Source organism: Cupriavidus phytorum (assembly GCF_003254285.1).
GTDB classification, from domain to species: Bacteria; Pseudomonadota; Gammaproteobacteria; order Burkholderiales; family Burkholderiaceae; genus Cupriavidus; species Cupriavidus phytorum.
Genome location: NZ_QKZN01000004.1, coordinates 115,344 through 171,065, shown reverse-complemented (window position 1 = coordinate 171,065; position 55,722 = coordinate 115,344). Strand labels below are relative to the sequence as shown.

Here is a 55,722-nt window from a genome sequence, read left to right as displayed (position 1 = left end):
CCGCCGGCGACGCGGTCTTGGCGTCGTCCAGCGCGTTCAGCATCTTCATGGTGGCGGACACCACGGTGTTGTACTGGATGCGCTGGTAGTCGTAGTTGGCCTGCTTGAGCACGCCGTGGATTTCGCGGCGCAGCTCGGCATCGTCCGCCCCCGGCGCGCCGGCGGCACCGTCGCGGATCGCGGCGGCATTGGCATAGCCATAGTTCCACACGCGGCGCAGGAAGCGCGACGCACCCTCCACGCCCGAACCGCTCCACTCGAGCTGCTGCTCGGGCGGCGCGGCAAACATCACGAACAGGCGCGCGGTGTCGGCGCCGTACTGGTCGATCAGCGCCTGCGGGTCGATGCCGTTGTTCTTGGACTTCGACATCTTCTCGACCCCGCCGATCACCACCGGCTGGCCGTCGGCGATCAGGGTGGCGCCCACCGGGCGGCCGCGCTCGTCGGTCTGCAGGTCGACCTCGGCCGGGTTGTACCAGTGCTTCTTGCCCGACGCGTCTTCGCGGTAGTAGGTCTCGTTGAGCACCATGCCCTGGGTCAGCAGGTTGGTGAACGGCTCGTCGAACTTGACCAGGCCCAGGTCGCGCATGACCTTGGTCCAGAAGCGCGCGTACAGCAGGTGCAGGATCGCGTGCTCGATGCCGCCGATGTACTGGTCCATCGGCATCCAGTAGTCGTTGCGGGCATCGACCATGGTGGCCGCGTCCGGGCAGGTATAGCGCATGTAGTACCAGCACGAATCGATGAAGGTATCCATCGTGTCGGTCTCGCGGCGCGCGGGCTTGCCGCACGACGGGCAGGTGCACTGCAGGAAGCGCGGGTCCTTGGCCAGCGGGTTGCCGGTGCCGTCCGGCACCAGGTCTTCGGGCAGCACCACCGGCAGGTCCTGCTCGGGCACCGGCACCACGCCGCAGCTGTCGCAGTGGATCAGCGGGATCGGCGTGCCCCAGTAGCGCTGGCGCGAGATGCCCCAGTCGCGCAGGCGCCAGGTGGTCTTCTTCTCGCCCAGGCCCATCGCGCCCAGGTCGGCGGCAATGGCTTCCACCGCGGCCTGGTAGCCGAGGCCGTCGTACTTGCCGCTGTGGACGCAGGTGCCGTTTTCCTTGTCGGCGTACCACTCCTGCCAGGCTTCGGTCGAGTACGGCTGGCCCTTGACGTCGATCACCTGCCTGATCGGCAGCTTGTACTTGTTGGCGAAGGCGAAGTCGCGCTCGTCGTGCGCGGGCACGCCCATCACGGCGCCGTCGCCGTAGCTCATCAGCACGTAGTTGCCGACCCACACGTCGACCTTGTCGCCGGTGAGCGGATGCACCACCTGCAGGCCGGTCGGCATGCCCTTCTTCTCCATGGTCGCCATGTCGGCTTCCATGACCGAGCCGTGCTTGCATTCGTCGATGAACGCGGCCAGTTCCGAGTTGTTCAGCGCGGCGTGCGTGGCCAGCGGGTGCTCGGCGGCGACCGCGCAGAAGGTCACGCCCATGATGGTGTCGGCGCGCGTGGTGAAGACATAGAGCTTGCCGTCGTTGATCGGCTTGCCGTCTTCGCCCGGGATGTCATGGGTGAAGGCGAAGCGCACACCCACGCTCTTGCCGATCCAGTTCTGCTGCATCACCTTGACGCGCTCGGGCCAGCCCAGCTGGTCCAGGTCGCCCAGCAGCTCCTGCGCATAGTCGGTGATGCGCAGGTAGTACATCGGGATCTCGCGCTTTTCGACCACCGCGCCCGAGCGCCACCCGCGGCCGTCGATGACCTGCTCGTTGGCCAGCACGGTCTGGTCGACCGGGTCCCAGTTGACGGTGCCGGTCTTGCGGTAGGCGATGCCCTTCTCCAGCATCTTCAGGAACAGCCACTGGTTCCAGCGGTAGTAGTCCGGGCTGCAGGTGGCCACCTCGCGCGACCAGTCGATCGCCAGGCCCATCGACTGCATCTGCTTCTTCATGTAAGCGATGTTGTCGTAGGTCCAGGCGGCCGGCGCCACGCCGTTGTTCAGCGCGGCGTTTTCCGCCGGCATGCCGAACGCGTCCCAGCCCATCGGCATCAGCACGTTGTTGCCGTTCATGCGCAGGTAGCGCGCCATCACGTCGTTGATGGTGTAGTTGCGCACGTGGCCCATGTGCAGCTTGCCCGACGGGTACGGCAGCATCGAGCAGGCGTAGAACTTGGGCTTTTCCTTGCCGTCGGGCCCGGCCGCATGCTCCGACACGCGATAGGCGTCGATGGCTTGCCAGTGCTGCTGGGCGGCTTGTTCAACGGCGGAAGGAAGGTATTTGTCTTGCATGGTCGGGACAGCAGTCAGGACAGCGTCTGCGCGGCAACTGGCCTGCCGGCATCCGGGAAGATTCGTTCGAAGGAAAGCGGCGGGCGCCAGTGTGGGCGCCCGCCCGGCGTGCAATGCTAAAGCAATCGATTATAACCGTGGCGGCAGCGCTGGCCGCCCCCGGCGGCCTTACTTCAGGCCCAGCACGTCCTGCATGTCGAACAGCCCGGTCGGCTTGTCGGCCAGGAAACGGGCCGAGCGCACCGCGCCGTCGGCATACGACTGGCGGCTCGACGACTTGTGGCTGATCTCGATGCGCTCGCCGATGCCGGCGAACATCACGGTGTGGTCGCCGACGATATCGCCGCCGCGGATGGTGGCAAAGCCGATCGACCCGGGATCGCGCTCGCCGGTATGGCCTTCGCGAGCGAACACGCCGCAGGTCTTCAGGTCGCGGCCCAGCGCATCGGCGATCACTTCGCCCATTTTCAGCGCGGTGCCCGACGGGGCGTCGACCTTGAAGCGGTGGTGGGCCTCGATCACCTCGATGTCATAGCCGCTCGACAGCAGTTTGGCCGCCACTTCCAGCAGCTTGAAGGTGGCATTGACGCCGACGCTGAAATTGGCCGCAAAGACGATCCCGATCGATTTGGCGGCCTCGGCCAGCGCGGCCTTGCCGGCCTCGTCGAAGCCGGTGGTGCCGACCACCATCTTGACGCCCAGCTTCTTCGCCGCGGCCAGGTGCGCCAGCGTGCCTTCCGGACGGGTGAAGTCGATCAGGCAGTCCGCGCCCGCCAGGCCGGCTTCCAGGTCCGCCGTGATCGCCACGCCGGTGTCGCGGCCCAGGAACATGCCCGCATCCTGGCCCAGCGCCGGCGAGCCCGGCACGTCGAGCGCGCCCGACAGCTTCACGCCCTCGGTGTTCAGCACTTGTTCGATCAGCATGCGGCCCATGCGGCCCGATGCGCCTGCGATGGCGATGTTCATGGTGTCTGGCTCTGCGGAATATGCGCGGTGCGCGAAAGAGGAACGAGCCGGCCATGCCTGGCCGGCCCGGAAAACCGGCAGCGCGCCGAAGCCGGCGCGCGTGATTGATCGATCAGTTGGCGGCTGGTTTGGCCGCGTCCGCAGGCGCGGTGGCCTGGGCCGGAGCCGACGCTTCGGCGGCGGGCTGGGCCGGTTGTGCGGGAGCGCCGGACGCTTCCGGCTGCTGCGCCTGCCGCGGCACAAAATTCTCGACCGTGGTCTGCTGCTCGGCCGGGGCCGGGGCCGCGGCTGCGCTGGTGGAGATCTTGCCCGGCGTCTGTTCCTTGAGCGCCTTCTTCATGCCGTCGATCTCGGCGATCAGCTCGTACTCGGACGGCAGTTCGTCGCCGCCAAACTTGGCCAGGCGATCGCCGTCGAAGAACACCGTGTAGCGGCGCTGCTGCACCACCGAGGTATTGCCGCGGCGGAACGAAAACACATAATCCCAGCGGTTGGCGTGGAACACGTCGGTCAGCAGCGGCGTGCCGAGCAGGAACTTGACCTGGTCGCGGGTCATGCCCTCGCGCAGCTGCGAAGCGGCCTCGCGCGAGACGAAATTGCCCTGCACGATGTTGATCCGGTACGGCGTGATGGCGTTGGCTACCTTGCGCGAAGTGGAATCGTAGGCCGAGCAGGCGCCGGCCAGCAGGGCCGCGGCCAGCAGGGAGACAACCAGCGTCGGACGCATGGCGGACGAACGGATAGAACGCATGGATCTCGTTTCCGGAGGGAAAGAAAAGTAATGCGGCAGAGAACGGGCTGCGCGGGCATGAAAACGGCGCAAAATGCGCCGATTGCACCACACGAGCGGATGGCATCTGCCGCCGCAACCACATGGGTCGGCAAAGCTTGCCGGGCACGCGACGCCGACCTCAGGACATCGTCGGCACGAGCGACTTTTGCTGCCAAAACCCTTATGATTCAACTATCCAGACATTGTACTCTAGGGAGTCACCCACATGCCGAGTCCGGCGGACCTCAAGAATATCGGCCTGAAGGCGACCGTGCCCAGGCTGAAGATTCTTGAAATTTTTCAGACCAGCGAACAGCGTCACCTGAGCGCGGAAGACGTCTACCGCATCCTGCTCAACGAGCATATGGATATCGGCCTGGCCACCGTCTACCGCGTGCTGACCCAGTTCGAGCAGGCCGGCCTGCTGTCGCGCAACAACTTCGAGTCCGGCAAGGCCATCTTCGAGCTCAATGAAGGCAAGCACCACGATCACCTGGTGTGCCTGGATTGCGGCCGGGTCGAGGAATTCTTCGATTCCGAGATCGAGCAGCGCCAGCAAAGCATTGCGCGCGAGCGCGGCTTTACCCTGCAGGAACACGCGTTGTCGCTGTACGGCAACTGCACCAAAACAAACTGTCCCCACAGACCCAAACGATAAGCAACCGCTCGCTCCCTTGGCGGAGCGCAGACGGAGCAACAAAAAACCGGCGCCAGGCGCCGGTTTTTTGTTGGGGGCTTGCCGCCGCAGGTCAGCGTGCCTGCAGGTCCTGCAAGTCTTGATCGCTCACCACCCGGGCCGGGCGTGCTTGCGGCAGGCCGACGAACTCGCCCACCACCTGGCGGAACAGGCCACGCGCCCACACCAGCATCGGGTGGGTGTTGCGGCTGCGGTGCCAGAACATGTTCAGGCCGAGCGTGGTGTTCAGCTCCGCCGGCAGCGGGAAGGCCTTCAGGCCGTAGGTTTCGCAGGCCATGTCCTTGGTCAGCGCATTGACGGTGAAGATCATGTCCGTCTGCGAGGCCAGTTCGGCCTGCGCGCGCCACGAATGCACCGTCAGCGAGGCGTTGCGCTTCAGGCCGCGCTGCTGCAGTGCATAGTCGAGCGGGATCAGCGACGGTGCCGGTCGGCCCGAGCCGCCGGAGTGCGCCATGAAGATATGGCCGCAGTCCAGGTATTGCTCGAGCGTGCAGTGCCCTTTCAGCACCGGATGGTCCTTGCGCGCGCACACCCACAGGTTCAGCGACGTCACCATTTCCTCGACGATTTCCGGATGGCGGGTCGGGAACGGCGAGAATGCCAGGTCGAGTTCATTGGCGCGCATCGACGCCACGTCGGTTTCCCACGAATGGGACTCGACCAGCTTGATATGCAGGTCCGGCGCCAGCGCCTTGATACGCAGCACGAAACGGTTGAACACCGTGTCGCCCAGTTCCGCGGCAAAGCCGATGCTCAGCGTGCCGGTGGCAGTGGCCGGATCGAAGTTGTCCGCGTCGCCCTCGTTGATCGACGACCACAGGTCCAGCATGTCGCGGATCTTGGGGCCCAGCTCGAGCGCGCGCGGCGTCGGCGTCAGCCCGTGCGGGACGCGGATAAAGAGTGGATCGTCAAAGATTTCGCGCAGCCTGCCCAGCGAATGCGAGACCGCCGGCGCGGTCATGTGCATCTTCTCAGCCACGTAGGTGGCATTACGCTTGCTCAGCAGCTCGGTGAAGATCACTAGAAGCTTTGTGTCTACGTTCACCATGATCAGGCCCCCGGTCAGATTTTTCACAGCTAAGATGGCCCCACCACTTGCACTGGCTGCACATCAGATTTCAACAGCGTCTTAATAGTGTAAGAGGAAAAATCAGGCTCGGAAAGCAAATTCGGCATTTCTGAAACGGTCGCCCATGGCATAACTGCGAAAAATTGCGCGATTTTGCCGCAATTGATCGTAGATGCGTACATTGGCGGCGGCGCAACCGGCACTTCGCCTTGGCTATCCTCGACCTTAGGGTTCCACTTTTATCATTCTTTTCTGACGCAACTATTTCAGTGGCGGCAGCAGACCAGCATCCTGCCTGAAAAAAGAAAAACGCGCCCGCGGGCGCGTTTTCCTGGCGCGGAAGGCGCGGATTACTTGGCCACCACGCGGGCCATTTCCAGCACCTTGTTCGAGTAGCCCCACTCGTTGTCGTACCAGCTCACGACCTTGATGAAGGTGCCGTCCAGCGCGATGCCGGCTTCGGCGTCGAAGATCGAGGTGCGGGCATCGCCGCGGAAGTCCGTGGCGACGACCTTGTCTTCGGTATAGCCCAGCACGCCCTTCAGCGCACCCTGGCTCTGGGCCTTCATCTCGGCGCAGATTTCTTCGTACGACGCCGACTTTTCCAGCTCGACGGTCAGGTCGACCACCGACACGTCGGAGGTCGGCACGCGGAACGACATGCCGGTCAGCTTCTTGTTCAGCTGCGGGATCACCACGCCCACGGCCTTGGCGGCGCCGGTCGACGACGGGATGATGTTTTCCAGGATGCCGCGGCCACCGCGCCAGTCCTTGTTGGACGGGCCGTCGACGGTCTTCTGCGTGGCGGTGGCGGCGTGCACGGTGGTCATCAGGCCGCGCTTGATGCCCCACTTGTCGTTCAGCACCTTGGCCACCGGGGCCAGGCAGTTGGTGGTGCAGCTGGCGTTGGAGATGATGGCCTCGCCCTTGTAGGTGTCGTGGTTGACGCCGTACACGAACATCGGGGTGTCGTCCTTGGACGGGGCCGACATGATCACCTTCTTGGCGCCCGCGTCGATGTGCTTCTGCGCGCCTTCCTTGGTCAGGAAGATGCCGGTGGACTCGACCACCACGTCGGCGCCGATCTCGCCCCACTTCAGCTCGGCCGGATCCTTGACCGCGGTCAGGCGGATCTTCTTGCCGTTGACGACCAGGGTATTGCCGTCGACCGACACTTCGCCGTCAAAGCGGCCATGCACCGAGTCGTACTTCAGCATGTACGCCAGGTAGTCGGGCTCGAGCAGGTCGTTGATGCCAACGACTTCGATGTCCTTGAAGTTGGCGACGGCGGCGCGGAACACCATGCGCCCGATGCGGCCGAAGCCGTTGATGCCGATCTTGATGGTCATGACTGTCTCTCCTGAGGATCGATTGAAACCGGTGGGCGCCGCGTCTGCCGCGCGGCGCACCGCGCGGCTCCAGCGCCCGGATGCTTAGATAAGGGTGTCCTTCACCGTACGGACCACGTTCTCGACGGTAAAGCCGAAGTGCTTGAACAGCACGCCGGCCGGGGCCGATTCACCAAAGGTGTCGATGCCCACCACCGCCTGGACCTGGTATTTCCACCAGAAGTCCGTCACGCCCGCCTCGACCGCCACGCGCGGCACGCCGGCCGGCAGCACGCTGGCCTTGTAGGCGGTGTCCTGCTTGTCGAACACGGTGGTCGCGGGAATCGACACCACGCGCACATGCACGCCTTCGGCGGCCAGTGCGTCGGCGGCGCCGACGGCCAGGCCGACTTCCGAGCCGGTCGCCAGGATCACGGCGTCCGGACGGTTAGTCTTCGGATTCACGCTGTCGCGCAGCACGTAGCCGCCGCGCGCGATATTGGCGCGGGTGGCGTCGTCGCGCTGCTGGAACGGCAGGTTCTGGCGGCTGAAGATCAGGCAGCTCGGGCCGTTCTCGCGGCGGATCGCCTCGGCCCAGGCCACGGCGGTCTCGGTGGTGTCGGCGGTACGCCAGACGTCCAGGTTGGGGATCAGGCGCAGGCTGGCGACGTGCTCGATCGACTGGTGCGTCGGGCCGTCCTCGCCCAGGCCGATCGAGTCATGGGTGAACACGAACAGCGAGCGGATCTTCATCAGCGCCGCCATGCGCAGCGCATTGCGGCTGTAGTCCGAGAACGTCAGGAAGGTCGCGCCGTAGGGGATGTAGCCACCATGCAGCGCGATGCCGTTCATGATCGCGCTCATGCCGAACTCGCGCACGCCATAGTTGATGTGGTTGCCCCAGGCATCCACACGCACGGCCTTGCTGCCCGACCAGTTGGTCAGGTTCGAGCCGGTCAGGTCGGCCGAGCCGCCGAGGAACTCGGGCAGCACCGGGCCGAAGGCCTCGATGGTGTTCTGGCTGGCCTTGCGGGTGGCGATGGTCTCGGCCTTTTCCTCGCACTTGGCGATAAAGGCTTCGACCGCGGCGTCGAACGCGCCCGGCAGCTCGCCCTTCATGCGGCGGGTGAACTCGCCGGCCTCGTACGGGTGGCGCTCGGCATACGATTCGAACAGCGCGTTCCAGGCGCGCTCCAGCGCCTGGCCGTTGGCCTTGGCGTCCCAGGCGTCGTAGACCTCGGCCGGCACCTCGAACGGGGCGTGAGCCCAGCCCAGCGCCTCACGCGTGGCCAGCACCTCGGCGCCGCCCAGCGGGGCGCCGTGCACGTCGTGGCCGCCTTCCTTGTTGGGCGCGCCCTTGCCGATCTTGGTGCGGCAGCAGATCAGGGTCGGCTTGTCGCTGGCCTTGGCCTGCGCGATGGCATTGTCGACCGCGACCACGTCGTGGCCGTCGATGCCGCGGATCACGTTCCAGCCGTAGGCTTCGAAGCGCTTCGGGGTGTCGTCGTTGAACCAGTGCACCACGTCGCCGTCGATCGAGATGCCGTTGTCATCCCACAGCGCGATCAGCTTGTTCAGCTTGAGCGTGCCGGCCAGCGAGCAGGCCTCGTGCGAGATGCCTTCCATCAGGCAGCCGTCGCCCAGGAACACATAGGTGTAGTGGTCGACGATGTCGAAGCCAGGGCGGTTGAATTCCTCGCCCAGCAGGCGTTCGGCCAGCGCCATGCCGACGGCGTTGGTGATGCCCTGGCCGAGCGGGCCGGTGGTGGTTTCCACGCCCGGGGTGATGCCGTATTCCGGGTGGCCGGCGGTCTTGCTGTGCAGCTGGCGGAAGTTCTTCAGCTCTTCGACCGGCAGGTCGTAACCGGTCAGGTGCAGCAGCGCGTAGATCAGCATCGAGCCGTGGCCGTTGGACAGCACGAAGCGGTCGCGGTCGGCCCACTGCGGGTTGCTCGGGTTGTGCTTGAGATGCCGGCCCCACAGCGCCACGGCGATGTCTGCCATGCCCATCGGCGCACCGGGGTGGCCGGAGTTGGCCTGCTGGACGGCGTCCATGGCAAGCACGCGGATGGCGTCGGCCATCAGCTTGGCGGGCTGGGAAGCAAAGGGACTTGTGGCGGGATGGGCAAGGGCGGACATGCGGGCGGATTCGGCGTGAGCCTTGGCGGCAGGAAAACCGCAATTTTAGCAGAAGCTAGGGGGTTTTCCGGACTCCCGGACGACCCCTTGGCCGAGTCCGGGCGATCATCGCAGGCCGCCCGCACCGCCGCATGCCGGCAGCCGGAACTATCCGGGCCCCGGCATGCCTGATGCTTCACCCCGGCGCCCTGGCGAGGACGTGGCGCGGCACTTCGACAGCGTAGCGCGGCACGCGTAAGATGCACTCTCGCACCGCGCGGCACGCCGCCGCGCCGGGTTTCCCGCAACCAGGAGACGATCAAGGAGACGATCATGACCAGACCGGCCAACACCCCCTGGCTCACCCCCTACCTGACCGTCGCCAATGGCCGCGCCGCGCTGGACTTCTATGGCCGCGCCTTCGGCTTCACTCCCGGCAACGTGGTCGACGAGAACGGCGTCCCCACCCACGCCGAAATGCACTACCAGGGGCAGCTGGTGGTGATGTTCGCGCCCGAGGGCGCGTGGGGCAGCACCGCGCGCACGCCGCGCTCGCTGGGCGTGGAATGCCCGCAAACCTTCTATGTCTATTGCGACGATGTCGACGCCATGCACCAGCGCGCGGTCGATGCCGGCGCGATCAGCCTGATGGCCCCGGCCGACCAGTTCTGGGGCGACCGCTACTGCATGGTCGAGGATCCTGACGGCTACCGCTGGGGCTTCGGCAAGCCGCTGGCCCAAGGCAACCAGGCGGGCCGGGAAAACTGATGGCGCCAAGATTTTTTGTCGGCGGCGCGGATACCGTGCTGGCCGCCGAGTCCGATTTCCCGCTGCCCGAACCGGTGGTGCGCCACGCGCAGGTGCTGCGCCTGGCGCCGGGCGACGCCATCACGCTGTTCGACGGCCGCGGCGGCAGCCACGCCGCCACGCTGGTCGAACTGGGCAAGCGCCACGCGCTGGCGCGCATCGGCGCGCATGACGCGGCCGAGGCCGAGCCGCCCTTCCGCGTCACGCTGGCGCAGGGGCTGGCCGGCGGCGACAAAATGGACTGGCTGATCGAGAAAGCCGTCGAACTCGGCGTCGCGGCGATCCAGCCGCTGCAGGCCAGCCGCTCGGTGGTGCGCCTGTCCGGCGAGCGCGCGCAGAAGCGCCACGCGCACTGGCAGGCGCTGGTCCAGGCAGCCTGCGAGCAATGCGGCCGAAATCGTTTGCCGGCGGTGGCGGAGGTCACTAACTTGGATACGTGGCTGGCGCGCGAGGCGCAGTCCGGCAACGGCGGGACCCGGCTGCTGGTGTCGCCGCGTGCCGCGCAAGCGCTGCCGGCGCTGGTGGCAGAACGACGCGATGCGCTGCTGGCCGATGGCGTCACCTTGCTGATCGGCCCGGAAGGCGGCCTGGCCCCCGAAGAAGAACAGGCCGCGCTGCAGGCCGGTTTCACCGGCGTGTCGCTCGGCCCGCGCATCCTGCGCACGGAAACCGCCGGGCTGGCGTGCCTGGCAACCCTGAACGCCTTGCTGGGCGGATTCTGACGACGGGGCCACCCCGGCCCTGTGTCACCTTGCAACCCTGACTGAAAGGAGTCGACCATGGGACTACTCGATAGCGTGCTGGGCGGTGTGCTCGGACAGCTCGGCGGCGCGCGCGGAGAGAACGGCCAGGGCGGCCAGGCCGGCGGGCTCGACCCCAAGCTGATGATGGCGCTCGGCCTGCTGGCAACGCTGGCCATGCGCAGCCGCGCGCAAGGCGGCGATGCCGCCGCCGATGATGGCCTGGGCGGATTGGGCAGCCTCGGCGGACTGCTGGGCGGCATGCTCGGCGGCGGCGCCAGCGCTGGCACCGCGCCGGGCGGCGCTACCGGCGGCCTCGACCTGGGCTCGCTGCTCGGCGGCCTGTTGGGCGGCCAGGGCGGCGCGCCTGCCAACAGCCAGGCGCTGGGCGCTGCCGCCGGCGGCATCGGCGCGCTGCAGCAGATCCTGGCGCAGGCGGGGCTGGGCGAACAGGTCGACTCATGGATCGGCAGCGGCGCCAACCAGCCGGTCACGCCGTCGGCGCTGAGCGATGCGCTCAACGACACCGGCGCGCTGCAGTCGCTGGCGCAGAGCACCGGCATGTCGCAGGACGATGTGGCGGCGCAGTTGAGCGAAGGCCTGCCGGAACTGATCGACCGGCTCACGCCGCATGGCCACCTGCCGGCGCAGGAATAAGCGCGGCACCTGACCCTGACAAGCAAAAAGCCCGCATCAGCGGGCTTTTTACCTCGTATGCCGCGGAACGGCTGCCGGCGCGGTCAGGCGAACGAGTAGAACACGCGGAACTGCACCTTGCGCTCGCCCCAGAACTCGGCGGCGTCGCGGAACACGTCGAGCAGCACCTCGCGCGCTTCCTTGTCGAATTTCTGCGCGATCGGCAGGCCCTCCAGCACGATCACGAAACCCGGCTGCGGGCCGGCCTTGTAGATCATGTCGGTGAGGCAGTCGGCCAGTGCATCGAAATTCTTGCCGAAATGCTTGGGGAAGGTGAACGAGGTGGCGATGGTTTCCAGGATCTCCGCCTTGCTCGCGCAATGCGCGCAATTGGCATACAGGAAATGCTGGCCGAGATCGGCCGCGGCCTGGGCCAGTTCCGGCACGCGGAAGGCGCGGATCGACTGGACGATGTTCGGACGCACCGTCTTGAACAGGTTCATGGCCCCCTCGCTGGTGCCGTCGTTCCAACCGGGACCGGCGGGCATGGCCACGGGCGCGGTCGCGGGCGGGAGTTTTTGCATGAGCTCCTGGCTCGGCATCATCAGCACGTTGTCGTATAGGTTCTGGGCCTGCTGCTGAGCCCGCTGCCAGCCATCTCCGGCGCCGCGCTCTTCGCGGGCGGCAAGGGCGTCGCCCAGTCCGAAAATGTCAGTCATCATTTGAGTATCCGTTTGAAGCTGTTGTAGTGGTCTTCCGTGTAGTAACAATCGTTGGCAGCGCGCTGTTCCCCGCCGCAGACGATCCGCTTGGCTCCCCGGTTCCGGCTCCTGGCGCTCTTGACCGTGTATTCGCGGTAATAACCGCGTTCTCTTAGCGGCAGGATGCGTTCGTAGTTGCCGAATCGCGAGCCGTCCTTGTCATACGGGAACGGGCCGCCGGCTTCGATGCGCTCCAGGGTCTGCCGCGCTTCGTTGGGCAACTGCTGCACTGCAATGGTTCCCAGCCCTTCGGTCTGCGCCTGGCGCGCCAGCGTCGGCTGCGCCAGGGCCAGCACCAGCGCCGCGCCGGTCAGGGACCGGGCCAGCATGCGCGTTGCGTGCCGCATCGGAGAAACTTGGAAACCCACGTTGCTTGTCTTGGTTGAACCGGAAATCGAGCCTGCCGCTGGTTGGGTAGACGATCTGTCCGGGCCACCCTGGCCTGCCCCCTGCGCTGCGTGAAGCGTCGCGCAAGGAATGCCGGCCGCACCGGGGCGCTCATGGCGAGCGCCTGTATCAAAGGCGTAAGGTTACGCGCATGCACGCAATTAATCAATCCCGCCCCCGTTGCAGCGCAATTTCTTCAATTGTTTCAATATGTTAAGCGTATGTGTGCGCATACTAACCATCGTCACGGGGCGATAAAAAAAGCCGGGCGAACCCGGCTTATCGTCACTTTGGCCCGCTTCGGGCCAAGACAATCGGCTTAGCGCTTAGCGGCGGCGTCGACCACCACCAGCGACGTCATATTGACGATGCGGCGCACCGTTGCCGACGGCGTCAGGATGTGGACAGGAGCCTTCACGCCCAGCAGGATGGGCCCGATCGCGACGTTGTTACCCGCGGCAACCTTGAGCAGGTTGTACGAGATATTGGCCGCGTCGATATTCGGGCACACCAGCAGGTTGGCTTCGCCCTTGAGCGTGCCGTCCGGCACCAGCTGGTCGCGCAGCTTCTGGTCGAGCGCGCAGTCGCCGTGCATCTCGCCGTCGATCTCCAGCTCCGGCGCCTGCTCGCGCAGGATCGCCAGGGTTTCGCGCATCTTGCGCGCCGACGGCGCCTCGGACGAGCCGAAGTTCGAATGCGACAGCAGGCCGACCTTGGGTTCGATACCGAAGCGCTTCAGCTCTTCGGCGGCCATCAGCGTGATCGCGGCCAGTTCCTCGGCGCTCGGGTCGACGTTGACGTGGGTGTCGACCAGGAAGATCTGACGACCCGGCAGCACCAGGCCATTCATCGCCGCATAGACCTTGTTGGTACCGCCCAGCACCTGGTCGATATAGCGCAGGTGCGCCGCGGTATTGCTGACGGTGCCGCAGATCATGCCGTCGGCCTCGCCCTTGTGCACCAGCATCGCGCCGATCAGCGTGGTACGGCGGCGCATTTCCAGCTTGGCATACTGCGGCGTGATGCCCTGGCGCGCCATCATGCGGTAGTAGGCGTCGGAATAATCGCGGAAGCGCTCGTCGTGTTCCGGGTTGACCACGGTGAAGTCCACGCCGGCGCGCAGGCGCAGGCCGAAGCGCTCGATGCGGTGCTGCAGCACGGCGGGACGGCCGATCAGGATCGGGTTGGCCAGCTTTTCGTCGACGATCACCTGCACCGCGCGCAGCACGCGCTCTTCCTCGCCCTCGGCGAAGACGATGCGCTTCTTGTCCATCTCGACCTTGCGCGCGGCGGCGTAGATCGGCTTCATCACCGTGCCGGAGTGGTACACGAACTGCTGCAGCTGCAGGCGGTACGCGTCCATGTCCTCGATCGGGCGCGCGGCCACGCCGGACTTCATCGCGGCTTCGGCCACCGCCGGCGCCACCTTGACGATCAGGCGCGGATCGAACGGCTTCGGGATCAGGTATTCCGGGCCGAACGACAGGTCCTGGATGCCGTAGGCGGTGGCGACGATATCGCTCTGCTCCTGGCGCGCCAGTTCGGCCAGCGCATTGGCAGCGGCGATCTCCATCTCGCGCGTGATGGTGGTGGCGCCGCAGTCCAGCGCCCCGCGGAAGATGAACGGGAAGCACAGGACGTTGTTGACCTGGTTCGGGTAGTCGGTACGGCCGGTGGCCATCACCGCGTCCGGACGCACTTCCTTGACCAGTTCCGGCGAGATTTCCGGATTCGGGTTGGCCAGCGCCAGCACCAGCGGCTTGTCGGCCATGCGCTGGACCATGTCCTGCTTCAGCACGCCCGCCGCGGACAGGCCCAGGAAGATGTCGGCGCCGTCGATCACTTCGCCCAGCTTGCGCTTGTCGGTCTTTTGCGAGAAACGCGCCTTTTCCGGGTCCATCAGCTCGGTGCGGCCTTCATAGACTACGCCGGCCAGGTCGGTCACCCAGATGTTCTCGATCGGCAGGCCGATGTCGACCAGCAGGTCGAGGCAAGCCAGTGCGGCCGCGCCGGCGCCGGAGGCCACCAGCTTGACCTTGGCGATATCCTTGCCGACCACCTTCAGGCCGTTAATGATGGCCGCGGCCACCACGATGGCGGTGCCGTGCTGGTCGTCATGGAAGACGGGGATCTTCATCTTCTCGCGCAGCTTGCGCTCGACGTAGAAGCACTCCGGTGCCTTGATGTCTTCCAGGTTGATGCCGCCGAAGGTGGGCTCGAGCGCGGCGATGATCTGGACCAGCTTTTCCGGGTCCTTCTCGTCGATTTCGATATCGAACACGTCGATACCGGCAAACTTCTTGAACAGCCCGCCCTTGCCTTCCATCACCGGCTTGGAGGCCGCGGCGCCAATGTCGCCCAGGCCCAGCACAGCGGTGCCGTTGGTGATCACCGCGACCAGGTTGCCGCGCGCGGTGTAGCGGAACGAGTTGGCCGGATCGGAAACGATTTCTTCACAAGCGGCGGCGACGCCGGGCGAATATGCCAGGGCCAGGTCGCGCTGGTTCGACAGCGGCTTGGTCGGCGTGACCGAGATCTTGCCGGGGGTGGGAAACTCGTGATACTCGAGCGCCGCTTTGCGCAGCGCCTCGCGCTGCTGCTGTTTCAGATCGTCTTGGGACGGGGACTGTGGGCTGGTCATCGGCGCATCTTCCAATCGGTGGAGCCGTCATTGACAAGGCGGGGACGATCGGCGGACCGGCTCCACGCGTCCGCCCTTCTCTTCCTTTGGAACCCAGCATTTTATATAGTGAAAAACTATTTCACAATAAGCCTTTTGCTTGGGGCACCTTTGCGATTCGGTACAATATGCCCCATCCTCCGGGGCAACACCAGCAAGCGTAGCGTCCGCGCGCCTGAGCGGCGCAGCGCATGGCGGTCATGGCTGTGATGTGCGGCAGTATCTTGCTGAAACGCTGGATGCGCCCCATGCTGACGCCGCGTGCCCGCTGCGGGATCTGCCGGCAAACGCCAGCGATCCCCCTGGAAAACCGCTGTCACCCCATCCGCCCGCCCCGGCAGCTGCTCAACAATGCCCAACGCCCAGCCCGCCCAGCTTTCCGAATTCGACCTGATCCGCCGCTACTTCACGCGGCCGGTGCGCAAGGCCGCGCTCGGCGTGGGCGATGACTGCGCCCTGATCGAGGGCCGTCCCGGCCATCATCTCGCCATCAGCACCGACATGCTGGTCAGCGGCCGACATTTCTTCCCCGACGTGGCGCCGCGCGCGCTCGGCCACAAGGCGCTGGCGGTGAACCTGTCGGACCTTGCCGCCATGGGCGCCGAGCCCCGCGCCTTCACGCTGGCGCTGGCCCTCCCCGCGGCCGAGCCTGAGTGGCTGGCGGAACTTGCCGCAGGCATGCTGGCGCTGGCCGACGAACACGGCTGCGAACTGGTCGGAGGCGACACCACGCGCGGCCCGCTGACGCTGTCGCTGACGGTATTCGGCGACGTGCCGCTGCGCGCGGCGCTGCGCCGCGACGCCGCGCGGCCGGGCGACGACATCTGGATCTCGGGAACGCTGGGCGATGCGCGGCTGGCGCTGGGCGACTGCCGCGGCGAATGGCTGCTGCCCGAACCCGAATTCACCCAGGTCCGGCCGCGCATGGACGCACCCACGCCGCGGGTGGCGCTGGGCATGGCCTTGCGCGGCGTGGCGCATGCGGCACTGGATATCTCCGACGGGCTGGTCGGTGACCTCGGTCATATCCTGACGCGTTCGCAGGTGGGAGCGCTGGTCGATGTCGACGCCCTGCCCCGCTCGGCAGTGCTGGCTGGCCAGCCCGACGCCATCCAGCGTGAATGCGTGCTGGCCGGCGGCGACGACTATGAGCTGTGCTTCACCGCGCCGGCTGGCCAGCGTGACGCCATTGCCGCCATCGCCGAGCGGCTGGCACTGCCGCTGACGCGCGTCGGGGCGATCACGCCCGAGCCGGGCCTGCGGCTGGTCGACCGCGCCGGCAACCCGACCCGCTACGAGGGTGCCAGCTTCGACCATTTCGCTGCCCCCTGACACCGGGTCACAGGCATGTCATGATGCCGGCATCGGCGCCTGCGCGGGCACGGGAGTCCCGCACGCATTGCAGCGCAAGCCGGCCATAACCATAAGCCGTATTCGCTTCACACGAGCCAATTTTGATGTCCACCTTCCCTCCCGGGGCCGCGCCGCGCGACCCCGCCCTGACCCTGGAAGCCGGCCAGACCGTCAAGGTCACGCGTCCGAGCGCGCGTTTCATGCTGGCGCATCCGGCGCACCTGATCGCGTTCGGCTTCGGCTCGGGCCTGTCGCCGGTCGGCCCCGGCACCGTCGGCACGCTCTACGCCTGGCTTTCGTTCGTGGTGATTTCGCTGTGGATCGAGCCCGCCACCTGGCTGTGGATCATCAGCGGCGGCTTCGTCGTGGGCCTGTGGGCATGCGCGCGCACCGCGCGCGACATGGGCGTGCACGACCACGGCAGCATGGTCTGGGACGAGATCGTGGCGTTCTGGCTGGTGCTGGCCTTTGTCATGCCGACCGGTTTCTGGGGCCAGTTCGCCGCGTTCCTGTGGTTCCGGCTGTTCGATATCGCCAAGCCGGCGCCGATCGGCCACTATGACCGCAGCTTGAAGGGCCCGGGCCTGCGCGGCGGCTTCGGCGTGATGTTCGACGACATCTTCGCGGCGTTCTACACGCTGCTGGTGTTTGCCTTGTGGCGCTCGTTCTGAGCGCCGCACGCCAAACTGATTCTCCAAAACAACCCCTGCACCCATCATGTCCGTCAGCCGCCTGCTCGACCAGCTCGCCATCCAGGCCGGCGTCGCCCTAGCCGACAAATCCCTGATGCTGGCCACCGCCGAATCCTGCACCGGCGGCCTGGTCGCCGCCGCCATTACCGACGTGTCGGGCTCGTCGGGCTGGTTCGAGCGCGGCTTCGTCACGTATTCCAACGAAGCCAAGTCCACCATGCTGGGGGTGCCGGCCAAGCTGATCCGCGATCACGGCGCGGTCAGCGAAGAGGTCGCACGCGCGATGGCGGAAGGGGCGCTGCTGAACAGCCGCGCGCAGGTGTCGCTGTCGATCACCGGCGTCGCCGGCCCCAACGGCGGCACCCCGGAAAAGCCCGTGGGCATGGTGTGCTTTGGCTGGAGCAACCGCATCACCACCATCGTCGAGACCCAGCGCTTTCCCGGCGACCGCGCACAGATCCGTCGCCAGGCGGCCGAGCACGCGATGCGGGGCCTGGTGGAGTTGCTGCGCAACGAGGCCTGAAGACACTGCGGCCGCAAGCCGCTCAAACGAAAAACCGCGCCAGCAGGCGCGGTTTTTTTCCGTGCCGCGTGCGGCGCTCAGCCGTGGCGGTAGCGGTTGATGGTCTCGCGCGTCTGCAGCGCGACGTTGCGTGCCGCCGCGGCGAAGTCTTTCTCGCGGCTGGCGTACAGGATGGCGCGCGACGAATTGATCATCATGCCGGTGCCGTCGGCAGTGCGCCCGGCCTTTACCGTGGCCTCGATGTCGCCGCCCTGGGCGCCGATGCCGGGAATCAGCAGCGGCATGTCGCCGACGATCTGGCGCACCCGCGCGATCTCGTTGGGGAAGGTCGCGCCGACCACCAGGCCCATCTGGCCGGTGGTATTCCAGCGCTCGCGCGCGGCCTCGGCCACCAGCTGGTACAGCGGCTTGCCGTCGACCTGCAGGAACTGCACGTCGGAACCGCCCGGGTTGGAGGTGCGGCACAGCACGATCACGCCGCGGCCCGGGTAGGCGAGATAGGGCTGCATCGAGTCGAAGCCCATGTACGGGCTGACCGTGACCGCATCGGCCTTGTAGCGCTCGAAGGCTTCCAGCGCGTAGTGCTCGGCGGTCGAGCCGATATCGCCGCGCTTGGCGTCGAGGATCACCGGGATGCCGGGGTGGGCATCGTGGATATAGTGGATCAGCTGTTCGAGCTGGTCTTCGGCGCGCTGCGAATGGAAGTAGGCGATCTGCGGCTTGAAGGCGCAGACCAGGTCGGCGGTGGCGTCGACGATCTCGCGGCAGAACGAGAAGATGGCGCCGCCGGCCCCGGTCAGGGACAGGGGAAGCTTGTGCGGATCAGGATCGAGCCCGACGCACAGGAGGGAATCGTTGCGCTGCCAGGCGGCAGCAAGCTGCTCGGTGAAAGTCATGGGTACTCGGAATGTCCTGGTGGCGCCGGCGTCTCATCGTGAGGCCGATCCTGGTCGATCCTGGCCGATGGACTCGGCCGGCGCGGTTGGCCGCAGCGGCGTGAAAACCTTTCATCCCTGCAGCATATGTCGCTTTCGGCAATTTTACCCGCTGCGTGCTATCGTTTTGCGCTTCGTCTCAAAACAATGCGCGGCATCCCGCACAGCCGCGTCCCGTCATGTCTCTCGATCGCCGTGGTCTCTTCCTGCTTGTGGTGCTGACGCTCGCCTGGGGCATCAACTGGCCCATCATGAAGGTGGGCGTGGCGCATTTCCCGGCGATGGGCTTCCGCCTGCTGTGCATGGCCGGCGGGCTGGTGGCGCTGGGGCTGGCGCTGCGGCTGCGCGGCGATTCGCTGGCGGTGCCGCGGCGCGAATGGGGCACGGTATTGCGGCTGGCGCTGCCCAACATGGTGATCTGGCACTTGTTGGCGATCTGCGCGGTCAAGATGCTGTCGTCGGGCCGCGCCGCGATCCTCGGCTACACCATGCCGATCTGGGCGGTGGTCTGGGGCCTGGTGTTCTTCCGCGAGCGCATCGGCGCGTGGGCCTGGCTGGGCATCGGCTGCGCGCTGGCGGGCACGGTGCTGCTGCTGTCCGGCGAGCTCGCCGCGCTGACCGGCAGCCCGGCCGGCACGCTGCTGATGCTGGTGGCCGCGGCCGGCTGGGGCTTCGGCACCCAGCTGATGAAGCGCACCCAGACCGACGTGCCGATCGGCGCCATGACCTTCTGGATGCTGGCGGTGACGCTGCCCTTCCTGGCGCTGGGCTCGCTGCTGCTGGAAGACGGCTGGCGCATGCCCACCGCCATCGAATGGGCCGCGATTGCCTACAACGCAGTGGTGGTCTTCGCCTTCTGCCACCTGGTCTGGTTCGGGCTGGCGCGCAGCTTGCCGCCGGTGGTGTCGAGCCTGTCGATCATGTTTATCCCGGTGGTCGGCGTGTTCTCCGGAATGTGGATGCTGGGCGAGCAGCCGCACTGGCAGGACTACGCCGCGATCGTACTGATGTTCCTGGCGCTGTCCTCGGTGATGCTGGCGCCGCTGCTGTGGCGCCGGCTGCGCGGCGTGGCCGGCTGACGCCCGCGGTACGTGCGGGTCGCGAGGCGGCAACGGCGCGCGCCCGTCGCGGAGATTTCACTTAACAAGCCACCCTCCGTTGGGCTACACTCGCGGCCATCACAATCCCGGAGAAATTACGTGGGCAGTAGCATCGGGTGTTCGAGTTGGCGCAGCAACGCTGCGACCTCTGCGAATGCCATGTCACTGCGGGCTGCGTAACGACGACCCGCCCGGAGCACCCGGCTCCGCGCTTCGTCGGCCTTGCCCGCAGTCAGAACTGCGGGCGAGTGTCTTTCCGTGCCACCGGCGGCGCCTCCATGCGCGCCCACCGTGGCGGATCTTCCCTCTCCCGGCTAGCCAGCCAACCCAGGCAAACGCCATCGCCTTGTCCGCCTGCCCCGCGCAGCCGCAGGACAGCGCGATCACGCTTGCCCGTGGCCCGGCCATTTTCGGCTCCTTTTGCGGCATGCCGCGGGGCCATGACGGGGCATGACGCAATACCTGGGAATGCGGCGAGCCGCCTGCGCTTGTCTTCGCGCTTGTCTTTGTTTTTCGTCGCAATCAGCAATAAGGAATCCCGGGGATGATCAACCTGTTCGTCCTGCAGAAAGGCCGGCTTGCCCAGGAGCAGGTCGACGAGCGCAATGAGCTGCTGCAGCACAAGCCGATCTGGATCGATGTCGTCAATCCCGACGACGAGGAACTGAACTGGATCAAGGAAGCCTATGGCGTCGCCCTTCCTGAACTGGAAGACCTGGGCGACCTGGAAGCGTCCGCGCGTTATTTCGAGGGCGAGGACGAGAATATCCATATCCGCACCGACTTCCTGCTCGACGAGGAAGAGGTGTCGCGCAACGTGCGCGTCGCCTTCGTGCTGACCAAGGACGTGCTGTTCTCCATCCACGACGAAGACCTGCCGGTGTTCCGCCTGGTGCGGCTGCGCGCGCGCATGCGCCCGGGCTCGGTGCGCAACGCCAAGGACGTGCTGATGGACCTGTACGCGACCGACGCGGAATACTCGGCCGACTCGATCGAGGAAATCTACGAACGCCTGGAAGAAGCCAGCCGCCGCGTGCTGGCCGAGAACGTGACCGATGCCGCCGCGGCCGACGTGCTGGAAACCATCGCGCGCGAGGAAGACCTGAACGGGCGCATCCGCCGCAACGTGATGGACACGCGCCGCGCGGTGTCGTTCCTGATGCGCAGCCAGCTGCTGTCGGCCGAGCAGCAGGACGAGGCGCGCCAGATCCTGCGCGACATCGACTCGATCGAGAACCACACCGCGTTCCTGTTCGACAAGATCAACTTCCTGATGGACGCCACGGTCGGTTTCATCAACATCAACCAGAACAAGATCATCAAGCTGTTCTCGGTGGTGTCGGTGGCACTGATGCCGCCCACGCTGATCGCCAGCATCTACGGCATGAACTTCAAGTTCATGCCGGAACTGGACTGGGGTGCCGGCTATCCGTGGGCGATTGCGCTGATGGCGGTGTCGGCGGCGATCCCGCTGGTGTATTTCCGCAGGAAGGGTTGGCTGAGCTGAGGCCGGCGGCTTCAGTCGGGCAGCGTCGCTGCCCCCATCCGCCGCGCGATGATGCCCGCCTTGGCGCGGAAGTTCACGCGCACGTTGGCGCAATACTCTTTCTTGTCGAAGCACTTGGGCGCCGGCAGTGCCGCCGCCAGGCGCGCTGACTGGCCCACGCTGAGCTTGTCGGCGCTGGTGCGGAAGTAGTGCTGCGCCGCGGCCTGCGCGCCGAACACGCCCTCGCCCCACTCGACCGAATTCAGATAGATCTCGTAGATGCGCTGCTTGTCGAGCCAGAACTCGAGCATCCACGTGATGGCGAGCTCCTGGCCCTTGCGCAGGTAATGCTGCTCCGATGACAGGAACAGGTTCTTGGCCAGTTGCTGCGTGATGGTCGATGCGCCGCGCACGATGCGGCCGCGCTTCTTGTTGCGCTCCCAGGCATCGAGCATGGCATCGAGTTCGTAGCCGGGATGGTTGACGAAGCCAGCATCCTCGCTGGCAATCACCGCGCGCTTGAGGTTGCGCGAGATGCGCTCATACGGCACCCAGTCGCGTTCCAGCCCGCAGCTCCAAAAGTTGAAGCCGCACAGCCGCCAGCGCTCGGCGCGCATGAAGGTCGTGCTCGACGGATCGACATACTGCCAGCTGGCAATCTGCACGAAGAAGTACAACTGCATCGCCAGCACGCCTGCAACCAGGCAGCCCAGCAGGTAGCCGAGCCAGCGCACCGGATTCAGTACCGATCCGGCGGAAGCAGCGCTGCGGGCAGCGCTGGCCGTGCGATTGCGGATGGCCACGGCTGGCGACGCCCGGTCAGCCCTTGCGTTCGGCCTGCAGCGCGGCGCGCAGCTCGGCCAGCACGGGCGCGGTGCGGGGCCGCACGCCACGCCAGATATAGAAGGCCTCGGCGGCCTGCTCGACCAGCATGCCGAGGCCGTCGCTGACGCGTGCGCCGCAGCGCGCGGCGAACTGCAGGAACACGGTGGGCTCGGCGCCGTACATCATGTCGTAGGCCAGCACGCCCTGGCCCAGCAGGAACTCGGGCACCGGCGGCACCTCGCCCTGCAGGCTGCTGGACGAGGCATTGATCACGATGTCGACGCCCTCGTCCTCGGACAGGCCCTCGAGCGCATCGAGGCCGCCGCCCCACAGCTCGACGCCGTACTGGTCGGCCGCCTCGACAAACTCTTCGAGCATGTCGCTGGCGCGCGACGCGGTGCGGTTGGCCACCACGATGCGCGACGGCCGGCATTCGATCAGCGGCAGCATCGCGCCCATCGCCGCGCCGCCGGCGCCCAGCAGCAGCACGCGCTTGCCCTCGATCAGCGTGTCGAGGTTGTCCTGGATATCGCGCACCAGGCCGATGCCGTCGGTATTGTCACCATGGATCAAGCCCTCTTCGATCCACAGCGTATTGACCGCGCCGGCGGCCTCGGCGCGCTCGGTCAGGCGGTCGGCCAGGTCATAGGCCTCCAGCTTGAACGGCACGGTCACGTTGCAGCCGTAGCCACCGTCGGCAAAGAACTGGCGCACGGTGTCGGCAAACCCGTCCAGCGGCGCCTCCAGGCGGTCATATTGCACGGCCTCGCCGGTCTGGCGCGCGAAGGCGGCGTGGATCGCCGGCGAGCGGCTGTGCGCGACCGGGTTGCCGATCACCACATAGCGGTCGGCGCTGGCTTGGGAAGAGTCAGTGGATGTCATCAGCGTGCCTGCAGGCGGGTTTCCAGCCCGCTGCGCGAAAACTTGAAAGTGGATATGACTTCGAGGATGTCCTGGCGCGCCGACATCTCCGCGGTAAAGGCGCCAAACGGCGCGGCCGCGCGCACGATCGCCACCGCCTGGCGGTCCAGCGCGGGATCGCCCGAGCTCTTGACCACGTCGATGGCATCGATGTTGTAGCCATCGCGGTTATAGCCCAGCTTGCCCTGCCGGTTGACGTTGATCACCAGGATCAACTGGCCATAGAGCGGCTTGCCGTTGCGTTGCGGGAAATCCGTGGTGCCGCGCGCCTCGATCTTGCGGCGCAGCCGGTCGTAGTACTGCGCGTAGTCGACCGCCTGCGCGCTGGTGGCGGTCAGCTGGAAGCGCTTGGGCCGCTTGGCGTAGTGCTCCAGGTTGCGGCCGATCTCGGCTTCCAGCCTGGCCATCTCGTCGGCCGAGGTGCGCTCGTCCTGGCCGCGCTGCGGCGTGTCCTGGCGCTTCTCGCCCGGCTTGAGCGGCTGGTTGCGCACCGCCGGCGCGGCCTCGCGCGCCTGGGTCAGCAGGCGCTGCTGCTCCTGTTCCAGCTGCTCGACCCGGCGCTGCACCTGGCGCACCAGGTCGCCCTCCTGCGTCAGGGTCTGCGCCGGCAGCGGCGTGGTGGCGCGCTGCAGGTCATGGTCGCCGCCGCCGTCGAGATTGGCCTGCGCCAAAGCGGTCGGGTTGCGCGGCTTCTGCGCCGACTTGGCATTGACCAGCACCACGTCCAGCGCGGCGTCGCTGCGCTTGATCTCGAAAACTTCCGGCGCGGCCACCCGCACCATCAGCAGCAGCGCGTGCACGGCGACGGAAATGGCCAGCGCCCGGGCCAGCATACTGCTGTTTTGCCACCTGGCATGCCACCAGGGGCGGGAAGCGGCAAGAGTGGCGTTCACGATGGATGGATGAGGGCTCGGGAGACAACCGCGGCGGCACCGGCCGGTGCCGGCTGGCAGTGCGGGCCCGGACTAGACCCGACCCGCATTGTATGGGAGCCCTGCGGATTTCCGAAGGCTTCAGCCGGCCGCCGGGGTGCCGGTGTCGCGCTCGCCCGACGCCTCGCCGCCGGCGTCGCCATCGGCTTCGGCCGGCTCCTGATCCGGCACGCCCGCGGCATGCTCGGCGGCTTCCTCGGCCGCTGCATCGGCCGCTGCATCGGCTGCGGCTTCGGCGGACATTTCAGCGGCTTCCTCGTCGCTTTCGAGCTCTTCTTCGGGGACTTCGCCTTCACCGGCGAAGATCTCGAGCACCCGGCACGAGACCTCCAGCGTGATCTCGTCGGTCTCGCCGATCTCCAGCAGCACCTGGGTGCCGCGCTGCGCCTGCACCAGCTCGGGCACGCGCGTGACCAGCGGGATCTCGGTGAAGCGCACCGCCCCTTCCTTCAGCACCGAGGCCACCATGCGCTCGCGGTTTTCCTGCTTGAGCCAGCGCAGGCACCAGTAGCGCTCCATGGTCGACTGGTGGTCGGCATAGGCGGCGTAGGTGCCTTCGAAGTCGGCCACCGCGGCCAGCAGGTCGGCGTCCTTGGGCTTGAATGGTGCCACCAGCTTGGCGGTCACGCCGTGCTGGGCCACCGCCAGGATCTGCCACTGGTTGACCAGGTCGACATAGCGGCGCAGCGGCGAGGTGCTCCACGCGTACTGCGCCACGCCCAGCCCTTCATGGGGTGCCGGGTAGGTCTGCATGCGCGTGCGGTGCATGCCCCAGGCCTTCTGCGTGCGGTAGATGCCGGGCACGCCATGGTCCGCCAGCAGCTTGCCCCAGGTGCTGTTGGCCAGGATCATCATCTCGGCCACGATCTTGTCGAGCGGCGAGCCGCGCTTGCGCTGCTCGATGCGCACGCGCTGGCTGCCGTCGGCCTGGTCGTCCAGGTAGAAGTTGAAGTCGGCGCGGTTGTGCGTCTCCGGGCGCAGGCCGCTGGCCAGGCGCGCCCGCTGGCGCTCGTCGTACAGGTAGCCGGCAAAGTGCCACAGCCGGGTCAGCTCCTCGCGGAACGCGTAGTCGCCGGTGCCCTGGGCGAGCGAGGCTTCGGTGATGACATCGTCGAGCAGGTTGTGGCGCAGGTTGGCGGCGATCGGCACCATCTCGGCGCGGGTCTCGCTGCCGGTGATCAGCCACACCGACGGGTCCACCGTCACGTACAGCGACAGCGCCGGGCACACCCTGCCCTCCTGCAGCGTGTAGCGCTCGACCACCGGGTCCGGCAGCATGGTGATCTTGTCGCCGGGGAAATAGACCGTCGACAGCCGCTGGCGCGCGATCGCGTCGAGCGGCTCGCCACGGCGGATGCCCAGTGCCGGCGCGGCGATATGGATGCCGACGCGCAGCTTGCCGTCGGGCAGCTGCGTCACCGACAGCGCGTCGTCGATCTCGGTGGTGGTGACGTCGTCGATCGAGAACGCCTCGACCTCGGCCAGCGGCAGGTCGGCCGGCGGCTCGGGCACGTCGGTATCGGGAAAGCCGGTGCCCTTGGGGAAGCACTCGGCGAGGAATTTGGCCTCGTGCAGCGCGCGCGCGCTGGCGACGCCGCCGGCGGCCACCATCAGCCGCATCGGCGACATGCCGAGCGCGCTGCAGGCGGCGTCCATGGCCTTGTATTCCAGGCTGTTCTTGTCCGGCTTGAACAGCAGCTGCAGCACCTTGTTGCGGAACGATTCCGGCAGCGTCAGCGCCTTCAGCTGGTCTTCATATTCGGCCTGCACCAGCGCCTGCTGGCGCTTGCGCTCGAGCGCCGCCAGCGCGGCCTTGAGCTGGTCCTCGGGCGCGCGCTGGTAGCGGCCGCGACCCTTGCGGCGGAAGTACACCGGGTTGCCGTGCAGCGCCATCGCCAGCGCCGCCTGCTGCACCGCGCCGGGCTCGGCGCCGTAGTATTCGGCGGCCAGCTCGGCGAAGCCGAACTCGGCCTCGGGTGCACACTCCCACAGGAAGTCCAGGTCGATCTCGGCCACCATGTCGCCGGTCTGGCGCACCAGCTCGGGCGCCGACGGCTGCGCGAACTGCAGCAGCACGTCGCGCGACTTGACCTTGGTGCGCTTGCCGGCCGGCAGCTCCACCTGGTAGGCCTCGCCCTGCTGGTTCAGCACGGTGCCGGCGCGGATCTCGCCGCCTTCTTCGAACAGCAACTGCATCGATCGGTACTTTCAACTATGCGCGGAACCGCGCCGTGCGGCCTTGTGGCCAGCGCTGGAGCGGATCCTGTGGGAGAAATAATGCCACCGCGGGTGCCCACCGCGCGCACCCGGACATCAACGCGTGCGAACGGGAACGGGTGCGGGGCAAGGGCCTGTCTGCGGCCGGTCTGCGGCCTGTCGGCGGCCTGCCGGTGACTGGCAAGGACCCGGCCTGAGACCTGGCATGATACCGCACCCCGGTCCGGCCGCCCGCCCGGGGACTCAGAGCGACATGCCGCCGCTGGCCTCGATCGCCACGCCGTTGACGGAGCTGGCGTCGTCGCTGGCCAGGAAGGCGTAGATGCTGGCGATCTCGGCCGGCTCGGCCAGCCGGCGCAGCCAGCACGACGACTTCATGCCGTCCAGCACCTTGTCCGGCACGGTCTGCAGGATCTCGGTGTTGACGAAGCCCGGGCACACCGCGTTCACGCGCACGCCCTTGGGGCCCAGCTCGCGCGCCCAGGTCTTGGTGAAGCCGATCACGCCGAACTTGCTGGCGGCGTAGTTGGTCTGGCCGAAATTGCCGTACAGGCCGACCACGCTCGAGGCGTTCAGGATCACGCCCTTGCCCTGCTCGGTCATCAGCCCGGCCACCGCCTGCGCACAGTTGAATACGCCCTTCAGGTTGACGTCGATGACGGCATCGAACTGGGCCTCGGTCATCTTCGCCAGGCGCGCGTCCTTGGTGATGCCGGCGTTGTTGACCAGGATATCGACGCGCTCGTGCGCGGCCAGCACGGCGGCGACCATGGCGTCGACCTCGTCGCGGCGCGTCACGTCGACGCGGTAGGCCGATACGGTGGCGCCGGTGGCCGCCAGCCTGGCGGCGGCCTCGCGCACGCGCGCTTCCTGTACGTCGCACAGCACGACGATGGCGCCGTCTTCGGCAAAGCGCTGCGCCGTGGCAAAGCCGATGCCGGCGGCGGCACCGGTGATGATGGCAACCCGACCCTGCAGTTTCATCTCGTGGTCTCTTTCTTGGTTTCGGTAGTGTGTGTCGAAACAGGGCTTCGGTCTGTCGTCCGCATATATTTGGGATGCGGTACCGCCTCGGTCCCCGGGGATGGCCGCGACAGCAGGTCTGGCAGGAACACTTCTGTCACGAGCATGACGCCGCCGCCGCGCCGGAACACCGAGCGCCGCGCGGTCAGCATGGGCACGGCCGCCATGTCCGGCAGCACGCGGTGCAGGGCCTGGCGCAGCGGGTGGTGCGGCAGCAGCCGCGCAAACTGGAACGGCTCGCGCCGCACTGCCGGATCGACGAACAGGCGCCCGCCCAGCGGGCGTTCGCCCAGCCCGCGCAGGAACGGCCAGTCGCGGCGCGCATGGCGCAGCCGCACCACGGTATGGGCGAACACGGCGGGGATCTCGTCGCAGATCAGCAGCACCTCGCGCGTCAGCGCGGGAGTGCGGTCAGCCTGGCCCAGTGCCTGCCATTCGTCGGCGAGCGGGCGCTGCGGCGCCTGCAGCAGCCGCGTCACGCGAAAGCGCGTGGAGGCGGCCACCAGCCGCGCCGTCAGCGAGCCGTCATCGCCGGTAACCCAGCGCCGCAGGTTGGGCGAGATGGCCGCATCGAAGGCCAGGTGCGGGCTCCAGCCGCCGCGGCGCACCGACTGCGCGCTCATGCCGCGCCGGCGCCGGCGGGCACCTTGCCGCCCGGGCCATAGCCGCAGAAGGCGAGCACATCGTCGACGTAGTCGGCAAATTCGCTGATGCCGTGGTCGCTGCCCTCGATCACGCGGATGGTCGCGCCGGGGCAGGCCTGCACCATTTCGCGGTAATCCAGCACCTCGTCACCGGTGGCGGCGATCAGGTAGTAGCGCTCGGGCCGGGTGATGGTGTCGACACGCAGGTCCAGCAGTTCCTGCAGGTGGCGGCGCTCGACCGTAACCGAACCGCCGCCGTGCCACAGCGGCTGTTCGCCCAGGTAGCTTTCGAGGTCGGTCCAGGGGTGGATGGCGGGATTGAGCAAGACGGTCTTGCAGCCGTGCTGCTCGCCCAGCCAGCGCGCATAGAAGCCACCCAGCGACGAGCCGACGATGGCGATTTCCTGGTCGCCGCCCGCCCGCGCAGCGCGGATCGCCGCCTCGGCCTGGGCCACGGCCAGCGCCGGCGAGACATTGAGCATGGGACAGGCGTAGTAACGCCCAACGCCCCACTCGCGCATGCGCGCCTGCACCAGCTGGGCCTTGAACGACTGGGGCGAAGAGCGGAATCCGTGCAGATACAGCAGCATGGCAAGTCCGGTCAGCCGGCCGTGCCCTGGGCCAGCGCGTCCAGCAGCTTCTGGTGCACGCCGCCGAAGCCGCCGTTGCTCATCACCAGCACATGGTCGCCCGGCCGCGCCGCGGCGCGCACCGCCTGCACCAGCGTGCCCAGGTCCTGGAACGCGGTCGCCGTGGCGCCCAGCGGCGCCAGTGCTTCGGCCAGGTCCCAGCCCAGCGCGTCCTTGCCGGCGGGAGCGCCGTAGCCGAACACCAGGTCGGCCTGCTCCAGGCTGGCCGGCAGCTGCGCCTTCATCACGCCCAGCTTCATGGTGTTGGAACGCGGCTCCAGCACCGCCAGGATGCGGGCATTGCCGACGCGGCGGCGCAGCCCGTCCAGCGTGGTCTGGATCGCGGTGGGATGGTGGGCGAAATCGTCGTAGACCGTGACGCCGCCGGCCACGCCGCGCACTTCCATGCGGCGCTTGACGTTGGCGAAGCGCGACAGCGACGCGATCGCCTGCGCGGCCGGCACCCCGACATGGCGCGCGGCGGCGATCGCGGCGAGCGCGTTCATGCGGTTGTGGGTGCCCTGCAGGTCCCACACCACGGTGCCGACAACGGCGTCGCCGAACCAGACATCGAACGCCTCCTTGTCCGGCGCCGCCTCGGCGCCGGCAGCGTCGCTCTCGCGCCAGTCGCCGACGCCGAATTGCTCCACTTCGCTCCAGCAGCCGCGCTCCAGCACCCGGGCCAGGCTCTCTTCCACGCCATTGACGACGATCCGGCCCTGGCCGGGTACGGTGCGCACCAGGTGATGGAACTGGGTCTCGATCGCGGCCAGATCCGGGAAGATGTCGGCGTGATCGTATTCCAGGTTGTTCAGGATGGCGGTGCGCGGGCGATAGTGGACGAACTTGCTGCGCTTGTCGAAAAACGCCGTGTCGTACTCGTCGGCCTCGATCACGAAGAAGTCCGATTCGGTCACGCGCGCCGAGATGCCGAAGTTCTGCGGCACCCCACCCACCAGGAAGCCCGGGTTGTAGCCGGCGTCTTCCAGGATCCAGGCCAGCATCGAGGTGGTGGTGGTCTTGCCGTGCGTGCCGGCTACCGCCAGTACCCACTTGCGCGCCAGCACGTGCTCGCCCAGCCATTGCGGACCCGACACATAAGGCAGGTTGCGGTCGAGGATGGCCTCCATCAGCGGATTGCCGCGCGAGACCACGTTGCCGATCACGAACAGGTCCGGCTCCAGCGACAGCTGGGCGGGGTCGAAGCCCTCGATCAGTTCGATCCCCTGGGCTTCGAGCTGGGTGCTCATCGGCGGGTAGACGTTGGCATCGCAGCCGGTGACGCGGTGGCCGGCTTGCTTGGCCAGCACCGCCAGGCCGCCCATGAAGGTGCCGCAGATGCCAAGGATATGAATATGCATGGGTTCCCGGAAAGACTTGAAGCCCGCAGGCGTGGGGATTCGGGCCCGGCGGCGCGGCGGCTGGTATGAGCCTTGTGGTGCGGCGGCGGCCGGGCAGGAAGCCTCCGATTGTACCCGAGCGCCAGCGCCCTTCGCTGCACTGCGGCAGCGTGCGCACCGCGTGCGCGGACGCCTCCGGTATCATGGGGCATGAACCGACGTACCGCCCCAGACCCCACCCGCCTGCGCGAGGAAATCGCCCAGGCCGCCGCCCGCATGATTGCCGAGGACGGTGCCGACTACGCCACCGCCAAGCGCAAGGCCGCGCGCCAGGTGCTGGGCGAACAACGCGTGCCGGGCGAATGGCTGCCCGACAACGAGCAGGTCGAGGCCGAGGTGCGCGCCTACCAGGCGCTGTTCCACGCCGACAGCCAGCCGCGCGTGCTGGCGCTGCTGCGCCGGCTGGCGGTGATGGCGATGCAGGACCTGGCGCCGTTCCGGCCCTATCTGGTCGGAGCGGTGCTCAATGGCACCGCCACGGAGCACTCCGATATCTATCTGCAGTGCTTCTGCGACAGCGCCAAGGATGCCGCGCTGCACCTGATCAATGCCGGGGTCGACTTCGAAACCAGCGAAAGCCGCCACTTCGGCGGCCGTGGCGAGGTCGAGACGCTCAGCTTCCTGTGGAAGGGGCAATGGCCCGACCGCCGCGAGGCGCGCCTGCTGGCCGGCGAGGTCCGCGCGGAACTGGGTGCGCCAGTCGGCATCCATATAGCCCTGTATGATGCGGTCGATGAACGCGGCGCCATGCGGGCAGACGCCTCCGGGCGCGCGGTACGCGCCGATGTGCAGGCCGTGCAAGCCCTGCTCGATGCCGCTGACGCTCCCGGCGACGCCTGAAGTCCCCTCTTATCTTTACTGGTCCCCAGCCATTCCATGACTGAAACCATCGCCCCGCCCGCCCGCCGCTCCCGCCTCTGGTTGTGGATCGCTGTCGCCGTGATCGCCTGTGCCGCCGGCGCGCTGGCCGGGCATTTCGTGTTTTCGCCCAAGCCAGCCAATGACCAGGCCGTGGAAACCTTGTTCCAGTCGCGGCTGCCCGACCCGGCTGGGGCGGAACTCGATCTTGGCAGGCTGCGTGGCAAGACCGTGGTGGTCAACTTCTGGGCGCCGTGGTGCGGCCCGTGCGTCGAGGAAATGCCCGAACTGACGGCCCTGCATGAGGAGTTCAAGCATCGCCAAGTGGAATTTGTCGGCATCGGTATCGATTCGGCGGCCAACATCCAGCAGTTCACGCAGAAGGTGCCGGTTGCCTATCCGCTGGCCGTGGCTGGTTTCGCCGGCACCGAGCTATCCCGCAATTTCGGCAACAGCGCCGGCGGCCTGCCCTATACCGTCGTCATCAATCCCGACGGGTCGGTGAAGTATCGCAAGATGGGCCGTGTCACCGCAGACGAATTGCGTGCCGTGCTGCCGCGCACCTGAATCGCTTCTTCCGCCAACATCGCGGAATTTCGGCTTTCTTGATGGATTTATTTCGTTTCAGGACCGGTTTGGTGCGAAAGTGCCCAAAAGGACGCCGACAGCGCGCCGAGCGGCGTCGAGGCCTGTATCCTGTGCTAGACAAATCCCTCTAAGCTACGGTAATCTCCGCGCAATTTCGTTGATCTGGTCGAGCCGCCGTGACTGCATCCCGCTCTATCCGTCGCTCACCCCGCTACCGCAAGGTGCTGGTCCTGCACGGGCCAAACCTTAACCTGCTGGGGACGCGCGAGCCGGAGACCTACGGGCACACCACGCTAGCCGATATCGACGCGGCCCTGGCCGAACGCGCGGCGAAAGCCGGCGCGTCGCTGGAGACGTTCCAGTCCAACCACGAGGGAGCGCTGGTCGACCGCATCCACGCAGCCCGCGCGGAAGGGGTCGAGTTCATCATCATCAACCCGGCCGCCTATACGCATACCAGCGTGGCATTGCGCGACGCGCTGGCCGGCGTGGCGATCCCGTTCGTCGAGGTGCACTTGTCGAACGTGCACCGGCGCGAAAGCTTCCGGCACCACTCGTACTTCTCGGACGTGGCGGTCGGGGTGGTGTGCGGGCTTGGCTGGCAGGGTTACCTGCTGGCGCTGGACTATGTACTGGGCCAGGAGCAGCCCCCGCCCGACGGTTCGGGGAGCTGAACCCCCACAAGGATTTTTTCGACAACCTGCGCGCGCCGCCCGGCGGCCTGCGCCCGTTGGCGTGCCTCTGGCACGGCGGGCGCGGATTTCCGGTGGCCGGCACAACGATTGTTCCGCCACGGCCCGTCCCGGGCAGCGGCGGAAAACCCGATTCAGGAGGATAAAAAGATGGACCTGCGCAAGCTGAAGACGCTTATCGACCTGGTGGCCGAATCCGGCATCTCCGAGCTGGAAGTCACCGAAGGCGACGGCAAGGTACGCATCGTCAAGCAACCGCCGCAAGTCGTCGCCGCGCCGATGGCCATGCCGCAGATGCAGGCCCTGCCCGCCGCCGCGCCGGCCGCGGCCGCCCCGGCCGGCGCGGCCGCCCCGGCTGCCGAGCCGGTTGCCCAGTTGCCCGCCGGCCATGTGGTGACCTCGCCGATGGTGGGCACCTTCTACCGCGCCCCGTCGCCGGGCGCCGCGCCCTTCGTCAACGTCGGCGATTCGGTCAAGGAAGGCCAGACCGTCTGCATCATCGAAGCCATGAAGCTGCTCAACGAGATCGAGTGCGACAAGGCCGGCGTCATCAAGGAAATCCTGGTCGAGAACGGCCAGGCCGTGGAATACGGCCAGCCGCTGTTCGTCATCGGCTGATCCTGACCGGCATGCCGGGCCCGATGCTGCAGCCGCCCGCGCCAGCGGTCCACTGCGGCCTCTGCCCGCACGGCATGCCCGGGCGCTTCCGCGCCACGGACGCTGTGGGCTTCGCGTCCCGTTCCGTGCAGTTCCATGCAGTTCCCGCAGTCTCGCCGCCCGGATGGCCACCTGCCATCGCGGAGCGCGCCTGGCGCGCCATGGCGCCACGCAGCGGGACCGCTACTGTTCTCGCAGAGAGAGACCATGTTTGAAAAAATTCTGATCGCGAACCGCGGCGAAATCGCTCTTCGCATCCAGCGCGCCTGCCGCGAGCTGGGCATCAAGACGGTCGTGGTGTACTCCGAGGCCGACAAGGAGGCCAAGTACGTGCGCCTGGCAGACGAAGCCGTCTGCATCGGCCCGGCCCCGTCGCCGCTGTCGTACCTGAACATGCCCGCCATCATCTCGGCCGCCGAGGTGACCGATGCGCAGGCCATCCACCCTGGCTACGGCTTCCTGTCCGAGAACGCGGACTTTGCCGAGCGCGTGGAAAAGTCCGGCTTCGTCTTTATCGGCCCGACCGCCGACAGCATCCGCCTGATGGGCGACAAGGTCTCGGCCAAGCAGGCCATGATCAAGGCCGGCGTGCCGTGCGTGCCCGGCTCGGACGGCGCCCTGCCCGACGATCCCAAGGAAATCCTGGCGACCGCGCGCCGCGTCGGCTACCCGGTGATCATCAAGGCCGCCGGCGGCGGCGGTGGCCGCGGCATGCGCGTGGTGCATACCGAAGCCGCGCTGATCAACGCCGTCAACATGACGCGCGAAGAAGCCGGCCGTGCCTTCGGCAATCCCGAGGTCTACATGGAGAAGTTCCTCGAGAACCCGCGCCATGTGGAAATCCAGATCCTGGCCGACCAGCACAAGCAGGCCATCTGGCTGGGCGAGCGCGACTGCTCGATGCAGCGCCGCCACCAGAAGGTGATCGAGGAAGCCCCCGCGCCGCATATCCCGCGGCGCCTGATCGAGCGCATCGGCGACCGCTGCGCCGATGCGTGCAAGAAAATGGGCTACCGCGGCGCCGGCACTTTCGAGTTCCTGTACGAGAACAACGAGTTCTACTTCATCGAGATGAACACGCGCGTGCAGGTCGAGCACCCGGTCACCGAGATGATCACCGGTATCGACATCGTGCAGGAGCAGATCCGCATCGCCTTCGGCGAAAAGCTGCGCTTCCGCCAGAAGGACGTGCAGTTCCGCGGCCACGCGATCGAATGCCGCATCAACGCCGAGGACCCCTTCAAGTTCATTCCGTCGCCGGGCCGCATCACCGCCTGGCACATGCCCGGCGGCCCGGGTGTGCGGGTCGACTCGCACGCGTATGATGGTTACTTCGTCCCGCCCAACTACGATTCGATGATCGGCAAGATCATCTCCTACGGCGCCACGCGCGAGCAGGCCATCGCACGCATGCGCATCGCGCTGTCGGAAATGGTGGTGGACGGCATCCAGACCAACGTGCCGCTGCACCGCGAGCTGATGATGGACGCCAACTTCGTCGAAGGCGGCACCAGCATCCATTATCTCGAGCATCGCCTGGCCGAACGCGCGAAGGCCTGAGCACCGGTCTGAGCAACCCGCAGCAACAGAAGGAAGCCCGTGGCATTTCAGGAATGTGTGATCGAAGTGGCGCAGGACCAGGCCGAAGCCTGGTCTGACGCCCTGTTCGACCTCGGCGCGCTGTCGGTCTCGGTGGAAGACGCCGACGCGGACACGCCCGACGAGCAGCCGCTCTTTGGCGAGCCCGGGCTGGAACCGAAGCAACTCGCGTGGAACCGCTCGCGCGTGGTCGCGCTGTTCGGCGACGACGCCGATCCGGCCGTGGTGGTGGCAGCGGCCGCCAACCAGCTCGGCATCGACCCGGTGCCGGCGTACCAGCTGCGCGCGGTCGAGGACCAGGACTGGGTGCGGCTGACGCAATCGCAGTTCGAGCCGATCCGCGTGGGCGAGCGCATCTGGGTGGTGCCGTCGTGGCACGACGCGCCCGAGCCCGACGCCGTGGTGCTGGAGCTCGATCCGGGCCTGGCCTTCGGCACCGGCAGCCATCCCACCACGCGGCTGTGCATGCAGTGGCTGGAGAAGAACCTGACCCCGGGCGAAACCGTGCTCGACTACGGCTGCGGCTCCGGCATCCTGGCAATCGTCGCGCGCAAGCTGGGCGCGGGCGACACGGTCGGCATCGACATCGACCCTAACGCGGTGGAGGCGTCGCGCTACAACGCCGAGCGCAACCGCGTCGAGGCCTCGTTCGCGCTGCCGGAATCGGTGTCCGACGCCAGCTACGACCTGGTGGTCGCCAATATCCTGTCCAACCCGCTCAAGCTGATGGCCGCCATGCTGAGCGCGCGCGTGCGCGCCGGCGGGCGGCTGGTGCTGTCTGGCGTGCTCGAGCGCCAGGCCGACGAAGTCGCCGCGGCCTACGCGCCCTGGCTGCCGCTGACGGTATGGCGCAGCGAGGAAGGCTGGGTCTGCCTGCACGGCACCCGTCCCTGATTGCGCCCGATGGCCGCCGTCAAGCTAGTCACGCGCTGCCCGGCCTGCCGCACCGCCTTCCGGCTGGTCGCCGACCAGTTGCGGCTGCGCCAGGGGCTGGTGCGTTGCGGCCAGTGCGAGACGGTGTTCGACGCACGCGAGCACCTGATCGAGATTCCGCTGCCGGCGGGCACCACCGCGGGCAGCGCCCCGACACAGAAACCGGCAGCGTCGGCCGCACCTGCCCCCGCTGCGGCTGAAACCACCGCGCCGCCCGCCTCATCACCCGCGGCACCCGCGCCGACCCCGGCTCCCGCTTTCACACCGACCATCGATCCCGGCTACGACGTGCCGGCGCTGGATGCGCCGACCATGCTGATGTCGTCGCCCGAGGACATGGCCGTGCCGCCGCAGGCCGGCATGGACGATGCCGAGATCGAACGCGCGCTGCGCGAAGCCAATGCAGCCGTCGCCGATCGCGATGCGCGCGACGCGCAGCGCCAGGCGCCAGGCCCGGTCGCCGAAGCGGCGCCGGCCCCGGCACCAGCACCGGCGGCACAGCCGCCCGCGCCGGCAGCCGCCTGGCCGGCGCTCGATCACGGCGCACTCGATAGCCCGGCCGGAAAAGCCGCGGCGCCGGCCCCCGGCGCCATCCCCAGCGCGAGCGAATTCCTGCGCGCGGCATCGGCCGATCAGGCATCCGAGTCGGCGCCGTGGCCGGATCAGACACAGCGCCCGGCCGACCAGACTGCGGCCGCCACGCCGCCGAACGCATTGCCGGCCCTCGGCGAGCAGGACGAAGCGCGCGCCGCCGGCCCCGACACCCTGGCCAGCGTCACCGGCGGCGCGGTCGCGCGCGAGCAGGCGACGCGCCGCTGGGTCCGCGCCGAAGCACCGGCCGGCCCGGTGTTCGCCCCCGATTTCCTGCGGCACGCGCGCGAGCGCGAACGTGAACGCCAGCCGCGCCGGCCCATTGCGGTGCCCCGCGCCGCGTGGCGCGCGGCAGCCGTGGTACTCGCCATCGCCGCGCTGTTGCAGCTTGCCTACCTGGGACGCAGCCAGCTCGCCGGGCACTTCCCGATGCTGCGCCCGGCACTCGAGGCGGCATGCGCGCCGCTGGGCTGCACCGTGCCGCCGTGGCGCGACATCGATGCACTGCGCATCGAGACCTCGCAGCTGCAGCGCCAGGATGAAGGCGGCGACACCTACCTGCTGGCCGTCACGCTGCGCAACCTGGGCCGCGCCAGCACCGCGCTGCCGGCGATCGAGCTGGTGATGACCGACCTGCAGGACCAGTTGCTGCTGCGCCGGGTGCTGCAGCCCGCGGAATACCTCGAGCCGTCGCAGCAGGCCTTTGCCGCGCAAGGGTTGCGCGCGGGCATGGAGCTGCCGGTTCGGGTACGATTCCGGACGCAGCAGGCGCCAGCCAACTATCGCGTGCTGATTTTTTATCCCTGAATTCCTGGCCCGCCGCCGGACCGAATCCGAGTCTGGCGGCGGGCCTTGCCCCCGCTCCGGACCACAACCGGAAATCCATCAGATATCAAGGAGTAGACATGAGCAACGTCACCCTCGGCGGCAACGCCATCGAAGTCGCAGGCAAGTTCCCGCAAGCCGGCGACAAGGCCCCCGCCTTCTCGCTGGTCGGCAAGGACCTGAAGGACGTCACGCTGGCCGACTTCGCCGGCAAGCGCAAGGTGCTGAACATCGTCCCGAGCCTGGATACGCCGGTGTGCCAGGCGTCCGCGCGCAAGTTCAACGAAGCCGCCAGCGGCCTGGCCAACACCGTGGTGCTGACCATCTCCGCCGACCTGCCGTTCGCCATGGGCCGCTTCTGCAGCGCCGAAGGCCTGGCCAACGTGGTGCCGCTGTCGACCATGCGCGGTGCCGAGTTCAAGGGCAACTACGGCGTCGACATCAAGACCGGCCCGCTCGCCGGCGTGACCGCGCGCGCCGTGGTGGTGCTGGACGAGAACGACACCGTCAAGTACAGCCAGCTGGTGCCCGAGATCAAGACCGAGCCCGACTACGACGCCGCCCTGGCCGCGCTGAAGTAACAGGCGGCGCGCCTGCGATGTCAGCGGCCGCCCGCGACCACGGGGCGGCCGCTTCTGTTTTGTGCGTTACTGCTTCTGCCCGCTAAGGGCGCCGATCCACCCGAACCCAAACCCGACACCTGGAGAGAGCATGGCCAGCCTGATCTGCGGCTCCGTCGCCTACGACACCATCATGACGTTCGACGGACGCTTCCGCGAACACATCCTGCCGGACCAGATCCACATGCTGAACGTCTCGTTCCTGGTGCCCGGCATGCGCCGCGAGTTCGGAGGCTGCGCCGGCAACATCGCCTACACGCTGAAGATGCTGGGCGGCGATCCGGTGGTGATGGCCACTGTCGGCATCGATGCCGAACCCTACCTGGAATACCTGCGCAAGCTGGAGATCCCCACCGGCCACATCCGCGTGCTGCCGGAGACCTTCACCGCGCAGGCCATGATCACCACCGACCTGGACAACAACCAGATCACCGCCTTCCACCCTGGCGCAATGAGCCAGTCGCAACTGAACCACGTCAAGGACGCGCTGGGCGGCGACAAGGCGCCGGGCCTGGGCATCGTCGCGCCCGACAGCCGCGAAGGAATGCTGCACCACGCGCGCCAGTTCGCCGAGGCCGGCGTGCCGTTCATCTTCGACCTGGGCCAGGCCATGCCGCTGTTCAACGGCGACGACCTGCGCGAGTTCGTTGAACTCGCCAGTTACGTGACAGTCAATGACTACGAGGCGCAGGTCCTGCTGTCGCGCACCGCGTGGACCAGCGCCGAGGTTGCCGCCAAGGTTCGTGCCTTCATCGTCACGCACGGCGAACGCGGCGCCAGCATCTTTGCCGATGGCCGCCAGTACGCGATCCCGGCCGTTGCGGCCGAGCGCATCGTCGACCCGACTGGTTGTGGCGACGCCTTCCGCGGCGGCCTGCTCTTCGGCATCGAAAACGGATTAGACTGGGAAACGACCGGCCGCCTGGCATCGCTGATGGGGTCGGTCAAGATCGCGCAGCAGGGTCCGCAGAACCACTGGTTGTCGCGCGAGGAAATCGGCAACCGGTTCCAGTCTGCATTCGGGTACCGCTACGCCTGAGCTGCGGCCGGCGCGTGGCGAATTTTTCGGGAACTGACATGAACCACAAGCTACGCGGCGGCGCGCTTGCCGTCCTGGGGGCCACCCTGGTTGCCACGCTGGCGTCCGGCTGCGCCACGCAATCCAATTCCAACAGCGTCTACGGCACCGGCCAGGCGCAGCGCGAGCAGACCGTGCGCTATGGCGTGGTCGAAGGCATCCGCGAGGTCACCATCCAGGGCAGCCAGAGCGGCGCCGGCACGCTGGCCGGCGGCGCCATCGGCGGCATCGCGGCCGGCAGCACCATCGGCGGCGGCAACGGCGCGGTGGCGGCCGGCATTCTCGGCGCGGTGCTGGGCGGCATCGCCGGCAGCGCGGCCGAGAACAAGATCAACCAGCGCCGCGCGCTCGAGATCACCGTGCGCCTGGACAACGGCGAGATGCGCGCGATCACGCAGGAGGCCGACGAAGCCTTCCGCCCCGGCGAACGGGTGCGGCTGCTGTCCTCCGGCGGCGTGACCCGCGTCACGCACTGACGGCCACGCAGGCCCTCACCCAAGGCGCTCCTCGGGCGCCGCGCCCGCCAGGGTGCGGCGCTTTTTCTTTGGCCGCTCCGGCGGCCTTGCCAGGCCCTGGCGCGGCCTGCGCGCGCCCATGAAAAAACCCGCCGGGCGGTTGCCATCGGCGGGTCGGCAAGACCAGGTGTCTTGCGGACCGGATACGCAGTATCCGGTCATGCAGGCACGACGCGCGTGCCGTTGTGGTTCCTTGCGGAACGGGTAGGATCCACGCCTTGGCGGCGCAGCTTACGGACGGTTGCCCGTCGGGAACGGCCAGGCAGCAGCCGGGTTCAGCGCGGTCTTGGCAGCCGAAGCGGGAGCAACGGCAGGGGCCGCGGCAGGCTTGGCGGCAGACTTCTTGGCAGCCGGCTTCTTGGCAGCAGCCTTCTTGGCGGCCGGCTTCTTCGCAGCAGCCTTCTTGGCCGGTGCAGCCTTCTTGGCAGCGGCCTTCTTGGCAGGCGCCTTCTTGGCAGCAGCCTTCTTGGCCGGTGCTGCCTTCTTGGCGGCAACCTTCTTCACTGCGGCCTTCTTGGCCGGTGCCTTCTTGGCGGCTGCCTTCTTGGCCGGTGCTGCCTTCTTGGCGGCGACCTTCTTCACTGCGGCCTTCTTGGCCGGTGCTGCCTTCTTGGCGGCTGCCTTCTTGGCCGGTGCGGCCTTCTTGGCGGCGACCTTCTTCACCGCGGCCTTCTTGGCCGGTGCCTTCTTGGCGGCTGCCTTCTTGGCGGCCGGTGCAGCCTTCTTGGCGGCGACCTTCTTCACAGCAGCCTTCTTGGCGGCCGGCTTGGCGGCCTTCTTAGCCGCCGGCTTTTTCTTTGCAGCAGTTGCCATGGATAACTCCTTCACTAGAGAGTGAATATCGAATGACCTAAGTTGGCGACCCGACCGACCCGAGGCGCGCCACAGCAGCGCGGCCCCAGTCGAGCGAGCGATTCATCGGCGTGCGGCCCGACCACTGCTGCACGCTAATGAATTCGGTTGCAGGGGCACCGCCCATGGCGGTGACTTGGCGGCCGGCGCGAGCCCGCAAGCGGGTCTCGGGCACATGCCGCGCCCTGGAATATTCGATCAGCCCGCACCGCCCGTTGAGCCGGCGCGCGGCCAGAAATGAGGAGATATCGGACAGCAGGCCTGCGGTGCGGGCTTGGCCTCGCGCACGGCAGGCGGCATTCATTCGGTGGTAGCGGGTCCAACCCGTCAATGGACCAAGGGAGACTGCACGCGTTTTAAGAAGCCGGTCGGGCCTGGTCTGCGTCAAAGTTCTCGTGCTCCTCAGCTACTACCTTCGTCATTGCATCGAAGCGCGCATCGCGCTTTTCGGTTCCATCTTGCTTCCTGCTTCGCTGCAATGAAGTGAGACTCTTGTCAAGGCGAATCATAATTCGTTTGCACGATGATGTTAAGAAAAAAGTGCAAAAAAACTTGCCTGCATGCATCGCTCCAACTAGTTCTCACGCGCGTCGTCACGAAGACGTTGCCGACGACATCGAAACGCGTCGCGCGCATGCCCCTGTCGAGACCCACCACGCGCACTCGCGCACGCTGCGCGATGCCCCTTCGCCGACCGCGCGCGCCGCAGCTTTTACACACCGTCGCGCGTAGCGATGACAAGCCGCGCAGCGTGCGCGCGACGACTGCGAACAGCGCTACCGAGTATCCTCGCACTTTCCGAAAAACCGCATGGACAAAGGCTTTGCGGGCGATGCACCGATACGCGAGCGGCGCGCGTCGAGCTGTGCGGCGGCACGCTTCGACACGCGCGCGACGCGATCACCGGCGCGCGCCCTGCATGCTTTACACACTCGGCCCGGTACACACGCGCGACGCCGTGCTCGATGTTCGACGACACCGGCGTCGACCACTGCGCGACACCATCGCCGAGCGCGCGCGAGAGTGATGCGTGCACGCAACGGTTTGCATCGACGCAACATCGGAAGGGCATCGCGAAGGCATCGCAAGGACATCGCGGCGGCATCGAAGCGTTGCGCTCGGGCCAAGGCGCGACGACAGCGAAGCATCGCGGCAACACTCCGTCAATCGCTGCGATGAGGTCGCGTCGTGCCGCGCGATGCGGAGCACGCGCGCCGCGCATTGCGGATGCGTTCGCGCCGTCGCGAAGGACGCGGCGAGGTGGCGCGCGGTGGGTCGTACGTCCGCTTAGAGGATTGCTTCAGCAGCCGTGCGCAGGCACGTTTTGCTGCGCCACAATAACCCGCAAACGCCCGCTGCATGCGGCCTGGCGGGAACCAGGCAAGCGCCGCGGAGCGGCGCGCGCGGGTCCGCGCCGGATTGCGGCGCGGCGGCTGCCCCAGTAGATTGGCGTCGCTACGGACCTCAAAGGAGACATCATGCGCAGCCCTTCCCTTATCGCCTGCACCGTGCGCGCCGCGGTGCTTGCCGCCACCCTGCTCGGCAGCGCCGCGGCGCTGGCGCAGGCCACGCCCACCGGCACGTGGAAGACCATCGACGACAACACCGGCAAGCCGCGCGGGCTGGTGGAGATCACCGAGAAGAACGGCGTCTACAGCGGACGCCTGCTCAAGAGCTTCGTCGACGGCGACGGCAAGCCGCGCGTCTGCGACAAGTGCGCCGACGCACGCAAGGACCAGCCGCTGATCGGCATGACCATCCTGTCCGGCCTGCGCAAGACCGGCGACAACGAGTGGAGCGGCGGCGAGATCCTCGATCCGGAAAACGGCAAGGTCTACAAGAGCAAGATGTCGCTCACCGAGGATGGCAACAAGCTCAACGTGCGCGGCTTCATCGGCATCAGCCTGATCGGACGCACCCAGACCTGGGAGCGGGAGCACTGAGCGCTGCCGGCACTCAGGGTTTCTCCGGGGCATGCGGTTGCGTGACCGGCAGAAGAAGAAACAGCAGGCGAAAAAAAAACCGGGCGGTGATGAACCGCCCGGTTTTTTTGTCCCCGATGCTGCGCTTTACATGCGGTAGCGCAGGGTAGCCATGACGCTGCGCGGAGCGCCCGGCATGTTCAGGTTGGCGTTGGAGCCGTGCGCCGAGACGATGTAGCCCTTGTCGAACAGGTTGTACACGTTCAGCTGGGCCTCGAAGGCACCGCGGCGGTACCAGGCCATCGCGTCGGCGGTGACATAGCCGGGCAGCGTCACGGTGTTCTGCGGGTCGGCATAGCGCGCGCCCACCAGGTTGGCGCCGAGGCCGACACCGAAGCCATGGCCCAGGTCCTTGGTCACCCACAGGTTGCCGGAGTGGCGCGGCGTGATGGTGGCGCGCTTGCCCTGCAGGGCTGCGCTGGACTTGGTGATGGTGGCATCCAGGTAGGCGTAGCCGGCCAGCATGCGCCAGCCGCTGCCGAGCTCGGCAGCGCCGGACAGCTCCACGCCGTCGGTGCGCTGCTCGCCGATCGGCAGCAGCGCCGTGTTGGTGGCGTTGGCGACCTTGATATTGCTGCGCTCCAGGCGGAACAGCGAGATCGTGGTGCTGGCCTTGCCGTTCAGCCAGTCGTACTTGGCGCCCACTTCCGTATTCCGGGTGCTCTCCGGGCCGAGATCGGCATTGTTGGCCGCCAGCGCAAAGGCCTCGCCCGACGGCTGGAACGACTTGCTCCACGACACGTAGTACGACTGGGTCTGGCTCGGCTGCCACACCAGGCCCGCACGCGGGCTCCAGGCGGAGTCGCTGCGCGACAGGTCGCGCTGGCCGGCGATGCGGTTTTTGGTCTCCTGCTGGAAGTTGTCGTAGCGCACCCCGACCAGCGCCTTCCACTGCTCGCTGAAGGTGATCATGTCCTGGGTGTAGAACGCCAGCGTGTCGAAGATGCCCAGGTTCGAGGTGGTCGGGTTGCCCGGCGCCAGGCGCGGCAGTACCGGCAGCACCGGGTTGAACAGGTTGAAGGTGCCCGGCACCGGCTTGGTGTTGTTGATCTGGTCCTTGTTCTGCTGGCCGATCTCCATGCCGTACAGGATCTCGTGCTTGGTGCCGAGGATGGTCGCCTTCTGGATCAGGTCGGTCTGGTTGAACCAGCCATGTTCCTCGCGGCGGACATTGCCGTGGTTCATGGTCAGGGTCTGCGCCGCTTCGTTGACCGCGGCGGTCAGCGTGTTGTTGCGGTCGAGCGAGTAGTGGTAGTAGCGCGTGGCGTTGCGGATCGACCAGTTCTCATTGAAGCGATGGTTGATGGTGGCAGTGCCGGAGAACACACGCGACTGCGAGTAGTCGGCGTCGCGCGCGTTGGCCGCGCCGTAGTAGCGCGACGCGGGCACGTCCACCGGCCGCCCGCGATACGCCGGGATGCCGAAGTCGGTCACGCGGCGATCTTCCAGGTAGTCGGCCTGGAACAGCACGGTGGTCTCGGGCGCGACGCGCAGCTCCAGCGACGGCGCGATCGCCGCGCGGTCCAGGAACTGCTGCGAGCGGTAGCTGTTGGCCTTCTCCACCGCGCCCGTGATACGGAACGCCGCGGCGCCGTCGGCGAACACGCGGCCGACGTCGGCTTCGGCGCGGCGGTCGGCCCACATGCCGTAGCTGAGCGCGAAGTCGGTGACGTCGATGCCCGGCTTCTTGGTCACGCGGTTGATCAGGCCACCCGACGAGCCGCGCCCGTACAGCACCGCGGCCGGTCCCTTGATGACCTCGACGCGGTCGACGTTGGACATGTCGCGGAAGTACAGCGCATCGTCGCGGATGCCGTCGACGAACTGGTCGGCGATGGCGGTGAAGCCGCGGATCGAGACCTGGTCGCGCTGGCCGTCGCCGTGCGAGAACGACACGCCCGGCACGTTCTTCAGCGCGTCCTGCATCGAGGTGGCGTGCTGGTCGCGCATGACCTCGGCGGTGACCACGTTGACGGTTTGCGGCACGTCGCGCAGCGGGGCCTCGGTCTTGGTCGCGCTGACCGCATTGGGCGGGTTGTAGCCCGCGCCCAGCTCACGGCTGACGTCCGCCTTGACGGTGACTTCCGGCAACTGCGCCGGCGTCGCAGCCGGTGCGGACTGTGCCCACACCAGCATCGGTTGAAATACGAAGCTCCCCGCCACCGCGGCACAAATCGGGTGAAGTTTTATTCTCATTGGCCTGTAATCGACTGTAATAATTTGGAAAAGCGGGCGAATTATCGATTACGGGATTGTCATGGTCAACGAGATTGCGAATTATTCCTATTCCCAATCAAGATATGTTGCTTTCAACACAACCACGGCCGCTTATGGCGGCCGATTTGTGATCCTTTTCTGACTTGGAGCAGCCTCGCTAGGCCAGTTGTGCCGCGAGCGCATCGCGCGCTTCCGCAATGAAGGCAGACTCGCCGCGACGCGCGGGCAGCAGGAAGAACTCCGCCTCCGGCAGCCGCGGCAACCCAAGCCGCGCGACGGTGGCGGCATCCAGCGGCGCCACGCCGGGCCCGATTGCCGATGCGTTGAGGCACGACACCCCCAGCCCCGCCGCCAGCGCCAGGTGCAGCCCCGCCACGCCGGACGCGGAGTGCGCGATCTCGAAGGGCACCCGCTTGCGCAGCAGCCGCTGCACCACGTACTGGTGCAGCGAGCAGGTATCGGGCAGCAGCACCAGGGGAAGGGTCGCGGGCAGGCTGTCGGCCTCGGCCGGCGCGGCCACCCAGGCGAGCGGCTCGCGCCGCAGCACCGTGCCGCGCGCGGCCGTCGCGCGCGTGCCCGGCAGCCGCATGCTGAGGCCGATGTCGAAGGTGTCGCGCTCGGCCGCGGCATCAATGGCCGCGCTCTTCATCACCGTCACGTGCAGGCGCAGATACGGATAGCGCTCGCGCAGGCGCCGCAGCATGCCGGCGATCTCGCCGGGGCGGAAATAGTCGGTCACCGCCAGGCGCAGCTCGCCTTCCAGCGCGTGGCCGCGCAGCTCCTGCAAAGCCAGTTCGTTCAGGTCCAGGATGCGCCGCGCGTGCGCCAGCAGCCGCTGTCCGGCCGGCGTCGGCTGCGCGCCATGGCGGCCGCGCGTCAGCAGCGGCACGCCGGCGCGCTCTTCCAGCTTGCGCAGCTGCTCGCTGACCGACGACTGCGACAGGAACAGCCGGGGCGCCGCGGCCGACAGGCTGCCGCTGTCGGCAACCATCACGAAGGTGCGCAACTGGTCGGTGTCGAATCCACGCATGGCAAGCCTCCGGGCAGGGGTGGAGTGATTTCGGCATAGCCGATGGAAGGCATCGGTTATTCCCGCTTTTCCGATACTACACCACGCCCTACCATGGCTTCACCAACCCGCTCAAACCCAAGGAGCCCGCCATGCCCCACATCGTCCTGCACCTGTCCGGCCAACCCGATGCCGACCTCACCCGCCGCAGCGCCAGGGCCATCGCCGACCTGACCGAGCGCGTGCTCGGCAAGCAGCGCGACGTGATCGCCGTGACGGTCCAGTACATCCCGCACGACAGCTGGATCATCGCCGACGCGCCGCTGTCCGAGCAGGGCCGCAACGCCTTCCACCTGGATATCAGCGTGACCGATGAAACCAACACCAAGGCAGAAAAATCCGAGTTCATCGCGGCCGTGTTCGAGACCATGTCCGGGCTGCTGGGCAAGCTGCATCCGGTCTCCTACGTCCACGTGATCGACGCCCGCGCCGCGGCCTATGGCTACGGCGGCCGCACGCAGGAGTATCGCCACCAGCACCGGTGAAGCCGGCCTTCTCCTTCCCGCCGGCGGCCGCACGGCCGCGGCCGCGGCCAGCCCCAAGGTTTCGCCGCCGGCCAAGCAGTGGCACAGTCGCCGGCTGATCCCTTTTCCTGACGCACAGAAAGAGACAACGCGCCACAAGCGCAGGCCCCCGCGCGGCAACGGACCGCACCTCAGGAGAAGGCAAACCTGAAGGAGATCCGATGTCGTTCCTGATCGTACTGGCAGCCCTTGCCTTTCTGATGTTCGCCGCCTACCGCGGCTACAGCGTGATCCTGTTCGCGCCGATCGCCGCGCTGGCGGCGGTGCTGCTGACCGACCCGTCGGCGGTGGCGCCGGTGTTCACCGGCATCTTCATGGAGAAGATGGTCGGCTTCGTGAAGCTGTATTTCCCCGTGTTCTTATTAGGCGCGGTATTCGGCAAGGTGGTCGAGCTGTCAGGCTTTTCCGAGTCCATCGTCGCGGCGGCGATCCGCTATATCGGACGTTCGCGCGCCAACGCGGTGATCGTCACGGTATGCGCGCTGCTGACCTATGGCGGCGTGTCGCTGTTCGTGGTGGTATTCGCGGTCTACCCGTTTGCCGCCGAGCTGTATCGCCAGAGCAACATCCCCAAGCGGCTGATGCCGGGCGCGATCGCGCTGGGCGCGTTCTCGTTCACCATGGATTCACTGCCGGGCACGCCGCAGATCCAGAACATCATCCCCACCAATTTCTTCAACACCACCTCGTGGGCCGCGCCGGCGCTGGGCGTGGCAGGCTCGGTGTTTATCCTGGTGGTGGGCCTGAGCTACCTGGAATGGCGCCGCCGCGCCGCCGCCGCGCGCGGCGAGGGCTATGGCACCAACCTGCGCAACGAGCCCGAGCGCAGCCAGGCCGGCAAGCTGCCGCATCCGCTGCTGGCACTGCTGCCGCTGGTGGTGGTGGGCGTGGCCAACTTCTGGCTGACGCGGATGATTCCGCTGTGGTACGGCGAATCTAACAGCGTGGCGCTGCCCGGCCTGGCCAGGCCGGTCGAGACCAAGATCGCCAGCGTCACCGCGATCTGGGCGGTGGAAGGCGCGCTGCTGCTGGGCATCGCCGTGGTGCTGGTGACCGCCTTCGGCGCCCTGCGCGAGCGCTTTGCCGAGGGCACCAAGGGCGCGGTCGGCGGGGCGCTGCTGGCGTCGATGAACACCGCGTCGGAATACGGCTTCGGCGGCGTCATTGCCGCGCTGCCGGGGTTCCTGGTAGTGAGCGACGCGCTGCGCGCCATCCCCAACCCGCTGGTCAATGCCGCGGTCTCGGTCAGCACGCTGGCCGGCATCACCGGCTCGGCCTCGGGCGGCATGAGCATTGCCCTGGCGGCGATGTCGGATGCCTTCATCGCCGGCGCGCAGGCGATGCAGATCCCGCTGGCGGTGCTGCACCGCGTGGTGTCGATGGCCAGCGGCGGCATGGACACCCTGCCTCATAACGGCGCCGTAATCACGCTGCTGGCGGTGACCGGCCTGACCCACCGCGAGTCCTACCGCGACATCTTCGCGGTCACGCTGATCAAGACCGCCGCGGTGTTCTTCGTCATCGCGCTGTATTTTCTGACCGGACTGGTGTGAAGCATTGCCGGCGCGCGCGGGTTGTACATTGCCGGTGTTGTTAACTAGTGTGGTTGGGTGCCACCGGGCGCCCGACCCCGGTCAAACTGGAAGCCAAGCGATGAAGCAAGTCACCCTGCCCGACGGCGAGCGCGTCCCGGCGCTCGGCATGGGCACATGGAATATGGGCGAGTCGCCCGCCGCGCGCGCGGAAGAGATTGCCACGCTGCGCCTGGGGCTGGACCTGGGCCTGCGCCTGATCGACACCGCCGAGATGTACGGCGAGGGCCAGTCCGAGGCCATGATCGGCGAAGCCATCGCCGGCCGGCGCGACCAGGCCTTCCTGGTCAGCAAGGTCTACCCGTTCAACGCCAGCCGGCGCGGCACCGTGCAGGCCTGCGAGCGCAGCCTGCAGCGGCTGGGCACCGACCGCATCGACCTGTATCTGCTGCACTGGCGCGGCGGGGTGCCGCTGGAAGAGACCGTGCAGGCCATGGAGGCGCTGCAGCGCGATGGCAAGATCCGCCACTGGGGCGTCAGCAACCTGGACCTGTCCGATATGCAGGAATTGTGGGACGCGCCGGGCGGCAGCCGCGTGGCCGCAAACCAGCTGCTGTACAACCTGGGGCGGCGCAGCATCGAGTGGGACCTGTTGCCGTGGCTGCGCCAGCGCGGCGTGCCGGTGATGGCCTATTCCCCGATCGAGCAGTCGCGCCTGCTGGGCCATCCCGGGCTCAAGCGCTTCGCGCGCGACCACGGCATGAGCGCGGCACAGGCGGCGCTGGCGTGGCTGCTGGCGCAGGACGGCGTCATCGCCATCCCCAAGACCAGCCGGCGCGAGCGCCTGCAGGAAAACCTGGAGGCCCTGTCGAAGACGCTGTCGCCGGCGCAGCTCGCCGAGATCGATCGTATCTTTCCGCCGCCCGACGGCCCGGCGCCGCTGGAAATGCTCTGACGCGACCGCGGGCCCGCCGTCAGTTCTGGCGGGCCAGGTAGCGCTCGCGCTCGACGTAGCGCACCAGGTAATTGCGCGCCTTGTCGCGGGTGTCGCTGGTCACGCGCGCCGCTGCCTGGCGCGCGCTGCTCTTGCCGTGCGACGACGACATCTGTGCATCGAGATAACTGCGGAACGACTGGTGCATCGCGTCCAGTTCCGGCTGGCATGCGGACAGCGCCAGGTCGGCCACATCTTTGGACTGGCCCTTGGCCGACAGGTTGTCGTTGGCCTTCTTCTGCGTGCAATCCATGTATTTGGCGCGCAGCGCCTGCCATTCGCTGCCGGTGTCGGCCGCCGGAGCCGATGCCGCGGCGTCAGTGGAAGCCCCCGGAGGCTGGGAGGCGCAGGCGGCCAGCAGAAGCAGCGGCAAGGCAGTGAGAAGTTTCTTCATGACTCATCAAGATGCGGTGACGGCGCAGCGGCGGTCACATGGCAGCCATAAGCCAGCCATGGGACGTACCGGGCGCAAGGCCCATTATTCTTGCCGCGAACGCCCGTCTTGCACCACCTTCGTCACAAATGGAAACGACTCGTTGGCCTGAATCATTTGCCCGGGTGATTTCGGCGCCTATGCTTCAAAGGCGACAACAACACCAAGGAGACGAGATGAAACGTCGAACCTTCCTTTCGGCCAGCGCGGGTCTGGCCCTCGGCACGCTGGCCACCGGCGCGTGCACCACCACCAAGCCCGACGCGCCAGCCGACAAGGCCGCGCGCCGGCGCGAACTGGATTCCGGCGCGGACGCCACGCTGTCGCGCCTGTACAGCTCGGTCAACGGTTCGCGCGAGCTGGGCAGCCGCGCGCGCGGCATCCTGGTGTTCCCGAAGACCCTGTCGGCGGGCTTTATCGTCGGCGGCGAGTATGGCGACGGCGCACTGCGCTCGGGTGGCGGCACGCGCGGCTATTACCGGCTGGTCTCCGGCTCGGTCGGCTGGCAGATCGGGGCGCAGTCCAAGGCCGTGATCCTGATGTTCATGACGCAGGACGCCTACGACAAGTTCGTGCGCAGCAGCGGCTGGACCGCGGGCGTGGATGCCACTGTGGCGCTGGCCACCGTTGGCGCAAACGGCGTGCTCGACACCAACACCGCCCAGCAGCCCATCGTCGGCTTCGTGCTGACCAATGCCGGCCTGATGGCGGGCCTGAGCTTCGAGGGCAGCAAGATCACCCGGCTCGACCTGTAAAGCGGGGCTTGCGGTCATCCGCCGCGCGGCCCATGTGCCGTGCGGCGGCCCACTTTTTCGTGGCCGGGCGCCGCGAGCGGATAGAATTCGTCCCTTTGGCCGAATTCCCATGTGGTTCAAGAATCTGCAGGTCCATCGTTTCTCCGCCCCGTGGTCGCCCAGCGCCGACGAGGTCGAAGCCAGCCTGGCTAAGCACGCCTTCTTTCCCGGCACCAGCCTCGAGATGCAGACGCAGGGCTGGGCCTCGCCGCGTGACAACGGCCAGCTGGTCCACACCGTCGGCCGCCAGATGCTGCTGACGCTGCGCACCGAAAAGAAGCTGCTGCCCACCACCGTGGTCAACCAGGTCACGCGCGCCCGCGCCGCCGAGATCGAAGAGCAGCAAGGCTACAAGCCGGGCCGCAAGCAAATGAAGGAACTGAAGGAGCAGGTCACCGAAGAGCTGCTGCCGCGCGCCTTCAGCATCCGTCGCGACACGCGCGTGTGGATCGATCCTGACAACGGCTGGCTCGCCATCGATGCCGCCGCAGCGGCCAAGGCCGATGAAGTGCGCGGCATGCTGTTCAAGGCGCTGGACCCGCTGCCGCTGATCAACCTGCACGTCAACCAGTCGCCGGTGGCGGCCATGACCGAATGGCTGGCCGGCGATGCGGCGCCCGCCGGCTTTACCGTCGACCAGGAAATCGAGCTGCAGTCCGGCGCCGAAAGCAAGGCCACGGTCCGCTACGTGCGCCACCCGCTCGACCCCGAAGACCTGCGCCGCCATATCGCCGCAGGCAAGCGCTGCACGCGCCTGGCGATGACCTGGAACGACCGCGTCTCGTTCGTGCTGACCGACGGGCTGGTGGTCAAGAAAGTCGCGCCGCTCGACGTGATCAAGGAACAGGCCGACGGCACCGCGCACGATGAAGACGAGCGCTTCGACGCGGACTTCACCATGATGGCGGGCGAGCTGTCCGGCATGCTGGTCGACCTGACCGAAGCATTGGGCGGCGAGCGCAAGGCCTGAGCCGGCTCCTTCTAAAACACGTGGCGCTGCCCCCGGACCGCGCCACGCCGGCGGCTATTCCACCCAGTTCACCTTCGGGAAGCGCCCGGCGAATCCCGCCGGCATCGCCACCACGCGTTTGGCCACGTAGTCGAAGAAGACAAAGCCCGACTTGGCCATCGCGATCAGCGCGCCATCGGCCGGCCGCGTAATGCGGAAGATGATGTCGCCGCCGTACTTGTTGAAGTCCATCACGCCGACCTCGAACAGCAGCTGGTCGCGCGCATGGGCCTCGTTGCGGTACATCGTCGCCAGGTCGGTGACGATGATGCCGACGCCTTCCTCGCGCACATCCTCGCTGCCGAATTCGAACAGGAACCGCGCCCGCGCCTCCGAAATCATTGAGATCATCGAATCATTGGCAAGGTGGTTGGCCGAATTGATGTCCGTCACGCGCACAGTGAGGTGCGTGGCGTAGCAAAGCTGGTCGGCGGGCAGGTCGAGTTTCAGGCGGGCCATGAGGGTTCAAGCAGGAAATGGATCAAGCGCCGCACGGACCGGACTGGACTGAACGCGCCCGCAGCGGCGGCGCCATCATAAGCGATGCCGCGGTTCGGATTGCGGCGCGGCCCGCATCCAGCATCCCCTCCTGTGCAAACCCGATCCGGGTAAGTACTCCCCACCGTTTTCGTCCATCCCGCCGATGCCGCGACGCATCGCGGCCTCGTACGCTGCGCCTTGCCGTGGCCCACCGGCGCACCGATCCACCTACGCCAGGGCCGCCTGCCGACACGACGTCAATCACTGGAGGAAACACCATGAAAGCCGACCGCCGCAAGGCCCTGCACTGGCTGGGAGCCGGATCCCTGGCCGCCGCCGCTTCAACCCTGGGCATCGGTCCGGCCCGGGCCCAGCAGTCATGGCCGGCGCGTCCGGTGCGGCTGGTCGTGCCCTACCCGCCCGGCGGTGCCACCGACGTGCTGGCGCGCGCGTTGGGCGACCCGCTGGGCAAGCTGTGGCAGCGCCCGGTGATCGTCGAGAACCGTCCCGGCGTGGGCGGCATGATCGGCGCCGACGTGGTCGCCAAGGCGCAGCCGGACGGCTACACGCTGCTGCTCGGCCTGCCCAGCCTGGTGCAGACGCCCTATATGGTGGCCAAGCCGCCGTTCGACCCGCTGCGCGACCTGACCGCGATCGGCCAGCTGTGCACCTCCAGCCTGGTGCTGACCGCCAGCAGCGCCATGCCGCGCACGCTGCCGCAAATGGTGGCCCAGGCCAAGTCCCAGCCGGACAAGTTCTCTTATGGCACCTATGGCATCGGCACCGGCGCGCACCTCTACATGCAGGTGTTCCTGAAGAATGCCGGCGCCCAACTGGTCCACGTGCCGTACAAGGGCGAAGCGCCGATCGCCACCGACCTGATCGGCGGCCAGATCTCGCTGGGCACGCTGTCGCCGATGACGGTGCGCCAGCATGCGCGCACCGGCAAGCTGCAGCCGCTGGCAGTGACCGGCAACACCCGCGCACCGATGCTGCCCGACGTGCCCACCTTCCAGGAACTCGGCTACAAGGGCCTGGACGGCCCGGCATGGCTGGGCCTGTTCACCACCGCCGGCACGCCGCAGGCCATCGTCGACAAGATCTCGGCCGACGTGGAAACGGTGATGGCTGCGCCCGACATCCGCCAGCGGCTGGGCGACCTGGGACTGATCGTCAAGACCACGCAGCCGGCGGCCTTCGCGGCGACGACGCGCGCCGACCAGGCGTACTGGGGCAATGTGATCAAGGAAAACAATATTCGGCTGGATTGAGGTTTTGTGCCAACCGGCATCGATTCAGATGCCGGCTTCCCTGCACCAGCGCACCAGCGCATCGCGGAAGTCGCGGCACAGCGGCGACAGGTAGGCGCTGGTCCGCCAGAACACGGCCAGCTCATACTGCCAGCACATGCCCTCGCCCTCGATGGCTTGCAGCCCCTGCCCCACCGCCTGCCCCAGCAGGCGCTGCGGCATGATGCCGAGCAGGTCGGTGTTGCGCAGCAGGTCGGCAAACGACACCGATGAACTGGTGCTTTCAACGGTCACGCGCGGCGGCGGCAGACCGCGGCTGGTGAAACGCCCCTCGAAGCCGCTGCGCACATAAAGCGAGGTGGCGGGCGCCACCCAATGCTCGTCCACCAAGTCTGCCAGCGAGCGGAAGCGCGCGCGTCGCGGATGCTCCGCCCGCGCCACCACTTGCAGCGTCAGGGCCCCCAGCGGCAAATACTGGACGCCCTCGGCGGTACCGTCAGGCAGCGCGGCACAGACCAGGTCCACTTCGCCATCCTGCAGCGCGGCCATCAGTTGCGGACTAAGGTGGGTGGCGATCGAAAACCGGGCCAGCGGCCGGCTAACCAGGAATTGCTCGAGCAGCGGCGAGAACAGCGATGGCACCACGTGCGGCAACGTCGCCACGCGCACCTGGCCGACGCGCGCGTGGCGCTCGTCGTTGATCTCGCTTTCCATGTCGTCGTGGGCCAGCACGATGCGCCGTGCGTGCGTCAGCAGCTTGTGGCCAACCGGTGTCAGCATCACGCCGCGCGGCATGCGCTCGAACAGCTGCATTCCCGCTTCAGCTTCCAGCCTTGCCAATACCTTGGACAGCGACGACTGGGTCAGCCCCAGCGTGCCTGCGGCCTTGTGCAGGTTGCCGTGCTCGGCCACTGCCAGGAACAGTCGGAGGTCTTCGGTTTTCATGGCGTTCCAGTAACAGGCCGGGGTTGCGCGATGTTGCCGGTCCGGCGAAGGCCATTCTAGTGCGCGATTCCAGTTCGGAATCGCTTTACCGGGTGCCGGCATCGCTGCACCCGGGCAGGCGCCATAGACTTTTCCGCAGGCAGCACAGGACGGCAATCCTGCACAGCCCGGACACACGGGACACCTTGCACGCATCCGGGTACAGCCGAGCGCGCGCGCTGCCACCGACCAGACCAGGAGACCTCATGCCCCCGACTTTCGACGCCCGCCGCCGCACCTTGCTGAAGGTCATGCCAGCGGCGGCTCTCGCCCCCGCCATGGCCGGGCTCGCCCTACCCGCCACCGCGCGCGCCCAGGCCTGGCCCACGCGCCCCATCACCCTGATCGTGCCATTCACCGCCGGCGGCGCCACCGACGTGCAGATGCGCGCGCTGTGCCTGGCGGCCTCGAAGACGCTTGGCCAGCCCATCGTGATCCAGAACCAGCCCGGCGTGAGCGGCACGCTAGGGCCTGCCGCGATGGCGCGCAGCGCGGCACGCGACGGCTACACGCTGGCGCTGATCACGCCGGCGCTGTTTCGCCTGCCCCACCTTCAGCCGGTGAGCTATGACGCCCTGAAAGACTTCACCTACATCATCGGCCTGACCAGCTATGTCTACGGCATCTCCGTGCCGGCCGGTTCGCCGTGGAAGCGCTTCGGCGACTTCATCGAATCTGCGCGCGCGAACCCGGGCAAGCTCAATGTGGCTGCCGTCGGTACCGGCTCGCTCGGCCAGATCACCGTGCGCCGGCTCGAGCAGCAGGCCGGCATCCGGCTCAACTTCATCCCGTTCAAGGGCGGTGCCGATGCGCTCTCGGCGCTGCTGGGCGGCCATGTCGACGTGATGATCGAAGCCGGCTGGGGTGCCATGGCCGAAGCCGGCAAGGTGCGCCTGCTGGCCGTGGCCGAGCCGCAGCGCCTGAAGCGCTGGCAGGCCGTGCCCACCTTGCGCGAGCTGGGCTACGACATCACCGTGCAGTCGGAAATCGGCATCGCCGGCCCGCGTGCGCTGGACCCTACGGTAGTCGCCACGCTGCACGACGCGTTCCGCCAGGCCACGTCGGACCCCGCCTACGTGCGCGCGCTGGAAGCCGAATCGATGCCCAACCGCTATATGAATACCGCCGACTACCAGCACTACGCCGCGTCGCAGTTCGCCAGCGACAAGCGCCTGGTGGCCGAACTCGGCATCCGGCTGGACTGAGCCCATGCCCGCGCAGGAGCCACGACATGAACGACACTGATCCGATCCGCCCCGCCGGCATCGCGCAGGCCGAGTGGGCCACCCGCATCGAGCTGGCGGCGCTGTATCGCGCAATCCACCGGTACGGCATGACCGACCTGATCTACAACCACATCACCGCGCGCGTGCCGGACGAGCCTGAGCACATCCTGCTGAATCCCTACGGGCTGCTGTACCACGAGGTGACCGCCTCCAGCCTGTACAAGATTCACCTGAACGGCGACATCGTCTACCGGCCCGACGGCGACCCCGGCGAACTGGGGCTGAACCCCGCGGCCTATGTGATCCACACCGCCGTGCATGCCGCGCGCCATGACGCGCTGTGCGTGCTGCACACCCATACACGGGCGTCGTCGGCGGTGTCGGCGATGGCCTGTGGACTGCTGCCGGTATCGCAGCATGCGCACATGTTCTACGGACGCATTGCCTACCACGATTTTTCCGGCCCGGTGGTCGACCTCGCGCAGCAGGGCCAGCTGGTGCACGACCTGGGCCCGCACCACGCGATGATCCTGCGCAACCACGGCCTGCTGGTTTGCGGCCGCACCATCGCCGAAGCCTTCTTCAACATCTACTGGCTGGAAACCGCCTGCAAGATCCAGGTCGATGCCATGGCCGGCGGCGAGCTGGTGATGCCATCGCAGGCGTCGCTGGAAGCCAGCCGCAAGGCCTTCGGCCGCATCGCCATCCGCGGCGACCGCGAATGGGCCGCGGTGCGGCGCGAACTGGACCGCATCGATCCTTCCTACCGGGCCTGAGCCCGGGCGACCGACTACCGAATGGAGACAACGATGACCCAAGCCATCCCCACCGCCGATGCCGCAACCTTTGCGGTGACAGTACCCGACCTTGGCCCGGACGTGCGCTGCCACGTGCTGCAGCCCGGCCGCCCGCCGCTGTTCATCGAACCCGCCGGCGCGGCGTTGCGCGAGCGCGCGCGCTTTCGCGAGTGGACGCGAGCGGCACGCCCGGTGCTGGACGCGCTGATCCTGGAGCACGGTGGCATCGTGCTGCGCGGCTTCCCCACCGTCGGCACCGAGGACTTCGCCGCTTTCATCGAACAGTTTCCCGCCTTTGACGGCGGCTACGCCGGCGGCCGCGCCCCGCGCGAAACCATCAGCGGCCGCGTGATGGAAGCCACGCGGCTGTCGGCCAGCGTGCGTCTGGCGGTGCATTCCGAAATGGCCTACCGCCGCGACTACCCTCGCCGCATCGCCTTTTTCTCGCGCAAGACCGCCGAGGTGGGCGGCGAGACCCTGATCGCCGACGTGCGTCACCTGGCCGAGCGCATGGATCCGGAACTGGCCGGCAAGATCGCCGCGCTGGGGTCCCGCACCGCGATCAACTTCGGCCCGCGGCGCGATGCGGACGATGCCTCTTACGCGCATATGGACGAACGCGGCTGGAACCAGTCGTTCCATACCGAAGACCCGGCCGAGGTGAACCGCTTGTGCGCCGAGCGCGGGCTGGAGCCGGCTTGGCA

53 protein-coding genes (2 of these 53 running past the window's edge) are annotated in these 55,722 nt (G+C 67.5%); 29 read left to right on the top strand and 24 right to left on the bottom strand.

What is annotated here, in order from left to right; translation table 11 throughout:
• The 3 genes from leuS to C7416_RS12075 form a co-directional block, all read right to left on the bottom strand.
• Positions 1 to 2,278, bottom strand: the 5' portion of a protein-coding gene (leuS, locus tag C7416_RS12085; protein ID WP_111519180.1) for a leucine--tRNA ligase. Its footprint begins 344 nt before the window's first position; the window shows 2,278 of its 2,622 coding nt (coding positions 1-2,278); it begins with the start codon at positions 2,276 to 2,278; its stop codon lies off the left edge, out of view.
• A gap of 168 nt (positions 2,279 to 2,446) precedes the next feature.
• Entirely contained in the window at positions 2,447 to 3,244 is a 798-nt protein-coding gene (gene dapB / locus C7416_RS12080; RefSeq protein WP_111519179.1) for a 4-hydroxy-tetrahydrodipicolinate reductase, read from the bottom strand.
• 112 nt (positions 3,245 to 3,356) lie between these two features.
• Positions 3,357 to 3,995 (bottom strand): outer membrane protein assembly factor BamE, encoded by a 639-nt coding sequence (locus C7416_RS12075; protein ID WP_111519178.1) that lies wholly within the window; start codon positions 3,993 to 3,995, stop codon positions 3,357 to 3,359.
• 247 nt (positions 3,996 to 4,242) lie between these two features.
• Here C7416_RS12075 and fur point away from each other — a divergent pair, with 247 nt between their 5' ends.
• Positions 4,243 to 4,674 (top strand): ferric iron uptake transcriptional regulator, encoded by a 432-nt coding sequence (gene fur, locus C7416_RS12070; protein WP_012353845.1) that lies wholly within the window; start codon positions 4,243 to 4,245, stop codon positions 4,672 to 4,674.
• A 91-nt stretch (positions 4,675 to 4,765) separates the two neighbouring features.
• On the opposite strand, the gene C7416_RS12065 is transcribed toward fur, so the two are convergent.
• The 3 genes from C7416_RS12065 to tkt form a co-directional block, all read right to left on the bottom strand.
• Entirely contained in the window at positions 4,766 to 5,761 is a 996-nt protein-coding gene (locus tag C7416_RS12065) for a LysR family transcriptional regulator (protein ID WP_062802249.1), read from the bottom strand.
• A 371-nt stretch (positions 5,762 to 6,132) separates the two neighbouring features.
• On the bottom strand, positions 6,133 to 7,131 hold the full coding sequence (gap, locus tag C7416_RS12060) for a type I glyceraldehyde-3-phosphate dehydrogenase (RefSeq protein WP_062801710.1): 999 nt from the start codon (positions 7,129 to 7,131) through the stop codon (positions 6,133 to 6,135).
• 84 nt (positions 7,132 to 7,215) lie between these two features.
• Positions 7,216 to 9,249 (bottom strand): transketolase, encoded by a 2,034-nt coding sequence (gene tkt, locus C7416_RS12055; protein WP_181461223.1) that lies wholly within the window; start codon positions 9,247 to 9,249, stop codon positions 7,216 to 7,218.
• Between the two features lie 312 nt (positions 9,250 to 9,561).
• Here tkt and C7416_RS12050 point away from each other — a divergent pair, with 312 nt between their 5' ends.
• The 3 genes from C7416_RS12050 to C7416_RS12040 are packed head-to-tail and all read left to right on the top strand — an operon-like array spanning position 9,562 to position 11,432.
• A complete protein-coding gene (locus tag C7416_RS12050) occupies positions 9,562 to 9,996 on the top strand; it encodes a VOC family protein (RefSeq protein ID WP_111519176.1) in 435 nt (144 codons plus the stop codon).
• Entirely contained in the window at positions 9,996 to 10,757 is a 762-nt protein-coding gene (locus C7416_RS12045) for a 16S rRNA (uracil(1498)-N(3))-methyltransferase (protein ID WP_111519175.1), read from the top strand. The genes C7416_RS12050 and C7416_RS12045 overlap by 1 nt, the downstream gene beginning before the upstream one ends.
• Before the next feature lie 57 nt (positions 10,758 to 10,814).
• On the top strand, positions 10,815 to 11,432 hold the full coding sequence (locus C7416_RS12040) for a YidB family protein (RefSeq protein WP_111519174.1): 618 nt from the start codon (positions 10,815 to 10,817) through the stop codon (positions 11,430 to 11,432).
• An 83-nt stretch (positions 11,433 to 11,515) separates the two neighbouring features.
• On the opposite strand, the gene C7416_RS12035 is transcribed toward C7416_RS12040, so the two are convergent.
• The 3 genes from C7416_RS12035 to C7416_RS12025 all read right to left on the bottom strand — a co-directional run bounded on the left by C7416_RS12035 (position 11,516) and on the right by C7416_RS12025 (position 15,200).
• Positions 11,516 to 12,133 carry a barstar family protein gene (locus C7416_RS12035; RefSeq protein ID WP_018006331.1) on the bottom strand — a complete coding sequence of 206 codons (618 nt, stop codon included), beginning with the start codon at positions 12,131 to 12,133 and terminating at the stop codon, positions 11,516 to 11,518.
• Positions 12,130 to 12,501: a guanyl-specific ribonuclease gene (locus C7416_RS12030; RefSeq protein ID WP_111519510.1), complete on the bottom strand. Its 372-nt coding sequence runs from the start codon at positions 12,499 to 12,501 to the stop codon at positions 12,130 to 12,132. Before C7416_RS12030 ends, C7416_RS12035 begins: the two co-directional genes overlap by 4 nt.
• Before the next feature lie 377 nt (positions 12,502 to 12,878).
• On the bottom strand, positions 12,879 to 15,200 hold the full coding sequence (locus C7416_RS12025; RefSeq protein ID WP_111519173.1) for an NADP-dependent malic enzyme: 2,322 nt from the start codon (positions 15,198 to 15,200) through the stop codon (positions 12,879 to 12,881).
• Between the two features lie 390 nt (positions 15,201 to 15,590).
• Between C7416_RS12025 and thiL the strand changes: the two genes are divergently transcribed.
• The 3 genes from thiL to C7416_RS12010 all read left to right on the top strand — a co-directional run bounded on the left by thiL (position 15,591) and on the right by C7416_RS12010 (position 17,807).
• On the top strand, positions 15,591 to 16,571 hold the full coding sequence (gene thiL, locus C7416_RS12020; protein ID WP_111519172.1) for a thiamine-phosphate kinase: 981 nt from the start codon (positions 15,591 to 15,593) through the stop codon (positions 16,569 to 16,571).
• 125 nt (positions 16,572 to 16,696) lie between these two features.
• Positions 16,697 to 17,263, top strand: a complete 567-nt coding sequence (locus C7416_RS12015; protein ID WP_111519171.1) for a phosphatidylglycerophosphatase A family protein — start codon at positions 16,697 to 16,699, stop codon at positions 17,261 to 17,263.
• 46 nt (positions 17,264 to 17,309) lie between these two features.
• Positions 17,310 to 17,807: a CinA family protein gene (locus tag C7416_RS12010; protein ID WP_012353857.1), complete on the top strand. Its 498-nt coding sequence runs from the start codon at positions 17,310 to 17,312 to the stop codon at positions 17,805 to 17,807.
• A gap of 77 nt (positions 17,808 to 17,884) precedes the next feature.
• On the opposite strand, the gene pyrF is transcribed toward C7416_RS12010, so the two are convergent.
• A complete protein-coding gene (pyrF, locus tag C7416_RS12005) occupies positions 17,885 to 18,703 on the bottom strand; it encodes an orotidine-5'-phosphate decarboxylase (protein WP_018006326.1) in 819 nt (272 codons plus the stop codon).
• Positions 18,704 to 18,921: 218 nt separating this feature from the next.
• On the opposite strand from pyrF, the gene C7416_RS12000 reads away from it, so the two are divergent.
• Positions 18,922 to 19,821: a DMT family transporter gene (locus tag C7416_RS12000; protein WP_111519170.1), complete on the top strand. Its 900-nt coding sequence runs from the start codon at positions 18,922 to 18,924 to the stop codon at positions 19,819 to 19,821.
• 565 nt (positions 19,822 to 20,386) lie between these two features.
• Complete coding sequence (gene corA / locus C7416_RS11995; protein WP_018006324.1) at positions 20,387 to 21,349, top strand: magnesium/cobalt transporter CorA; 963 nt, start codon at positions 20,387 to 20,389, stop codon at positions 21,347 to 21,349.
• A gap of 11 nt (positions 21,350 to 21,360) precedes the next feature.
• On the opposite strand, the gene mtgA is transcribed toward corA, so the two are convergent.
• The 8 genes from mtgA to mpl all read right to left on the bottom strand — a co-directional run bounded on the left by mtgA (position 21,361) and on the right by mpl (position 29,880).
• Positions 21,361 to 22,062, bottom strand: a complete 702-nt coding sequence (mtgA, locus tag C7416_RS11990; protein ID WP_111519509.1) for a monofunctional biosynthetic peptidoglycan transglycosylase — start codon at positions 22,060 to 22,062, stop codon at positions 21,361 to 21,363.
• An 85-nt stretch (positions 22,063 to 22,147) separates the two neighbouring features.
• Complete coding sequence (aroE, locus tag C7416_RS11985) at positions 22,148 to 23,035, bottom strand: shikimate dehydrogenase (RefSeq protein ID WP_111519169.1); 888 nt, start codon at positions 23,033 to 23,035, stop codon at positions 22,148 to 22,150.
• Positions 23,035 to 23,967 carry an energy transducer TonB gene (locus C7416_RS11980; RefSeq protein WP_111519168.1) on the bottom strand — a complete coding sequence of 311 codons (933 nt, stop codon included), beginning with the start codon at positions 23,965 to 23,967 and terminating at the stop codon, positions 23,035 to 23,037. The genes aroE and C7416_RS11980 overlap by 1 nt, the downstream gene beginning before the upstream one ends.
• 120 nt (positions 23,968 to 24,087) lie before the next feature.
• Complete coding sequence (locus C7416_RS11975) at positions 24,088 to 26,202, bottom strand: ribonuclease catalytic domain-containing protein (RefSeq protein WP_111519167.1); 2,115 nt, start codon at positions 26,200 to 26,202, stop codon at positions 24,088 to 24,090.
• Positions 26,203 to 26,466: 264 nt separating this feature from the next.
• On the bottom strand, positions 26,467 to 27,207 hold the full coding sequence (gene fabG, locus C7416_RS11970) for a 3-oxoacyl-ACP reductase FabG (protein ID WP_111519166.1): 741 nt from the start codon (positions 27,205 to 27,207) through the stop codon (positions 26,467 to 26,469).
• A complete protein-coding gene (locus C7416_RS11965) occupies positions 27,204 to 27,869 on the bottom strand; it encodes a chorismate--pyruvate lyase family protein (protein WP_111519165.1) in 666 nt (221 codons plus the stop codon). Before C7416_RS11965 ends, fabG begins: the two co-directional genes overlap by 4 nt.
• Positions 27,866 to 28,480, bottom strand: coding sequence for a YqiA/YcfP family alpha/beta fold hydrolase (locus C7416_RS11960; RefSeq protein ID WP_111519164.1), 615 nt, complete (start codon positions 28,478 to 28,480; stop codon positions 27,866 to 27,868). Before C7416_RS11960 ends, C7416_RS11965 begins: the two co-directional genes overlap by 4 nt.
• An 11-nt stretch (positions 28,481 to 28,491) precedes the next feature.
• Positions 28,492 to 29,880 (bottom strand): UDP-N-acetylmuramate:L-alanyl-gamma-D-glutamyl-meso-diaminopimelate ligase, encoded by a 1,389-nt coding sequence (mpl, locus tag C7416_RS11955; RefSeq protein ID WP_111519163.1) that lies wholly within the window; start codon positions 29,878 to 29,880, stop codon positions 28,492 to 28,494.
• Between the two features lie 189 nt (positions 29,881 to 30,069).
• Here mpl and C7416_RS11950 point away from each other — a divergent pair, with 189 nt between their 5' ends.
• The 10 genes from C7416_RS11950 to C7416_RS11905 all read left to right on the top strand — a co-directional run bounded on the left by C7416_RS11950 (position 30,070) and on the right by C7416_RS11905 (position 38,836).
• A complete protein-coding gene (locus tag C7416_RS11950; protein WP_111519162.1) occupies positions 30,070 to 30,759 on the top strand; it encodes a UDP-N-acetylmuramate--alanine ligase in 690 nt (229 codons plus the stop codon).
• Between the two features lie 36 nt (positions 30,760 to 30,795).
• Positions 30,796 to 31,344 carry a TlpA family protein disulfide reductase gene (locus C7416_RS11945; RefSeq protein ID WP_111519161.1) on the top strand — a complete coding sequence of 183 codons (549 nt, stop codon included), beginning with the start codon at positions 30,796 to 30,798 and terminating at the stop codon, positions 31,342 to 31,344.
• Between the two features lie 197 nt (positions 31,345 to 31,541).
• Positions 31,542 to 32,039 carry a type II 3-dehydroquinate dehydratase gene (gene aroQ, locus C7416_RS11940; RefSeq protein WP_111519160.1) on the top strand — a complete coding sequence of 166 codons (498 nt, stop codon included), beginning with the start codon at positions 31,542 to 31,544 and terminating at the stop codon, positions 32,037 to 32,039.
• Between the two features lie 168 nt (positions 32,040 to 32,207).
• Positions 32,208 to 32,675 carry an acetyl-CoA carboxylase biotin carboxyl carrier protein gene (gene accB, locus C7416_RS11935; RefSeq protein ID WP_111519159.1) on the top strand — a complete coding sequence of 156 codons (468 nt, stop codon included), beginning with the start codon at positions 32,208 to 32,210 and terminating at the stop codon, positions 32,673 to 32,675.
• Positions 32,676 to 32,921: 246 nt separating this feature from the next.
• A complete protein-coding gene (gene accC / locus C7416_RS11930) occupies positions 32,922 to 34,274 on the top strand; it encodes an acetyl-CoA carboxylase biotin carboxylase subunit (RefSeq protein ID WP_026164220.1) in 1,353 nt (450 codons plus the stop codon).
• Between the two features lie 39 nt (positions 34,275 to 34,313).
• A complete protein-coding gene (gene prmA, locus C7416_RS11925) occupies positions 34,314 to 35,207 on the top strand; it encodes a 50S ribosomal protein L11 methyltransferase (protein ID WP_111519158.1) in 894 nt (297 codons plus the stop codon).
• A 9-nt stretch (positions 35,208 to 35,216) separates the two neighbouring features.
• Entirely contained in the window at positions 35,217 to 36,644 is a 1,428-nt protein-coding gene (locus C7416_RS11920) for a DUF3426 domain-containing protein (protein ID WP_111519508.1), read from the top strand.
• A gap of 98 nt (positions 36,645 to 36,742) precedes the next feature.
• Positions 36,743 to 37,243, top strand: coding sequence for a thiol peroxidase (tpx, locus tag C7416_RS11915; RefSeq protein WP_111519157.1), 501 nt, complete (start codon positions 36,743 to 36,745; stop codon positions 37,241 to 37,243).
• Positions 37,244 to 37,373: 130 nt separating this feature from the next.
• Positions 37,374 to 38,321, top strand: a complete 948-nt coding sequence (locus tag C7416_RS11910) for a carbohydrate kinase family protein (RefSeq protein WP_111519156.1) — start codon at positions 37,374 to 37,376, stop codon at positions 38,319 to 38,321.
• A 38-nt stretch (positions 38,322 to 38,359) separates the two neighbouring features.
• Positions 38,360 to 38,836, top strand: coding sequence for an outer membrane lipoprotein (locus C7416_RS11905; RefSeq protein ID WP_111519155.1), 477 nt, complete (start codon positions 38,360 to 38,362; stop codon positions 38,834 to 38,836).
• A gap of 270 nt (positions 38,837 to 39,106) precedes the next feature.
• Here the strand turns inward: C7416_RS11905 and C7416_RS11900 are convergent, their stop codons facing one another.
• Positions 39,107 to 39,688 (bottom strand): histone H1-like DNA-binding protein, encoded by a 582-nt coding sequence (locus tag C7416_RS11900; protein WP_111519154.1) that lies wholly within the window; start codon positions 39,686 to 39,688, stop codon positions 39,107 to 39,109.
• Between the two features lie 1,517 nt (positions 39,689 to 41,205).
• On the opposite strand from C7416_RS11900, the gene C7416_RS11885 reads away from it, so the two are divergent.
• A complete protein-coding gene (locus C7416_RS11885) occupies positions 41,206 to 41,670 on the top strand; it encodes a DUF2147 domain-containing protein (protein WP_111519153.1) in 465 nt (154 codons plus the stop codon).
• 126 nt (positions 41,671 to 41,796) lie between these two features.
• On the opposite strand, the gene C7416_RS11880 is transcribed toward C7416_RS11885, so the two are convergent.
• Together C7416_RS11880 and C7416_RS11875 are read right to left on the bottom strand one after the other, a co-directional pair.
• Positions 41,797 to 43,905 (bottom strand): TonB-dependent receptor, encoded by a 2,109-nt coding sequence (locus tag C7416_RS11880; RefSeq protein WP_111519152.1) that lies wholly within the window; start codon positions 43,903 to 43,905, stop codon positions 41,797 to 41,799.
• A gap of 178 nt (positions 43,906 to 44,083) precedes the next feature.
• Positions 44,084 to 44,956, bottom strand: coding sequence for a LysR family transcriptional regulator (locus C7416_RS11875; protein WP_111519151.1), 873 nt, complete (start codon positions 44,954 to 44,956; stop codon positions 44,084 to 44,086).
• Positions 44,957 to 45,087: 131 nt separating this feature from the next.
• Here C7416_RS11875 and C7416_RS11870 point away from each other — a divergent pair, with 131 nt between their 5' ends.
• The 3 genes from C7416_RS11870 to C7416_RS11860 all read left to right on the top strand — a co-directional run bounded on the left by C7416_RS11870 (position 45,088) and on the right by C7416_RS11860 (position 48,006).
• Positions 45,088 to 45,480 (top strand): tautomerase family protein, encoded by a 393-nt coding sequence (locus C7416_RS11870; RefSeq protein ID WP_111519150.1) that lies wholly within the window; start codon positions 45,088 to 45,090, stop codon positions 45,478 to 45,480.
• A gap of 200 nt (positions 45,481 to 45,680) precedes the next feature.
• A complete protein-coding gene (locus C7416_RS11865) occupies positions 45,681 to 47,072 on the top strand; it encodes a GntP family permease (protein ID WP_111519149.1) in 1,392 nt (463 codons plus the stop codon).
• 100 nt (positions 47,073 to 47,172) lie between these two features.
• A complete protein-coding gene (locus tag C7416_RS11860) occupies positions 47,173 to 48,006 on the top strand; it encodes an aldo/keto reductase (RefSeq protein ID WP_111519148.1) in 834 nt (277 codons plus the stop codon).
• 19 nt (positions 48,007 to 48,025) lie between these two features.
• Here C7416_RS11860 and C7416_RS11855 read toward each other — a convergent pair whose 3' ends face one another.
• Positions 48,026 to 48,439, bottom strand: coding sequence for a hypothetical protein (locus tag C7416_RS11855; protein WP_111519147.1), 414 nt, complete (start codon positions 48,437 to 48,439; stop codon positions 48,026 to 48,028).
• Positions 48,440 to 48,654: 215 nt separating this feature from the next.
• Between C7416_RS11855 and C7416_RS11850 the strand changes: the two genes are divergently transcribed.
• On the top strand, positions 48,655 to 49,233 hold the full coding sequence (locus C7416_RS11850; RefSeq protein ID WP_111519146.1) for a BPSL1445 family SYLF domain-containing lipoprotein: 579 nt from the start codon (positions 48,655 to 48,657) through the stop codon (positions 49,231 to 49,233).
• Positions 49,234 to 49,342: 109 nt separating this feature from the next.
• Positions 49,343 to 50,242, top strand: coding sequence for a recombination-associated protein RdgC (locus tag C7416_RS11845; protein WP_018006296.1), 900 nt, complete (start codon positions 49,343 to 49,345; stop codon positions 50,240 to 50,242).
• A 54-nt stretch (positions 50,243 to 50,296) separates the two neighbouring features.
• Here the strand turns inward: C7416_RS11845 and C7416_RS11840 are convergent, their stop codons facing one another.
• The gene (locus tag C7416_RS11840; RefSeq protein ID WP_018006295.1) at positions 50,297 to 50,740 is read right to left on the bottom strand and encodes a thioesterase family protein; all 444 of its coding nucleotides are present in this window, start codon (positions 50,738 to 50,740) and stop codon (positions 50,297 to 50,299) included.
• A gap of 299 nt (positions 50,741 to 51,039) precedes the next feature.
• Here C7416_RS11840 and C7416_RS11835 point away from each other — a divergent pair, with 299 nt between their 5' ends.
• Positions 51,040 to 52,032 carry a Bug family tripartite tricarboxylate transporter substrate binding protein gene (locus C7416_RS11835; RefSeq protein WP_111519145.1) on the top strand — a complete coding sequence of 331 codons (993 nt, stop codon included), beginning with the start codon at positions 51,040 to 51,042 and terminating at the stop codon, positions 52,030 to 52,032.
• 24 nt (positions 52,033 to 52,056) lie between these two features.
• Here the strand turns inward: C7416_RS11835 and C7416_RS11830 are convergent, their stop codons facing one another.
• Positions 52,057 to 52,956: a LysR family transcriptional regulator gene (locus C7416_RS11830; RefSeq protein ID WP_111519144.1), complete on the bottom strand. Its 900-nt coding sequence runs from the start codon at positions 52,954 to 52,956 to the stop codon at positions 52,057 to 52,059.
• Between the two features lie 245 nt (positions 52,957 to 53,201).
• On the opposite strand from C7416_RS11830, the gene C7416_RS11825 reads away from it, so the two are divergent.
• The 3 genes in view from C7416_RS11825 to C7416_RS11815 are tightly spaced (at most 33 nt apart) and all read left to right on the top strand, a layout consistent with a single transcriptional unit that may run on beyond the window.
• Positions 53,202 to 54,200, top strand: a complete 999-nt coding sequence (locus C7416_RS11825; RefSeq protein ID WP_111519143.1) for a tripartite tricarboxylate transporter substrate binding protein — start codon at positions 53,202 to 53,204, stop codon at positions 54,198 to 54,200.
• A 26-nt stretch (positions 54,201 to 54,226) separates the two neighbouring features.
• Complete coding sequence (locus C7416_RS11820) at positions 54,227 to 54,997, top strand: class II aldolase/adducin family protein (protein WP_111519142.1); 771 nt, start codon at positions 54,227 to 54,229, stop codon at positions 54,995 to 54,997.
• Between the two features lie 33 nt (positions 54,998 to 55,030).
• Positions 55,031 to 55,722 carry the 5' portion of a TauD/TfdA family dioxygenase gene (locus tag C7416_RS11815; protein WP_181461222.1) on the top strand. It continues 349 nt past the right edge of the window, so the window shows 692 of its 1,041 coding nt (coding positions 1-692); it begins with the start codon at positions 55,031 to 55,033; its stop codon lies off the right edge, out of view.

Bases quoted from the DNA above. Each gene is read 5' to 3' on its own strand.
- accC (WP_026164220.1), top strand. From the start codon at position 32,922: ATGTTTGAAAAAATTCTGATCGCGAACCGCGGCGAAATCGCTCTTCGC.
- C7416_RS11830 (WP_111519144.1), bottom strand. From the start codon at position 52,956: ATGAAAACCGAAGACCTCCGACTGTTCCTGGCAGTGGCCGAGCACGGC.
- C7416_RS11965 (WP_111519165.1), bottom strand. From the start codon at position 27,869: ATGAGCGCGCAGTCGGTGCGCCGCGGCGGCTGGAGCCCGCACCTGGCC.
- C7416_RS11960 (WP_111519164.1), bottom strand. From the start codon at position 28,480: ATGCTGCTGTATCTGCACGGATTCCGCTCTTCGCCCCAGTCGTTCAAG.
- C7416_RS11975 (WP_111519167.1), bottom strand. From the start codon at position 26,202: ATGCAGTTGCTGTTCGAAGAAGGCGGCGAGATCCGCGCCGGCACCGTG.
- C7416_RS12050 (WP_111519176.1), top strand. From the start codon at position 9,562: ATGACCAGACCGGCCAACACCCCCTGGCTCACCCCCTACCTGACCGTC.
- C7416_RS11900 (WP_111519154.1), bottom strand. From the start codon at position 39,688: ATGGCAACTGCTGCAAAGAAAAAGCCGGCGGCTAAGAAGGCCGCCAAG.
- C7416_RS11875 (WP_111519151.1), bottom strand. From the start codon at position 44,956: ATGCGTGGATTCGACACCGACCAGTTGCGCACCTTCGTGATGGTTGCC.
- corA (WP_018006324.1), top strand. From the start codon at position 20,387: ATGATCAACCTGTTCGTCCTGCAGAAAGGCCGGCTTGCCCAGGAGCAG.
- C7416_RS11855 (WP_111519147.1), bottom strand. From the start codon at position 48,439: ATGAAGAAACTTCTCACTGCCTTGCCGCTGCTTCTGCTGGCCGCCTGC.
- C7416_RS11910 (WP_111519156.1), top strand. From the start codon at position 37,374: ATGGCCAGCCTGATCTGCGGCTCCGTCGCCTACGACACCATCATGACG.
- C7416_RS11840 (WP_018006295.1), bottom strand. From the start codon at position 50,740: ATGGCCCGCCTGAAACTCGACCTGCCCGCCGACCAGCTTTGCTACGCC.
- C7416_RS11860 (WP_111519148.1), top strand. From the start codon at position 47,173: ATGAAGCAAGTCACCCTGCCCGACGGCGAGCGCGTCCCGGCGCTCGGC.
- C7416_RS11835 (WP_111519145.1), top strand. From the start codon at position 51,040: ATGAAAGCCGACCGCCGCAAGGCCCTGCACTGGCTGGGAGCCGGATCC.
- C7416_RS12065 (WP_062802249.1), bottom strand. From the start codon at position 5,761: ATGGTGAACGTAGACACAAAGCTTCTAGTGATCTTCACCGAGCTGCTG.
- C7416_RS11950 (WP_111519162.1), top strand. From the start codon at position 30,070: ATGAACCGACGTACCGCCCCAGACCCCACCCGCCTGCGCGAGGAAATC.
- aroE (WP_111519169.1), bottom strand. From the start codon at position 23,035: ATGACATCCACTGACTCTTCCCAAGCCAGCGCCGACCGCTATGTGGTG.
- fur (WP_012353845.1), top strand. From the start codon at position 4,243: ATGCCGAGTCCGGCGGACCTCAAGAATATCGGCCTGAAGGCGACCGTG.
- C7416_RS11885 (WP_111519153.1), top strand. From the start codon at position 41,206: ATGCGCAGCCCTTCCCTTATCGCCTGCACCGTGCGCGCCGCGGTGCTT.
- tkt (WP_181461223.1), bottom strand. From the start codon at position 9,249: ATGTCCGCCCTTGCCCATCCCGCCACAAGTCCCTTTGCTTCCCAGCCC.
- C7416_RS11920 (WP_111519508.1), top strand. From the start codon at position 35,217: ATGGCCGCCGTCAAGCTAGTCACGCGCTGCCCGGCCTGCCGCACCGCC.
- tpx (WP_111519157.1), top strand. From the start codon at position 36,743: ATGAGCAACGTCACCCTCGGCGGCAACGCCATCGAAGTCGCAGGCAAG.
- accB (WP_111519159.1), top strand. From the start codon at position 32,208: ATGGACCTGCGCAAGCTGAAGACGCTTATCGACCTGGTGGCCGAATCC.
- C7416_RS12025 (WP_111519173.1), bottom strand. From the start codon at position 15,200: ATGACCAGCCCACAGTCCCCGTCCCAAGACGATCTGAAACAGCAGCAG.
- pyrF (WP_018006326.1), bottom strand. From the start codon at position 18,703: ATGACTTTCACCGAGCAGCTTGCTGCCGCCTGGCAGCGCAACGATTCC.
- C7416_RS11820 (WP_111519142.1), top strand. From the start codon at position 54,227: ATGAACGACACTGATCCGATCCGCCCCGCCGGCATCGCGCAGGCCGAG.
- C7416_RS11905 (WP_111519155.1), top strand. From the start codon at position 38,360: ATGAACCACAAGCTACGCGGCGGCGCGCTTGCCGTCCTGGGGGCCACC.
- C7416_RS12030 (WP_111519510.1), bottom strand. From the start codon at position 12,501: ATGCTGGCCCGGTCCCTGACCGGCGCGGCGCTGGTGCTGGCCCTGGCG.
- fabG (WP_111519166.1), bottom strand. From the start codon at position 27,207: ATGAAACTGCAGGGTCGGGTTGCCATCATCACCGGTGCCGCCGCCGGC.
- dapB (WP_111519179.1), bottom strand. From the start codon at position 3,244: ATGAACATCGCCATCGCAGGCGCATCGGGCCGCATGGGCCGCATGCTG.
- C7416_RS12000 (WP_111519170.1), top strand. From the start codon at position 18,922: ATGTCTCTCGATCGCCGTGGTCTCTTCCTGCTTGTGGTGCTGACGCTC.
- C7416_RS12035 (WP_018006331.1), bottom strand. From the start codon at position 12,133: ATGATGACTGACATTTTCGGACTGGGCGACGCCCTTGCCGCCCGCGAA.
- C7416_RS11850 (WP_111519146.1), top strand. From the start codon at position 48,655: ATGAAACGTCGAACCTTCCTTTCGGCCAGCGCGGGTCTGGCCCTCGGC.
- C7416_RS11865 (WP_111519149.1), top strand. From the start codon at position 45,681: ATGTCGTTCCTGATCGTACTGGCAGCCCTTGCCTTTCTGATGTTCGCC.
- C7416_RS12045 (WP_111519175.1), top strand. From the start codon at position 9,996: ATGGCGCCAAGATTTTTTGTCGGCGGCGCGGATACCGTGCTGGCCGCC.
- C7416_RS11880 (WP_111519152.1), bottom strand. From the start codon at position 43,905: ATGAGAATAAAACTTCACCCGATTTGTGCCGCGGTGGCGGGGAGCTTC.
- C7416_RS11945 (WP_111519161.1), top strand. From the start codon at position 30,796: ATGACTGAAACCATCGCCCCGCCCGCCCGCCGCTCCCGCCTCTGGTTG.
- C7416_RS11870 (WP_111519150.1), top strand. From the start codon at position 45,088: ATGCCCCACATCGTCCTGCACCTGTCCGGCCAACCCGATGCCGACCTC.
- C7416_RS11825 (WP_111519143.1), top strand. From the start codon at position 53,202: ATGCCCCCGACTTTCGACGCCCGCCGCCGCACCTTGCTGAAGGTCATG.
- C7416_RS12015 (WP_111519171.1), top strand. From the start codon at position 16,697: ATGTCCACCTTCCCTCCCGGGGCCGCGCCGCGCGACCCCGCCCTGACC.
- C7416_RS12040 (WP_111519174.1), top strand. From the start codon at position 10,815: ATGGGACTACTCGATAGCGTGCTGGGCGGTGTGCTCGGACAGCTCGGC.
- gap (WP_062801710.1), bottom strand. From the start codon at position 7,131: ATGACCATCAAGATCGGCATCAACGGCTTCGGCCGCATCGGGCGCATG.
- mpl (WP_111519163.1), bottom strand. From the start codon at position 29,880: ATGCATATTCATATCCTTGGCATCTGCGGCACCTTCATGGGCGGCCTG.
- C7416_RS12075 (WP_111519178.1), bottom strand. From the start codon at position 3,995: ATGCGTTCTATCCGTTCGTCCGCCATGCGTCCGACGCTGGTTGTCTCC.
- thiL (WP_111519172.1), top strand. From the start codon at position 15,591: ATGCCCAACGCCCAGCCCGCCCAGCTTTCCGAATTCGACCTGATCCGC.
- C7416_RS11845 (WP_018006296.1), top strand. From the start codon at position 49,343: ATGTGGTTCAAGAATCTGCAGGTCCATCGTTTCTCCGCCCCGTGGTCG.
- C7416_RS12010 (WP_012353857.1), top strand. From the start codon at position 17,310: ATGTCCGTCAGCCGCCTGCTCGACCAGCTCGCCATCCAGGCCGGCGTC.